Source organism: Kitasatospora sp. NPDC092286, assembly GCF_044755565.1.
Classification (GTDB): domain Bacteria; phylum Actinomycetota; class Actinomycetes; order Streptomycetales; family Streptomycetaceae; genus Kitasatospora.
Window position 1 is genome coordinate 54,918 of sequence record NZ_JBIVRD010000017.1, and the last position, 56,085, is coordinate 111,002.

Consider the following 56,085-nt stretch of genomic DNA (forward strand, 5'->3'; position numbering starts at 1 on the left):
CTTCGCCACCGAGTTGCAGACCGACCCGGAGACCATCGCCCGGGTCGAGCGGGCCAAGGCCGATCTGCTGGCCCGCTCCGAGGTGCAGGACCTGATCGCCTCCACCTGGGCCGCCGTTCGCACCCTGGTGCTGAACGCCGCCGAGGACGAGGACAGCGAACTGCGCCGACGCATCCGCGAGGGCGTGCGCGACTTCGGCGCCCGTCTGGTCACCGACCGGAAGCTCCAGGCCAAGGTGGACGGCTGGCTCCAGGACGCCGCCCAGTACCTGGTGGAGACCTACCGCGCCGAGATCACCTCGCTGATCTCCGAGACGGTCGCGGGCTGGGACGCCGACGACGCCTCCCGCAAGATCGAGGCCAACGTCGGCCGCGACCTGCAGTTCATCCGGATCAACGGCACCGTGGTCGGCGCCCTGGCCGGTCTGCTCATCCACACCGTGGCCGTCGCCCTCGGGGGGTGACTTAGGCTTGCGCCCCGCACTGTCCGCGCGGACGGTGCGGATACTGCGGACACTGCTGAATACGCGCGTAGAGGAAGAAGGGCACCACCGTGGTCCAGCCGGACGGAAGTCGGATCGGAACCCCCAGCGGAAGCGACGGCGCGAACGCCGCCGGAAACCGGGGCATCGAGGCGTTCATCGCCGGGATGCCGAAAGCGGAACTGCACGTCCACCACGTCGGATCGGCCTCGCCGCGGGTGGTCGCCGAACTGGCCGCCCGCTACCGCGGCCACGCGAAGGTGCCGACCGACCCCGCGGCCCTCGCCGAGTACTTCAGCTTCACCGACTTCGCGCACTTCATCGAGGTCTACCTGAGCGTCGTCGACCTGATCCGCGACGCCGAGGACGTCCGCGCGCTGACCTACGGCGTCGCCGAGGACATGGCCCGGCAGAACATCCGGTACGCCGAGCTGACCGTCACCCCGTACTCCTCGGTCAGCCGGGGCATCCCGGACGTCGCCTTCATGGAGGCCATCGAGGACGCCCGGGTGCGGGCCGAGAAGGACCTCGGCGTCGTGCTCCGCTGGTGCTTCGACATCCCCGGTGAGGCCGGTCTGGCCGCCGCCGAGGAGACCGCCCGCCTCGCCGTGGACCTCGCCCCCGAGGGCCTGGTCAGCTTCGGCCTCGGCGGCCCGGAGATCGGCGTGCCGCGCCCGCAGTTCAAGCCGTACTTCGACCGGGCGCGGGCGGCCGGCCTGCGCAGCGTCCCGCACGCGGGCGAGACCACCGGCCCGGAGACGGTCTGGGACGCGCTGCGGGTGCTCGGCGCCGAGCGCATCGGCCACGGCACGCAGGCCGTGCGGGACCGGGCGCTGCTGGACCACCTCGGCGAGCACCGGATTCCGCTGGAGGTCTGCCCGACCTCCAACATCGCCACCCGGGCGGTGGAGCGGATCGAGGAGCACCCGATCAGGCAGATGGTCGACGCGGGGCTGCTGGTCACCGTCAACAGCGACGACCCGCCGATGTTCGGGACCGACCTCAACACCGAGTACGCGGTGGCGGCCCGACTGCTGGACCTGGACGAGGCCGGGGTCTCGGCACTGGCGCGCAACGCCGTCGAGGCGTCCTTCCTGGACGCGGCCGGGAAGGCCAGGATCGTCGGCGAGATCGACGCCCACCTGGCCGGGTGGCAGCGGGGCTGACCTGCCCGTTCCGGCCTCGCCGGGTTTCTCCGGGTGGTCTTCCGTTCCTCTGCCGTGCGGCCTTCCACCCTCTACCGCGTGATCCTCCACCGCCCCGCCGGCTGTTGCCCGCGGGGCGGTTCGCTGTCGGCCGCACCCCCTGGTGTCATGGTGGCGCCACTTCGGCAATGGTGGTGCCAAAAAGGTCTGGCCGTGGCGCCACGGGTGTGCCACGATGGCGCCATGGACCTCTCCCCGTACGTCGACAACCTCCGGCACGAGCTCGCGGTGGCGGCGGGCGCGGGTGGCGACGACGCCCGCGCCCTCGCCGAGCGGCTCACCCTGCCCCTGGAGTCGGCCGTCCGGCTCACTCTGCTCAACGCGCTCTCCGCGGCCGTGACCGAGATCACCCGTGACCTCGCCCCCGGCTCGGTCGACGTGCGGCTGCGTGGGCTCGATCCCGAGTTCGTGGTGACGGTGCCGCCGTCGCCGGAGCCGTACGAGAGTCCCAGGGGGGTGGTGTCATCCATGGTGCCATCCGTGCCACCCGTGGCGCCGGCGGCCCCGTTGGCGCCGGACTTGGACGACAGCAACACCGCCCGGATCAACTTCCGCCTCCCCGGTCACCTCAAGAGCAGGGCGGAGGAGGCCGCCGGGCAGGAGGGGCTCTCGGTCAACGCCTGGCTCGTCCGGGCCGTCGCCGCCGCCCTGGAGCCGGGGGAGCCCGCCGCCCGCACCCCCGGCCGTACCCGCCCGGGAGTCGGGCAGGGCTACACGGGCTGGGTCCACTAGCCCGGGATCCGCCGCGCCCCGCCAGTAAGCGAGTCACTTCTCTTCCACGTCACCCCCGCTCCCACCAGCGGGAACACACACCAGAGCCAAGAGGACGGGACAGCCATGCCTACTTTCGACACCCCCGACGCGATCTCCGCCATCCTCGAATTCGACATCGGGTCGGTCCGGATCATCGCGAGCAAGCGCATCGACACGGTCGTCGAGGTGCGGCCCGCGGACGGCACCGTGGAGGCGGACATCCGGGCCGCACAGCAGACCAAGGTCACCTACGCGAGCGGCAGGCTGTCGGTGAAGGGGCCGAAGAAGCGCTCGCTGTTCGGCCGGACGGGCTCGATCGATGTCACCGTCGAGCTGCCGGCCGGCTCCGAGGTGCACGGCAACTCGCCGATGGCGGACTTCATCTGCGAAGGCCTGCTCGGTGACTGCCGGCTGAAGACGTCCCTCGGCAACATCCAGGTCGAGCAGGCCGCCACCGTCGAGCTGAAGGTCGACCACGGCGACATCCGGCTGGAGCAGGCGAGCGGGGACGCCGAGATCGCCGGGTCGGGCCGGGTCCGGATCGGCGAGGTCGGCGGCGCGGTGACGGTGAAGAACGGCAACGGGGAGACGGAGATCGGCGAGGTGCGCGGCGACCTGCGGGCCAACGCCTCCAACGGACGGATCGACGTCGGGGTCGCGCATGCGGACGTGGACGCCAAGACGGCCCACGGCGGCATCCGGATCGCCGAGGTGACGCGCGGCCGGGTGGTCCTGCAGACCAGCGTGGGGGACTTGGAGGTCGGCATCCGCGAGGCGACGGCAGCCTGGATCGACGTGCACTCCCAGATCGGCGGCGTGCGCAACTCCCTCGGTCCGGTGGAGGGGCCGGGTGAGGCACGGGAGACCGTCGAGGTGCGGGCGCGGACGCAGGTCGGCGACATCGTGATCCGGCGTTCCTGAGCATCCGTCACAGAGAAGGCAGCGAGACCGTCATGACCTCAGCGCCCAGCCCGCCCACGTCGACCGCGGCGATCTCCGCCGTCGGTCTGAGCAAGTCCTACGGCGACAGAGCGGTGCTCACCGGCATCGATCTGCACATCCCCGAGGGCACGGTGTTCGCCCTGCTCGGGCCGAACGGCGCGGGCAAGACCACCACCGTGCAGATCCTCTCGACCCTCATCCCGGCCGACGGGGGGACGGCCCGGGTGGCGGGCCACGACCTGGTCCGGGAGAGCGACGCCGTCCGGACCGCGATCGGCGTCACCGGCCAGTTCTCGGCCGTGGACAACCTGCTCACCGCCGAGGAGAACCTGCTGCTGATGGCGGACCTCAACCACCTCGGCCATCGGGAGGGGCGGAGGCGGGCGGTGGAGCTGCTGCGGAGGTTCGACCTGACGGAGGCGGCGGCCAAGCCGGTCGTCACGTTCTCGGGCGGGATGCGGCGCAAACTGGACCTGGCGATGACGCTGGTCGGCGATCCGCGGATCATCTTCCTCGACGAGCCGACGACGGGGCTGGACCCGCGCAGCCGGCGGACGATGTGGGAGATCATCCGGGGGCTGGTGGCCGACCACGGCGTCACGATCTTCCTGACCACGCAGTACCTGGAGGAGGCCGACCAACTGGCCGACCGGATCGCGGTGCTGGACGGCGGCCGGATCGTCGCCGAGGGGACGGCGGACGAGCTGAAGCGGCTGATCCCGGGCGGCCACATCCGGCTCCGGTTCGCGGACGCGGGGGAACTCGCCGCGGCGGCCCGCCTGTTCGACTACGCCACGGCGGACGACGAGGCGCTCACCCTGGACATCCCCGGCGACAACTCCGTCCTCACCGTGAAGGCCGTGTTCGACGCGCTCGACAACGCGTCCGTCCGCGCGGAGTCGCTCACCGTGCACGTCCCCGACCTGGACGACGTGTTCCTCACCCTGACCGGGGAAGGCGCCGCCCGATGAGCACCATGAGCTATGCCGTCAGCGACTCGCTGACGATGCTGCGACGCAACCTGAAGCACGCGGTGCGGTATCCGTCCATGACGTTCGCGGTCGTGATGATGCCCGTGATGATGCTGCTGCTGTTCAACTACGCGTACGGCGGGGCCCTCGGCGCGGGGATCGGCGGCGGCAAGTACATCGACTACGTGACGCCCGGCATCGTCCTGATGGCGGCGACCTCGGGCGCTCTCGTCACCGCGGTCGGCGTCTGTGTGGACATGACCGAGGGGATCGTCAACCGCTTCCGGACGATGGCGATATCCCGTTCGGCGTTCCTCACCGGGCATGTCGTCGGCAGCCTGATCCAGACGGTGATCGGCCTCGTGCTCGTCATCGGCGCGGCCTTCGCGACGGGGTTCCGTCCCGACGCCACCCCGGTGGAGTGGCTCGCGGCCATTGGGCTGCTGGTCTTCGTGACCCTCGCCCTGACCTGGCTGGCGGCCGGCATCGGTCTGGTCGCCAAGACCCCCGAGAGCGCCAGCAACATCCCGATGCCGCTCCAGTTCCTGCCCTTCATCGGCAGCGCCATCGTCCCGCCCGACTCCATGCCGACCGCCCTGCGCTGGTTCGCCGAGTACCAGCCCTTCACCCCGATCATCGAGACCCTCCGGGGCCTCCTGATGGGCACCCCCATCGGCACCAGCGCCCTCAGCGCCCTCGCCTGGTGCCTCGCCCTGACCCTCACCGGCTACCTCTGGGCCCGCACGGTCTTCCACCGCACCGCGCGGCGGTAGGCGCCTCGCGGGTGCTCGTTGCGGATCAGGCGCTCGGCACCGGGGTACAGCCCCGGCAATGGCCTTTTCTCAGCGAGGGTTGAGGGGCGCATCGGCTGCCTCGCGTCCACCTACCGGTCCTCTCGTCTGCTGCGGTGGAGCGAACGCCGGAAGTGATTCGAGTGCGAACGGTATGCATGGGGCACTTCCCGTGCGGCTGGGCGGTCGCCCGGTCGCACCGATCTGACGGGAGCCGCCCATGCGACGTGCGGTAACTGTGTTCGGAGCCCTGGCCGCGGCGGGGATGATGGCGCTCGCCGTGCTCACCTCGGCCTCGGCGGCCCACGGCACCTTCGTCTTCGGCGGCGGGCAGGTGGTCGAGAACCCGAGCGGGTGTGTCAATGCCGATATCTGGCCGCTCATCCTCCACAACCGCACGAACGAGTACGCCGTGGTCTACAGCGGCCCGAACTGTACGGGTGACGTCCTGACGGTCGTTCCCCCGGGCGGCCGGACGACCCAGGAGTTCGGCTCAAGCGTGTACGTCGTCTGACCGTGCGCGGTTCCAGCCGAGGCCGGCCCGGCATCGCGGGCCGGCCTCACTGTGTGTGGCCGCAGGTGCCATGGGAGCATCGGCGAGGCCGACCGGGGCCGGGGCGGGCCGGGTGGCGGTCACTCCCTGGCGTTAACTTTCGTGTGGGGATCACTCGTTCGACGGATGGGTGGCTTGGTCATGCCGATCCGGCCGTGGTCGGGTGTCGGCATGACCACCACCGCAATTCGGCGGCTCGTCGCCTCCGCCGCTGTCGCCGTCGTCATCACCACCACCCTGGGGGCCGCCCCTGCGACACGGCCGGCCTCGGCCGACTCGCTCGGCCTCCTTCAGCTCTCCGTCACCCGTGACGAGGACGGCTCCCTCGTGGAGGACTTCGTCCTCACCTGCGACCCGAACGGCGGCACCCACCCCGATCCGGACGCCGCCTGCGCAGCCCTGACCGCAGCCGACGGAGACTTCGACCGCCTTGTCGGCGATCCGGACCGCTTCTGTCCCGACTACTACGACCCGGTCACCGCCGACGCCGAGGGCGAGTGGAACGGCCAACGGGTCGCCTGGCAGAAGACCTTCACCAACCAGTGCTTCCTGGAGCGCGCCACGACCCCGGTCTTCTGAGGCCGAGGACGCCCCGCATCAGCAGCCCGGCCCTCCGTCGAAGGACGGAGGGCCGGGCTGCTGGCGTGTCACGGTAAAGAGGATCGGATTGGAGTCGATGTCATCCTGCTCGGTCGCATGCAACTCCAGCACAGTGTCTGACGTGGAGTCAGGAGTACGTAGACCTCCTGGCGCGCCGGGCCGGGGGCTTTGAAGGTGCGACGAATCCGGCCCTGCGGAAAGTTCTGATGCGAAATCGTTACTACTTGCAGAGGGCCGCAAGTGCTGCCGATTTGCGCAGAATCTGCGCCCGGTATCGACCGAGTCCTCCAGGAGTTTCGTGGCTGACGGTCATCGCATGATCGCTGTGGGGTTTCGGGCTCGTTGCCCCGTGCGGATGTGACTGTCAGTATGACGAACGGCACCGGCGGTCAGCCGGTGCCGTTCTAGTGACCGGGCTCGGCGTTGCAGCGCTGGAGTCCCGATCCCGCCACCGACCCGTAACAGAAGGAGAAGTGATGGCGGATCTCACCACCCCCGCACTGCGGGTGCGTTCAAAGATAGCGCGATCTGTCGCGATAGCAGGACTGGCCGTTGCGGCAGCGGTTGCCGCGGCCCCGGCGGCAACGGCCTCCGGGACGAGCGGCCAAACCAATGGCTGCTACTCGACTTGGGGTAGCACCGGATCCAACGCGCACTGCAAGAGCGTTGGGGTCACCGGCTACTACCGCAACCACGCAGAGTGCAGTTGGCAGTCCGACCGGTGGAGCACGTACTACTACTTCTGGAACCTGTCTTCTCAGCCCAACTGGGGGCAGGTCGACTGCGCGTTCTCGATCGAGAGCTCGTGGGTTGACTACACCACCGGTCCGTGACCAGTACATCGGAGGAGAGAGTGATGACGAAGTCTGACAATTCGGCTCCGAGTCGGCGTTCCTCGATGGCGCGGGCCGCCGCAATCGCCGGTCTTGCCGCTGCCGCAGTCGCCGTCGTGTCTCCGGCCGCAATGGCCAGCGGGACCAGCAACGATGTCAATGGCTGCTACTCCACATGGGGCAGCACCGGGTCGAACGCGCATTGCAAAGACGTGACTGCTACGGGCTTCTACCGTAATGCGGCGTCCTGTAACTGGTCTTTGGACCAGCAGTCGGCCGAGTACATGTTTCTCTTCGGCTCGTCGAAGCAGGACTGGGGACAGGTGGACTGCACGTTCAAGATCAATTTCTCCTGGGTGAACTTCCGAGGCTGATGCAACCCGGCAGGACATGAAGTACCGGGCGCCCTCGTCTCTGGGGGCGCCCGGCTGATCGTGTGAAGGGAAAGAAAGCGCGTGCAACCGATTGCGGCCCTGTCGGGGTTAGTGCAGGGTTACGGCCGCCGCGAGGTGATTTCCGGCCTTGACTGGGACCTTGGCATTGGCGTGCATGGCCTGCTGGGCCCGAATGGTGCGGGTAAGACGACACTCTTGCGCACCCTGGCCACCGTCGTGCCGGCCAGGCAGGGATCGCTGACAGTATGCGGCCACATGGTGCGCTCGGAGCGCTCCGCGCGAGCCGCCCGTCGGCGGATCGGTTACCTCCCACAGGACTTCGGCTACTACCCGGCCTACTCGGTGTACGACTTCGTCCGCTACTGTGCGTGGCTGCGTGGTGTGCCGTCCAGAGAGGCCCATCAGGAGACCGTGAGGGCGATCGAGTCCGTGGGCCTCGAAGGCCGCGCAAAAGACACGATGAAGTCACTCTCGGGCGGGATGCTCCGCCGCGCGGGCGTCGCCTCCGCGATCGTCGGTTCACCCAGCCTGCTGTTGCTGGACGAGCCCACTGTCGGACTCGACCCGGCACAGCGACTTCAGTTCCGCGACCTCATCCGGTCGTTGAAGGACACTGCCGTGATCCTCAGTACCCATCTCGTGGAGGATGTCGCGGCCGTCTGTGACGAGGTCGCCGTCATGCGGGATGGCGCGTTCGTGTTCCGCGGTACGCCGCGCGATCTTGCCGCACGCAGCGCGGAGGCCGGTGTGGCGGGCGACAGTCCGCTGGAACGCGGGTACATGGCAACCTTGGGAGTGTCGGCGTGATCCGTATTCTCCTGATGGAGTTGCGTCGGTCGCCACTTCGGTGGTGGCTGCCGGTCCTGATTGCTCTCGATCTTGCCGTTCTGTTCGGGAGGTCGCGGTGGTGGATCGGCGTGTGGTCGGAGGCAAGCGTCGCTGCGCAGATCCCGTCGTTCTACGTCGGTCCTCTGCTTGCGACGGCTGCCGCCTGGTCTGCCGGCCGGGTACATCGGAACCGCATGGGCGATCAGATCGCGGCAGGATCCAAGCCCCGTTGGAACAGCGAGTTACCGCAGCTTGCCGCGACCGTAACCTACGGTCTCGTGGCCTACATGGTCGGCGTCGTTGCCGCTGCCGCAGTCAGCGTCGAAGAAGCCGGACCGGGTTTCCTCTGGCTCGGCTATGTGTTCCTCGGCGTGAGCGTCATCACGTTGTGTGCGAGCGCGGGACATCTGGTCGGCAGCTGGTTTCCCTCTGGCGTAGCTGTACCGGTCATCGTCGGCCTTGCCTGCTTTGTCGTCCTGGCTGCCGCAGGAGGGCCGGGCAATCTCGGACTGTTCATGCTCTCCGGCGCCCCGTACGTCGGCATCGTGCCCACCGCGCTCGTCGCCCGCTTGGCCCTGGCCGGTGTAGTCGCCGTTCTCGCGGTCCTGGCCCCCCGCCCAACCGGGCGCGTCTTTGGGGGCCCAGGCGTGGTGTTCGCCGGTGGCTCCGTGGCCCTGGCGTTGCTGTCCGTCCTGGCGCTGGGAGCCGCGGGCGCCGTCCGAGAACCGCGTCCAGCGCCAGCCGCCCCGCTGTGCACGAACACTACCCCGCAGATCTGCGTTTGGCCGGAGCAGCGTAAGTACCTGCCGCAGCTGGAAGAGATGGCGATCCGCGCAGCCGCCCTGCCGGCAGACCTGATCAAGTCGCCTGGATCGTTCCACGAACAGGGCCTGCGTGGCGGAGGCGAGCTCGACGGGGACTTCTCGATCAGCGAGGGTTCCATGTGGGAGGCCGCAATAGGAATTGCGATGGCGATAGGCAACGCCTCCGAGCCGAAGCCCTGCCAGGGCAACGACGCGGCTGGCGAACGCCGCTATCGGGCAATGTTCGAGGTCGACGCGTGGATCACCGCGCGTATCGCCGGAGGGGGGCAGCCCGCAGACCGGCACGGCGGGCCTCCCGGTGTGGACCAGGCCGAGATCGCCCGGCTCATCACCACTCCGGAGGCGTACCAGGAGAACTGGGTTCGGCAACGGATGGAGACCATCGGTGGGGCTCACTGTGGATGAGCCCCGTTGGGGCACGATCTCGCGATTCGCGCGGTCTCACAACGTTCGCGGCATCTTTACCGTGTTCGCGCTCGTTGCCGTATGTGACGCGTTGTTCGGCTCAGTTATGCTCCAACTTCCCTACACGAACGGGGGAACGGGGATACCGTTCAGGCGGGAAATCCCGCTCGTCTTTGCGACTGTGTCGGTAGCCGGGCTGGCCAGCCTTATGCAGCGGTTCGAGGAGACCGCCACGACCGCATTCCGCCGCGCCCAACTCGCTTGGATCGCGGGTGTTGTGGCCTTGTCCGCAGCAGTCCTCGGTGTGGAGGAACTTGTCATCAGCTCGCCTGCCGTCGCTGTACTTCTTACACGCGGTCTGCTGATCTGGACCGGTCTTGCACTACTCTCCGGCCGCTTGTTCGGATGGAGACTCTCCTTCATTCTGCCCTTGGCCAGCGTCTTCCCCCTCACCTACTGGCAATACGATGCGCAGGGCCGTAACAGGTGGTGGGACTGGACCAACCAGCCGCCCACTGCCTGGCCCTGCTGGGCCCTCGCTGTCGTGGCTCTTGGCATCGGTTGTGCGGCAATGACCCTGACACCGTGGCGTGCGGCCAGGATGCGCTCGGGGTGGAGCATGCGGGTCTGGGCGCGGTTGCGTTGAGGAGGCCGGGCCGGCCCGGCCCTCCGTCGAAGGACGGAGGGCCGGGCTTTCTGGAGCGTCGGGGCTACGGAGGCGGCCGGGAGGGGGAGACCGAGGTGGCCATGAATGGGGGCGTGCCGACAGGTCTGTCAGTGACCGGTACTACGGTCGCGCCTATGGAAGCGGAACTCGCCAAGCACGTCGACCCCCTGCCCGGACGGGTCGGCCATGTCGCCGGTATCGAATCGCTCACCCTCGACGGGCATCGCTACTACTTCGGATTCGACTACGGCAGCGACATGGTCGTCTCGCCGCCGATCGACGACCCTGACGCGATGGCGGCATTCGCGAGTGAGCACCTGCGGCAGACCACGGGTCGGCACGACAGGGCTTACTGGGCGGACCTCGTCGCCTCGGCGGTCGAGAGCTCCGCGTTGGTCTCGGAGGAGGCACAGCGGGAGTGGACCACGGAGGGGTTGCGCGTTGACCTGCCGGCCCCTGGGGGTCACCTGCTCTATCTCCTGGGCGCCGCCACCGAGTGGGACGACTGGTTCGCCGAGTCGCCGCCGGCACAACAGGCCTACCGGCGGCTGGGGTTCGAGGAGGAGGATTCGGACTTCGTCGACCACTGCCTGGAGGCCGTCCGGGACCATGGGGTGGCTGCCCGGCCTGACGAGTGGACAGTCATCCGCTTCCACCTCACGGCCGCGGTGCAGCATCTCCCGGGCAACTGGAGGCTGCTGTTCGACCCGCTTGCGGAAGGCGTCGCCAGTTACGAGTGATGTGACGCGTCGCTTCGGAGGGGGTGTCGCGTGCCGACGGACTCCAGCCGGTGCTCGGTCGCTCCGGTGTCCGGCACGGTGCTGACCGCGGCGAGGTTCACGGCGCGACCGGCTGGAGTGTCGTCGTCCACGACCGCGACGAAGGCGGCTACCACGAGCACGCCATGGGCTTCGCCGAGTGGCTCCACCGGCACCTGCTCGGCGAGGTGGTCATCCACCCGGGCGGAACGTACGTCACTCCCGGACCGGTCAAGCTCCAGCACCTTCCGATGAGCCCGAACGACCGCCCCGTCCCCTGGTACGGGCCTGAGCGCGGCGTGTGAGCCGCCGTCTCTCCCGGTGACGGCGGGTCCCCGGACCTGCCGGCGCCGCACGGGCGGCGCACCGTTCTTGACGCCCGGGTCAACGGTTCGGGCCCTTTCTGGGATCTAACAGCCAGGAGGTGCTCATGAGAGAACCGAAGAAGGCGCAGGACGAAGACTTCCAGGTGTTCGTGGTCGCCGTCTGGCCGCGCCTGCTGCGTACGGCCTTTCTGCTGACCGGCCAGCAGCAGGCGGGCGAGGACCTCGTCCAGTCGACCCTCGAACGCGCCTACGCGGCATGGGGAAAGGTCCGAAAGGCCAACACTCCGGAGGCGTATGTGCGCCGGATCCTGGTCAACGAGCACGCACGCCGGCTGCGGCGCCGGGTGCCCGAGCAGCTGGTCACCGAGCTGCCGGAGCGGGCCGCGCAGGACGGCTTCGGCGGGCTCGACGAACGCGGCGTGCTGCTGAAGGCACTGGCCGAACTTCCGCCGCGCCAGCGGCAGGCCGTCGTGCTGCGGTACTGGGAGGACCTGAGCGAGAGCCAGGCGGCGGCGGCCATGGACTGCTCCGTGGGCACGGTGAAGAGTCACGCGTCGAAGGGCATCGCGAAGCTGCGGGCCTCCTCGGCACTGACCGGTATGACACAGATCAAGGAGACGGTATGAGCGAGAACAGCCACGCGGGCTCGGCCGGGGACGCGCGGATCGGTGCCGGGCTGACGGAGCTGACGGCGGGGGTGCGGATCGTGCCCGCCCCCCTTGCCGAGATCATCACGGGCGGGCGGCGGCTGCGCAGGCGCCGGAACCTGCTGACCGGAGCCGCGGCCCTGACGGTGACCGCGGTGGCGGCGGTCGTGCTGGTGGCCCTGCCGGGCCTCCGGCCGGGCGGTGACGGTTCGGTGGCGCCCGCTGCCGCACCCGTCCTCGGCGGCGCCCTGCCCGGGAGTGCCCCCGCGAGTCCTTCGGCAAGCCCCGGCGCCGCCCGGGACCCGTTCCAGCCGGTCCGCACCCTGGTGGCGGAAGGCACCACCGACGGCAAGCAGTGGCAGGCGTGGGCGGCGCTGTGGCCGCTGTCGACCAGGGAGCAGTCCTTCCAACAGGCCCAGCTGATCTGGCAGGAACAGCACGCCGCGGGCTCCGACCTGAGCGAACCGACCCCCGATTACGTTGCCCGGTACTGGCAGCCGACCACCGACATCGTCGACCTCTACCTCGTCGTCGACGGCGCCCGCCTGCCCGACGACCGCCTCTCCGACACTCCTGTCCCCGGGACCGCGGAGCCGCTGACCACCGGCCCTGACGGCAGTCTGACGGGCTGGCTGCTCGGCGGCGGCAGCGACAAGAGCGGAAAGCCCGAGGTCCTCCCGGTCATGATGGGCGCGGTCCGGCCCGATGCCGCCAAGGTGGTCGTGAACTGGTCGAACGGGACCACCTCCGAGCCCCGGCTCGCCCCCGTCGGGGACTCCCCGCTCCGCTGGATCGCGGTGGCCCAGCCGGCCGGTCTGCACGCGACGTCCTTCAAGGTCTTCGCCGCGGACGGCCGGCTCCTGGGCACCAACAAGAGCTGGCTGAACGGGTAGCCGGGCCCGGCGGCGGTACGAGTCCGACGTCCTCGCACCACAGGGCCCGCCGTCCCTTCCGGAGGCCGGCCGCGCCGTACTCCGGGGAGCGCGGCGCGGCCGGTCCGTCCCGCGTCAGCGCAGGGTGTCAGGTCCGTCAGGGCTGGCGGGAACGTGCCCGTGGGCGGGGCGTCCTTGCCGCAGGCGGCCTTGATCACGAGATTCTGGAACGCCCGGCCCGGCCCCTCCGGGTCGCCCTCACCGTACGGGGTGTGCGAGAGGGCGAACTGCTTGCCGCCGTCCAGCGATCCGAGCAGCACCGTCCCGTACCCCGGGAGCCCGCCGAGGTGCCCCCAGGCCGGCCCGCACGGGAGGTCGAAGCGGATCAGGCCGAGGCCGTAGTCGGCGCCGATGGCGGGGGCCGGCACGGTGGTGGTCATCTCGGCGAGCTGGGCCGGCGGCAGCAGCCGGCCGCCGAGCAGGGCGGCGTGGAAGCGGGTGAGGTCGTTCGTGGAGGAGATGCCGTTGCCCGCCGCGTCGCCGAAGGTCGGGTTGATCCGGGTCATGTCCACCGGACCCTCCGGGAGTTTGGCGTAGCCGTGCGCGTGCGGCCCGGGGATGCCGGTGCCGGAGGTCGGCATGACGGTGTCGTCGAGGTGCAACGGGCGGATGATGCGCTGCTCGACCTCCTTCTGCCAGGTCCGGCCGGTGGTCTTCCCGATCAGCATTCCGAGTAGGACGTAGTTGGTGTTGGAGTAGTGCCAGCCCTGGCCCGGCGCGAAGTACGGCGGGTGCTCGAAGCCCGCCGCCACCAGCTGCCGCGGGCGGTAGTCGGTCCAGCGGCCGTGCGCCAGGTAGGTCCGCAGGCTCGCGTCGTCGTGGTAGAGGAACCGAGGATCCTCCAGGTAGTCGAACAGGCCGCTGGTGTGGTTGAGCAGTTGGCGCACGGTGATGCCCGCGCCGTTCGGCACCACACCGGGCAGGTGGCGTTCGACCGGATCGTCGAGGCCCACCCGGCCGTCGGCGACCAGCTGGAGTACGACGGTCGAGACGAACGTCTTGGTGACGCTGCCGATCCGGAACCGGCCGTCGGCGCGGGCCGGTTCGCCGGTGGTCAGGTCGGCGCTGCCCGCCGCGCCCCGCCAGAGCGGGCGGCCGTGGTCGCGGACCTCGACCAGGGCGGACGTCGAGCCGCCCTGCTCGACCAGGGCCTCCAGTTCGGGGCGCAGGTCGACGGACGGGCGGCGCTCGTCCGCCGCCGGGGTGGACGGGCCCGGGGTGGACGGGCCCGGGGCACTGGTACCGGCGGCCATGGCGGCCGTCGGTACCAGCGGGACGACGGTGGCGCCGGCGATGGCGACGGCGGCGAGCCGCAGCCCCAGGCGGCGGCGCGAGGTGGTGGTGGTCATGGTGATTCCCTCCCCCGGAGCCCGGCTGCCGGGCCCCTGGGACCACGTTCGCATCCACGCTTCGCCGATCGCGTCACCCTCGGGGCGGGGCCGGCCGTACACCCTGCGACGGGTGTCGGCCGGCCGTCCGGCGGGGGTGGACGCCGCCGGTGGTATGACTCAAATCACTTGACCCGAAAAGGATTTGATGATCGGTCTGGAGTTCTCAGCGGAGCCGGGAGGAGGAGAGGATCGACGCGAGGTGGGCGACCACCATGCCCCAGGTGATCGCGGCGATCGCCGCCACCGCGACCCGGGTCGGGTCCGTGCTGCCGACCGCCGCGTCCGCCACCGCGACCGCCAGCAGCACCAGCGACGCCTCGATGCCGTTGGTCACCCGGTGGATCTTGAGGACGGAGGCCAGCCGTCGCGCCGTCGCGATGCCCTGCGAGCGCGGCTGGGTCGACTCGTCGTCGGCCGGTGCCAGACCGCTGCGGGCGCGTGCCACATCGACCAGGTCCGTCGAGGCCTTCAGCAGCACCACGCCCAGCGCCGCCGCCAGGCCGACCGAGACCCACAGCTCCGACCCGCCCCGTGCCGCCCGGACACCCGCCCCGATCATCAGGGCGGCGTCGGCCAGATAGGCGCCCAGCCGGTCGACGTAGACACCCGCCGTACTGAACTGCTTCTTCCAGCGGGCCACCTCGCCGTCGACACAGTCGAACAGCAGGAAGAGCTGGAACAGCACCGCCGCCAGCACCGCTCCCGGCAGCCCGGGGATCAGCAGCGCGGCCCCGGCGCCGACACCGCAGACGACCATGGTCCAGGTCAGCGAGTTCGGCGAGACGGAGGTGCGCACCAGCTGCCTGGTCGTCCGCAGCGAGACCCGGCGCATGTACAGCCGCCCCGCCCAGTGCTCCCCGTTGCGGCTCCCCAGCTTGGCCTGCGGCTGGCAGACCTCCCGCAACTCCGCCAGCGCCGGAGCAGCCACCATGATGATTTCCTCCACCTGTCCGGCCTGCCCTGGGCCCGATCCGGCCCGTCCCGACCTCGGCCCGGCCCCGATCCGGCCGCCGACGACCGACGACCTCGAAACGATCTTCACAGGCTAGGGCGTGTCTGACAATTCGCGGCGGATCAGTGTGCGGCGGTGGGGTGCGTGCACCGCAAGGCGGAGGAGGGAGCCACTGCGGTGGGGGCACCTCCCGGCCGGAGGCTGGGGGAGTGCGTGCCCTGGGGGTACCTCCCGGCCGAAGGCTGGGGGAGCGTCGCACGCCCGGCGGGAATTGCCAGACACGCCCCTGGACCGCGACGGCGACCGGGCGCGAAGCGGGCCAGGACCGGGCGGGGTGGTCCGGCCCGCTTCGCGCCCGTGGGGTGCGGCCGTCCGGCGGCGTGGGCCGTCAGACCAGGGCCACCCCCGGGACCGGGGCGCCGCGGTGCAGCCAGGCGCGTTCGGCGGCGGACCAGGTGGTCGTGGTCAGCAGGTAGATCGCGGCGGCCAGCGGCACCAGCGAGGCGAACAGCACCGTGCCGAAGGACAGGTACGGCAGGAAGGCCGCCCCCGGTTGCGGGGTGGGCTGCGCCGCCGCGGCCCGCCGGGCCCGCCGGAAACCGACGTACGCCACCGCCGCCAGACCCGCGTACAGCACGCCGAAGACCGCCAGCTGCGCCGGGCCCGTCGCGCCGTGCACGTGCAGGCCGAGCGGGACGCCGAAGAGGGTGTGGCCGAGCAGGTCGTTCGGGGTGGTGAAGAGGCGGTACATCACCGAGAAGAACGGGAGCTGCACCAGCATCGGCAGGCACCCGGCGAACGGCGAGGCCTTCTCCTTCCTGTACAGCTCGGCCAGCGCGGCCTGGAGCTTCTCCGGCTTGCCCTTGTGCTTGCGGTTCAGCTCGGCGACCTGCGGGGCGAGCCGTGCCCTGGCCTTCTCGCCGCGCGCCGCCGCCCGGGCGAGCGGATGCAGGGCCAGGCGGACGCAGACGGTGAACAGGACGATCGCCAGCGCCGTCGGCAGCAGACCGGCGAGTGCGGAGACGACATCGTGGGCCAGGCCGACGGCCGGGTCGAAAAGCGCGAAAACAGACATGACGGGGTGAGCCCTCCGGGGTCTCAAAGCATGAGTGCATGAGTGATCGGCGGAGGACGGCCGCGCAACGGCGGTGGGAAGACGAGGGGTTACGCGGCCGCCGGGGCCGCCCCCGGTGCCCTGGGGCGTCGCCTGCCCCGGGCGTCCGGATCGCGCTGCGGAAGGAAGGCGGTCCGGAACGCGCGTCGGCGCAGCGTCCCGTCCCGTACGGCGGCCGGCGCCCGCGCGCCCAGCAGCCGGGCGGCGGCCAGCGTGCCCGCGGTCGCCCCGGCCAGCAGCACCACGGCCGCGGCGGCGGCCACCGAGGTCAGCGTGCCGCCTTCGGTGAGCAGCTCGCCGGTCAGCACCCGGAGCAGCCCGAGGAGCACCGCGACCACGGACATGGGTGCTCCTCCTCGTTTCTCCGGCGCCGGTGTGCCTCGACCGGTGTGCTCCGACCGGCGGGTGTCAGACGTTGACGACGATCGTACGGCCTGCCGGGTTCCCGGGCACAGGGCCCGGAGCGGGAGGGCGTGCGAGGGCGTGCGAGGCCGTCGCGCGCGCCGTAGCCAGGGGCGCTACACGGGGCTACCGTGGACAGATGAAGGTGATTACCCAGCGGGAGTTCCGGAACAACTCCGCCGCGGTGATGGACGCCGTCGAGGCGGGGGAGACCTTCCACATCACCAGGAACGGGGTCGAGGTCGCCGAGTTGCGGCCGGTGCAGGGGCGGCGACGGCTGACGGCGGAGGAGCTGGTGGCGCGGCACGTGAAGCTGCCGCGGGTCGACTACCAGCAGATGCGCAAGGAGGCCGAGGAGTACTTCGGGCCCGAGGAACTGGTCGGGGACGAGGGCGACGACCCCTTCGAGCGGCCGCGTGGCTGAGCGGCGCAGGGCGCCCCGGCGGCGGCCGGCCGGGGTGCTGGACACCTGCGTCTACATCGACCTGGCGCTGCTCAACCCGGCGGAGCTGCCGGCCGTCCCCGAACTGACCGCGATCACCTTCGCCGAACTGCAGCAGGGCGTCTCGATGGCGCGGGACGCGGTCAGCCGGGCGGCACGGCTGGAGGTGCTGGGGGCGGCGATGGCCGACTTCGACCCGCTGCCGTTCGACGCGGCCGCCGCCGCCCGCTACGGGACCCTCGTCACCCTGACCATCGCCGCCGGGCGGCAGCCGCGCCCGCGCCGGATCGATCTGATGATCGCCGCGGTGGCCTCGGCCCATGGGCTGCCGCTGTACACCCGCAACGTGGCGGACTTCCGGGGGCTCGGCTCGGCGGTCGAGATCATCGGCGTTTAGGCGGGGTGGCTGCCAGGGTGCTGGAGATCGGCGGCTACAGCACCACCCCGGGTGCCCCGGCGCAGTCGTGGTGGAAGAACGGCGGCGACAATCAGCGCTGGGTGGCGCGGGCCGCCTGACCCGTTTTGTTGGTGCGGGCTTTCTGCCCGCCGAGGTTCTTCTCGGCGGGCAGAACGTTTCCGCTCGTGGCTGGTCCGTTCAGTGGGGCGGTCCAACCGGTCGGTCCGGCCGGTCAGTCGAGCCGGACGGTCGTCCCCGTGGCGGCCGCGGCGCGGGCCGCCTCCAGCACGGCGAGGGTGGCGACGGCGTCGTGCGGGTCGACCGGGGGCGGGGTACCGGGGGAGGCCAGGGCGGCGGCGATGCCCGCGTAGAAGGCCGGGTAGTCGCCCGGGTCGGTGGGGATCGAGGCGGCCGACTCGTCGGTGCCGAGGGTGCCGTAGTGGGCAGGCTGGTCGGTGCCCCAGGGATGGGTGCCGTCCGGCCGGCGGCCGGCGCGGAGCTCGGCCTCCTGCGGGTCCATACCGGACTTGACGTACCCGGCGGAGTCGCCGAGCACCCGCAGACGGGGGCCGACGAGCGGCGTGATGGCGCTGGTCCACAGGTGGGAGCGGGTGCCGGAGGCGTGGGTGAGGGCGAGGAAGGCGTCGTCGTCGACCACCGCGCCGTCCCGGCGGACGTCGATCTCGGCGTACACCGTCTCGACCGGCCCGAACAGGGTGAGCGCCTGGTCGACCAGGTGGCTGCCCAGGTCGTACAGGGTGCCGCCGACCTCGGCCGGGTCGGCCAGCTCCCGCCAGCCGGGCTTGGGCTTGGGCCGGAACCGCTCGAAGCGCGACTCGAAGCGGTGCACCCGGCCGAGCGCGCCCTCGCGGACCAGCCGCTGGGCGGTGAGGAAGTCGCCGTCCCAGCGCCGGTTCTGGAAGACGGAGAGCAGGGTGCCCTGCGACTCGGCCAGTCGGCACAGCTCCAGCGCGTCGGTGGCGGTGGCGGCCAGCGGCTTGTCGACCACGGTGGCCAGCCCGGCGTGCAGCGCGGCCCGGGCCAGCGGGGCGTGGGTGCGGTTCGGGGAGGCGATGACGACCAGGTCGAGCGCGTCCGGATCGGCGAGCAGCTGCTCGGGGGTGTCGACGGCCCGGGCGTCGGGGTGCTCCCGGTGCAGTCGGGCACGGCGGTCGGGGTTGGCGGTGACCACCGCGTCCAGCCGAAGCCCGGGAGTGCTGGCGATCAGCGGGGCGTGGAAGGCGGAGCCGGCCAGGCCGTAACCGATCAGGCCGACGCGGAACGGGCCGGAGGGACCGGACAGGCTGGACGGACGCAGCGGGGGGCGCGACGTGGGGCTCATGCGCTCCACTCAATCACGGGGCGCCCGGTCGGCCCCGGTTTCGGGGCGTTCCCGGCGACGCCTTCGGCGGGGCCGGTGCTCAGCGGGCCCGGGCGTCCCGGCCGCGGCGCTGGCGGTGGATGACGGCGATGGTGGCGCCGGTGAGCAGGACGGCGGAGCCGACCGAGGCGAGGATGCCGAGGGAACGGTCGGCACCGGTCCGGGCGAGGTTCGCGGAGGCGGCGGCCGGGGTGCCGGCCGAGGCGGCCACGGGGGCGGATCGCGCGGCGACCGTGCCGCCGACGGCGAGGGCGACGGCGAGGCCGGTGGCGGCGATCGGGCGGACGACGGCGGGGAGGAGACGGCGCACGGGCATGGCCGGAGGACTCCTTGGCGGGAGCGGGGTGAGGGTGGTGCCGCTCACGCTAGCCGGGCGGGGCCGAGGCGCTGAGGGGCGATCAGTGGGATTAGGGGTGGCTTAAGGCTTCTTTGAGGTGCGGGGCCGCCGGGGTGAGAGCGCCCGGGGCGGGCCGGTCAGGGTGGACGGCCGGCGGTGGACGCGTATTCCGGTGGGCGGGACCGGCTGCCGTCGAGCAGGTGTGCGGATTAGGCTGTGCCCCGTTGGGGCAGCCAGCAATACCCCCGGCGGTCCGGTGTCCCGAGGAGGGTCCGGCCGGTGGGAGGCGCAGCGGTGACGGCGGTGCGCCGCGGTTTTCGTACGACCAACGCAAGACGTTGCAAGACTTCGGGAGACACGCACGTGGCAGACCGCAAGCCCATCGAGTCCTGGCTGACCGACATGGACGGGGTCCTCATCCACGAGGGCACGCCGATCCCCGGCGCGGAGGAGTTCCTGCGTCGGCTGCGGGAGTCCGGCAAGCCGTTCCTGGTGCTGACCAACAACTCCATCTACACCCCGCGCGACCTCAGCGCCCGCCTGGCCGGCATGGGTCTGGAGGTGCCGGAGGAGTGCATCTGGACCTCGGCCCTGGCCACCGCGAAGTTCCTCAAGGGCCAGCGCCCGGGCGGCACCGCATACGTGATCGGCGAGGCGGGGCTCACCACCGCGCTGTACCAGGCCGGCTACGTGCTGACCGACAACAACCCGGACTACGTCGTCCTCGGCGAGACCCGCACCTACAGCTTCGAGGCGCTCACCAAGGCGATCCGCCTGATCAACCAGGGGGCTCGTTTCATCTGCACCAACCCGGACGAGACCGGTCCGTCCACCGAGGGCGTGCTGCCGGCCACCGGTTCGGTCGCGGCGCTGATCACCAAGGCGACGGGCGTCGAGCCGTACTTCGTCGGCAAGCCCAACCCGCTGATGATGCGCGAGGCGCTGAACACCGCCGGCGCCCACTCGGAGACCGCCGTGATGATCGGCGACCGGATGGACACCGACATCGTGGCGGGCATGGAGGCCGGTATGGAGACCATCCTGGTGCTCACCGGCCTCACCGCGGCCGCCGACGTGGAGCGCTTCCCGTACCGGCCGACCCGGGTGGTCAACTCGATCGCGGACCTGGTCGAGCTGGTCTAGCGGTTGCACCGCTGTACCGCTGTACCGGGCCCTGCCCTGGCCGACGGCCGGGGTGGGGCCCGTCCCGCGTGCCCGGTGGGGTTCACCGAGGAGGGCGGACGAGTGCGGCGGGGTCACGTGGGGATCGCGGCTGCTGCGGGTGCGGTGGCCCGGACGGATGTGGCTCCGGCGGAGTGGAGTGTCAGTCGGGCTGTGTAGCGTTCGGGGTGGAAGAGGGCGTGCGGCGCAAGGGCCGCGGCGCGTCCGAGGTCGGGGCGGTGCCGCGGTGAGCGGCCGTCCGGTGGGAGGTTGATGTCGTGACGGACACGGTCGAGGCAGGCGTGGTCGAGGCGGACGCGGTCGAGGCGGGATCGGGGGCCGGGCTGGAGCTGCCCGAGTCCTGGCGCGAGGTGCTGGGCGCCGAGGCGGAGAAGCCGTACTTCGCCGAGCTGGCGGCCTTCGTGGCGGCCGAGCGCGCGCAGCACCAGGTCTTCCCGCCGAGCGGGCAGGAGTTCTCCGCGCTGGAGGCCACGCCGTACGAGAAGGTCCGGGTGCTCGTCCTCGGCCAGGACCCGTACCACGACGACGGCCAGGCCCACGGCATGAGCTTCTCCGTGCTGCCCGGCACCAAGACGCCGCCGTCGCTGCGCAACATCTTCAAGGAGCTGGACGCCGACCTCGGCATCCCGGCCCCGGACAACGGCTACCTGATGCACTGGGCCGAGCAGGGCGTGCTGCTGCTCAACGCGGTGCTCACGGTGCGCGCGCACGAGGCCAACTCGCACAAGGCCAAGGGCTGGGAGAAGTTCACCGACGCGGTGATCAAGGCGGTGAGCGCGCGCGAGGAGCCGGTGGTCTTCGTGCTCTGGGGCAACTACGCCAAGAAGAAGCTGCCGCTGATCGACACCGAGAAGCACGTCGTGGTCCAGGGCGCGCACCCGTCGCCGCTCTCCGCCAAGCTGTTCTTCGGCAGCCGCCCGTTCTCGCAGATCAACGAGGCGCTGTCGGGCTTCGGCGTCGACCCGCTCGACTGGCGGATCCCGAACCTGAAGCAGGGCTGACGCCGCTGGTCAGCTGACTCCTCGTCCGCCCGCCGCCGTCACCGGCAGTTCACCGGCCACGGCTGTCGGCCGGTGCCCGGTGTGCGAAGCTGGGGGCCGACCAGGTCGCCGGACCAGGTCTGGGGAGGGGCGGTACGTGCGCCGGGTAGGGCGAGGAGCGGGGTTCCGGTTGGCCGCGGGGGCGGCGCTGCTGGGGCTGATGGCGGGCACCGCGGGTTGCACCGACGGGAGTTCGGGCGTGGCGGGCAGGGCCGGTGGCGCGAGCGGGGGAACGAACGGCGGTACGCAGGGGGCGCCCGTGCCGGCGGCCACGGGTGCCGATACGGGCGGGGCCGGTGCCGGGCTCGCCCAGCTCCCCGGCCAGACCTTCTACGTCTCCGACCAGACCTCCGCCGCCCAACAGCTCGTCGCCCTGCGCGGCCAGGGCCGGACGGCGGAGGCCGACGCCCTGCTGAAGATCGCCGCCCAGCCCTCGTCCCAGTGGCTCGGCGACGAGGCGGCCGGCGGCATCGCCGAGAACGTGAGCCGACGGGCCGCCGCGGCGGACCGCACCCCGGTCTTCGTCGCGTACAACATCCCGCACCGCGACTGCGGCCTCTACTCGGCCGGCGGCGCGGCCGACGCCGCGGCCTACCGGGCCTGGATCACCGGACTGGCGGAGGCGCTGGGCGACCGCAAGGCGTGGGTCGTGCTGGAGCCGGACGCCATCGCGCACACCCTGGACACCTGCGGCGGCGGGGCCAGGAGCGAGGTCTCCGCCGAGCGGTACGGACTGCTGGCCTTCGCCGTCCAGGAGCTGAAGAAGCGCCCGCAGGTCCGGGTCTATCTGGACGCGGGCAACCCCGGCTGGGCGCAGGACCCTTCGGCGATGGCCGAGGCGCTGCGCAAGTCCGGTATCGGCGTGGCGGACGGTTTCGCCGTCAACGTCTCCAACTTCTACGACACCGGCCGGAACGTTGCGTACGGCGGCGGACTCTCCGCGGCGCTCGGCGGCAAGCCCTTCGTCATCGACACCAGCCGCAACGGCAACGGCCCGCTGAGCGGCGAGGCCTGGTGCAACCCGCCCGGCCGCGCGCTCGGCGAGCCGCCCACGAAGAACACCGGCAGGCCGGGCGTCGACGCCTATCTCTGGATCAAGAACCCCGGGGAGTCGGACGGCGAGTGCGGGCGCGGCGAGCCCCGGGCGGGCGAGTTCTGGCTGCCGTACGCGCTGGGGCTGGCGCGGGCGTCGGCCTGAGGCCGGGCAGTCGGGGGCTGTTGGGGTCGTGGTTCGTCGGGGCCGACCGGTGGTTCAGGCCGTCACCTGGATCCAGCGCGCGACCGACGGCGTCCCGGCGCCGTCCGTCACGAACAGCATGTACCAGCCGGGCGGCAGCAGGTTGGGGTTGGCGGGCAGGGTGAGCGAGACGCCGGCGGCCGATCGCCCGGTGATGTCCAGTGCCACCGAGCGCTGCTCGACATCGGTCGCGTGGGTGACCGAACTCGGCCGGATCAGCTTGGCGGTGGCGACGCCGTTCGGTGCCGCGGTGTTCACCGTGACGGTGTCGCCGAGCTTCGCGGTGGCCGGGGCGGCGGTCAGCTGCGGGCGCTCGCCGTGGAACAGGTACGGCGGGGTGTAGATCTCGATGCGCTGCTCGAAGGTCCCCGGCACGGTGTCGGCCTTGTCCGCGAAGAGCGGGTCGGAACCGAGGACGACCACCCGGCCGTCGGGCAGCAGCAGCGCCTCCGAGTGGTAGTTCCGTCCGACCGTGGGCTCGGCGGCGGTGGTGAACCGGTTGGTGTCCGGGTGGTAGACCTGCGCCTTGAGCAGGTCGCTGTGGTGCTTGCCCCGGTAGTCGCTGGAACCGCCGGTGGTGAACACGGTGTCGTCCGGCAGGATCACGCTGTTCAGGTAGCGGGTGCCGCCCGCCGGCAGGTCCGGGCCCGGGGTGAAGGCCGGCTTCGCGGCGGTGAGGTCGGCGATGTCCGTGCGGGCGGTGGAGAGCGGTGACTCGCCGACGCCCCCGCCGCCGAGCACCATCACCTTCTGCGCCTGCGCGGGCGGCAGCAGCACCGAGGAGGAGGTCTCGGTGAGGCTGGGATCCCGCAGCCCTGGGACCGGCTGGAAGCTGTTGTCCTTCAGGTCCCACAGCCCGGGCACGCGGCCCTTGTCCGCCGGGCCGTAGCCCGCGTTGGAACCGGAGTAGAAGAGCTTGCCGGAGGCGGTGAGGAAGATCGACGGGTACGTCGGAAAGTAGCGGTCCGGCGCCTTGGACCAGGTCTTGGCGGCCGGGTCGTAGATCTCGTTGTCGTTGCCGCTGAGGATCTGCCCGGTGTCGTCCAGCCCCGAGACGGTCACCACCCGGCCGTCGCCCAGCCCGGTGAGCGTCGGGTACCACCGCGCGTACGCCATGTCGGTGACCTGCTCGTACATCTCGGTGTCCGGGTTGAACTCGAAGGCGGAGCGGATGCCCTGGAAGTCCTGCTTCTCCAGCGTCATGCGGTCGCTCATGCCGTAGAGGTTCCGCGCCTCGGCACCGCTCAGGCCCTTGATGGTGTACTGGGCGGGGGAGTTGTCGACGTACGCCGCGCCCTGCGCCACCGCCTCCACGAACACGTGCTGTTCGCCGGCCTTGACGACGGTCCGGTCACCGGCGCCGGTCTTCACCGCCGCCGGGACGGTCACCTCGGCGGTGGACACGTACTCGCGCCCGTTCGGGCCCGTGAACACGGTGCCCTTGGGGAACGTCCGGGCGGCGTCCGGGTTCTCGTTGCGCACCCGCATGGTGCCGGCCGCCTTCTTCACCGTGCCGTCCAGTGCCTCGTAGCGCAGCGTGCCGCCGGCCACCAGAAGCCGGCCGTCGGGCAGCGCGGTGTGGCCGCCGCAGAACATGTCGGCCGGGGTCGGGACCGACTTGTAGGTGTTCTTGACCGGGTCCCAGAGCAGGCTCTTGAAGGTGCCCGCATCGAAGTTGCGCTGGTTGTTGCCGGAACCGGCGATGATCAGGATCTTGCCGGTGCGCAGCAGGGAGGCATGGATGGCGTTGATCCGGAACTCGGCGGGCAGGATGACGGTCTGCCAGTGGCCGTACTCCGCCTTGTAGCCGGGCTGGCTGATCACGTACTGGTGGTACTGCTCGTTGGCGAAGCCGAGCACGGCCGGCGCGTTCATCCCGGCCACGGTCAGGGCTACCGTGCTGCCGAGGGCGAAGCGCTTGGTGCGGCCGGTGTTGCGGATCTTCACGGTGGTTCGTCCTCTCGTGGTGCGGGCTCAGTGGGTGGTGGTCCGTGCGGTGGGCGCGGTGTCGCTGGTGCGGCCGGTGCTGGCGGTGTCGGTGGTGCTGGTGCGGCAGGTGGGGCCGGTCGCGGGGGTGGTGCTGGTGCTTGTGCCGGCGCTGGTGACCGAGAGGGTGGACGTCGGCCGGGCCCGGCGTCGGCGGATCGCGTCGGCGGCCAGGACGAGCATCGGCAGCAGGCTGAGGAACAGCGCGATGCAGGCCCAGGTGCGCATCGCGATGTGGTCGTGGCCGGTGAAGAAGGAGGCGGTGACCGCGCCGCCGAACACCAGGACCCAGAACAGGTGGATGCGAAAGGTGGCCACCCGGTCGCGGCTGGTCGAGCCGCCCTTCGGAGTCACCACGAAACGGCTGCGGAGGCGAAACACCGCTTGGAGAAACGATGCTGCATAGATCGGCCCGCTCACCGCCGACATCACCATGCCCGCCACCCCGGACGACCCGGCCGGCTCGTGCGGGCTCACGTTGTGCTTGCGGTTCCAGGTGTAGAGCAGCACCTGGAGGGCGGCCGCGTCGCTGTACAGCATCATCCAGATCTCGGACGACACATGGACGCCCGAGGCCCCGAAGCCCAGGTAGAGCACGCTGGACACGCCGCCGAGCAGCCAGGTCAGCGCCGCCATCGGGTAGAAGCAGACCATCAGCGTGTAGTTGAGCAGCCGACCGGGCGACAGCCCCCAGACGGCGCGCCAGTACTGGGTGAGGAGTGTCTCGTAGGTGCCCCGGCTCCAGCGGAGCTGCTGGGAGAAGAAGTCCGTCCAGGAGGACGGCCCCTCGCCGACCGCCAGCACGTCCGGGGTGTAGACGGACTTCCAGCGCTCGCCGGTGGCCGGGTTGCGGCGGCGGTGGAACTCCAGGCCGGTCGCCATGTCCTCGGTGATCGAGTCGTACAGACCGCCGATCGACTGCAGGGCGCTGATCCGGACGGCGTTGTTGGTGCCGACGAACATCGGTGCGCCGTAACGGTTCCCCGCGCGCTGGATCAGCGCGTGGAAGAGGAACTGCTGGCTCTCCGAGAACTTGGTGACCGCCGAACCCGAGCTGCGGTAGTTGCCGTACACCTGCGGGCCGACGACGAAGGCCACGTCCGGGTCGCGGAAGTAACCGAGCATCCGCTCGCAGAACTCGGGCAGCGGGACGTGGTCGGTGTCGACCGCGACCCAGAAGTCGTAGCCGCCGCCGTAGGCCTGGAGCCAGCTGTTGTAGTTGCCGTGCTTGGTCTTGGCGCGAAACCTGCCCTTGCGCTGGTTCCAGCCCGCCACCCCGTGCCGGCTGAAGTGCCGTACGCCCAGCTCCGCGCAGAGTGCGCGCATGGCAGGATCGTTTCCCTCGTCGAGCAGCCAGACGTCGTACGGGCCGTTGTGCCGGACGGCGAGCGCGGCGGTGAGCGTGGTGCGCACCATCTCCGGCGGTTCCTTGCCCGGCACACAGGTGGTGATGAACGCGACCCGGCTGCCGGCCTCGGGCGTGACCGGCACCGGGTCGCGGGCGGCCAGGGTGGCGTGGGTGTTGGAGACGACGTTGACCAGCCGGAACATTTCGACGACCGCGATGATTCCGATCATCACCTTGTCGCCGATCAGTAACCAGGAGTGGGTCTCGCCCGGCCGGACCGGCCAGTGCCCGGGCAGCAGCAGCCAGACGAGCAGCACGGCCTCGACCACCGGGGCGGCCAGCAGGAGCAGCGCCGCCCGGATCCGGTGCGGCTCGCGCCTCAACAGGCTGCGGTACTGGACGCGGTAGGGGGGTTGTGGGGCGGCCTCGGTGGCGATGCGGGGGTGGGCGTAGACGGAGGCGCAGTCGTAGGCGTGGGCGTGGGCGTGGGTGTCGGGGTGGGTGTCGGGGTGGTCTTCCGGAGCGACGGGCGGGCCGGCGAGGCGGCTGAAGTGCGCGTAGTCGTACGGGGCTTCGGGGACGGGTATGGAGATCAGCTCGTCGTCGACGGCGGCCGCGCCAATGGTGGAAGCGGCCGAGGACTCGGGGCCCGACTGCCGTGAGAACAGCTTGATCATGTGTGGCTCCCCCCGTGGCCGGTCGTGCGGACCGGCCCGTTCGTGCGTGTTCCGACCGGGGGTGGGCGATCCGTAGTCCCGTTGCTGTGACCGTACTTGGGCCGCGCTCGCGACTGACCGCTCCCCCGGAGCCTTGCTTTCGAAGCAGAACACCGCCGGACAGTCGTGGTGCGTCCAGGCGGTGTCCGGGCCGTCAATCACTAAAACGTGTACGACCGATTTTGACATGTGACTGCTTGGCTGCTTCGAATGCGGGATAACCGATCCGCCCCGGACTCCCCTCCGGGTGTGCGGGATCCCCGACGCGCCCAACTCTCCCGGAGCCCCGGCCTGATCGCAACCGATCTGAGAAATGATCATTGCGCAAGAGTGAAGATATGACGGTTCTTGGCCATTCGATCATTGGGGGGTGCTATTGAGATGGATTTGTGCACAGGTCGCTTCACGGCTTTGTCGCTTTGGATAGTTCGAAAAGACATACGACGGCCGGACCACTGCACGGGGTGGTCCGGCCGTCGGGTCTTCGAGTGCTCCCGGGGTGGTGTGTCCGGTTGCTGTGGGGCTGGTTGTCGTGGGGCTGGGTGTGGCGGGACTGGTTGCCGTTCGGCCGGTTTCTCAGCCGACGGCCGACAGGAGGGTGGGGCCGGTGGCCGCCTGAACTTCGTCGAACCCCACCCCCGGGGCCGTCTCCACGAGGCGCAGCCCGACGGGCGTGACATCGATGACTGCCAGCTCGGTGACGATGCGGTCGACAACTCCACGCCCGGTGGCGGGAAGTGAGAGCTCCTCGACGATCTTCGGCGATCCGTCCTTCGCGGTGTGCTCCATGACGACGATCAGCCGCCGGGCGCCGTGCACCAGGTCCATGGCACCCCCCATGCCCTTGACCATCTTGCCCGGGATCATCCAGTTGGCCAGATCGCCGGTGGCCGAGACCTGCATCGCGCCGAGCACCGAGACATCGATCCGGCCGGCTCGGATCATGCCGAAGGAGAAGGCCGAGTCGAAGTACGAGGCGCCGGCGGCGACCGTCACCGTTTCCTTTCCGGCGTTGATCAGATCAGGATGCTCGGTCCCCTCCACCGGGTACGGGCCGACGCCGAGGATTCCGTTCTCCGAGTGCAGCACCACATGGACGTCCGGCGGAAGGTGACTGGGGATCAGGGTCGGCAGACCGATTCCCAGATTGACGTACTGCCCGTCCCGCAGCTCCCGCGCGGCCCGTGCGGCGAGCGCGTTCCGCAGGTCGACCGCGGCGGACATGTGGGTGGGCAGGTGGGGAGGTGTGGGTGCGGACGCGGCGGCGGGTACCGCGGCGGACAGTTCGGTCGACATCGCGGTCAGGCCTCCTGAAGTGCGGTGCGGACGGTCCGGCGCTCGATGCGGCGGTCCTCGGGATCGGCGGCGACCACCCGGTCGACGTACACCCCGGGCAGGTGGACGGCGTCCGGGCCCAGTTCGCCCGGCTCGACGATCCGGTCCGCCTCGACCAGGGTGATCCGGCCGGCCGCCGCGCAGAGCGGGTTGAAGTTGCGGGCGGCGGCGTGGAAGACGCAGTTGCCGTGGCGGTCCGCCACCTCGGCGCGGACCAGGGCGAAGTCGGCCGTGATGGCCTCCTCCAGCAGGTACCGTCGGCCGCCGAACTCCCGGACCTCCTTGGGCGGCGAGGCCAGCGCCACCGAACCGTCCGGCGCGTACCGCCAGGGCAGCCCGCCCTCCTCGACCTGGGTGCCGACCCCCGCCGGGGTGAAGAAGGCCGGGATACCGGCACCCCCGGCCCGCAACCGCTCGGCCAGGGTGCCCTGCGGCGTCAGCTCCACCTCCAGCTCGCCGGAGAGGTACTGCCGGGCGAACTCCTTGTTCTCGCCGACATAGGAGGACGTCATCCGTGCGATCCGCCCGGCCCGCAGCAGCAGGCCGAGCCCCCAGTCGTCCACCCCACAGTTGTTGGAGACCACGCGCAGGCCGGTGGTGCCGGCGGCCGCCAGGGCGCCGATCAGGGTGCTGGGGATGCCGCAGAGGCCGAACCCGCCGACGGCCAGCACGGCTCCGTCGGGGATGTCCCCGACCGCGCCGGCGGGGGAGTCCAGGACCTTGTCCAAGTGGTCACCTCATGAGGGGGAGGGGCGGAGAGGGGTGGGGGCGGGGGAGGCGGGCGAGCCTGTGCAGGCGGAGGGCGACGGAATGCCCGCGTGCGTCCCGTTCGAGCCCCACCACCGTCACCGGGCGCGGGCCGCCCCTGCCATGGCGGTGGCCGCCACCCATGTGCGCGGATGCATGGTGGACATCCACACTCGGTGGCCGACGGCAGGGCTCCGGTTCAGCGGTATGGCGGTCCGAACCACATCCGGGGCTCCTGATGCGTCGTCCGGGCACATGTCGCGGCTCTCATGGCACACCTACGGTTCCGGCATCCACCCCCGCAGCACCCTCAGGAGTCGGTCACCATGCGCAGCTCGACAGCCCTCACCAGGACCGCCTCCGGCACCCTCGCGGGCGCGGCCGTGACCGCCGGCCCCGGGCGCAAGCTCGTCGCCGCCGCGGCGTGTGTCCTCCTCGCGGCCGGCTGCGCCAAGGCCGGCACCGCCGGTACCACCGCGGCGGACGGTGGAGGCGGCGCGAAGAGCCCGGTCAAGGTGGGCCTGGTGTACTCCAAGACCGGGCCGCTGGCCGCGTACGGCAAGCAGTACCTGGAGGGCTTCAAAGCGGGGCTGGACTACGCGACCAAGGGCACCGGCGCGGTCGACGGACACAAGATCGAGTTCGAGGAGCAGGACGACGCCGGGGACCCGGCCAAGGCGGTGTCGGCCGCCAAGGACCTGATCGGCAAGGGCCACAAGATCCTGGCCGGCTCCACCGCCTCGGGCGTGGCCCTTCAGGTCGGCCCGATCGCCGCCCAGAACAAGGTGCTCTTCATCAGCGGCCCGGCCGCCGCCGACAAGGTCACCGGGTTGAACAAGTACACTTTCCGTTCCGGCCGCCAGTCCTACCAGGACATCAAGACCGCGGCCTCGTTCATCGGCGACGCCAAGGGCAAGAAGGTCGCCGTGCTCGCTCAGGACAACGCGTTCGGGCAGGCCAACGTGGCCGCCGTCAAGGCCGTGCTCGGTACCCAGGGCGCCACGGTCGACTCGGTGCTCGCCCCGCCGAGCGCGACCGACCTGACCCCGTTCGCCACCCAGGCCAAGACCGCCAAGCCCGACCTGCTGTTCGTCGCCTGGGCCGGTGACACCTCCTCGGCCCTCTGGACGGCGCTGAACCAGCAGGACGTGTTCGCCGACACCAAGGTCGTCACCGGTCTCGACCTCGCCGCCTCCTACCCGCTCTTCGGCCCGGCCAGCGAGAAGATCTCCTTTCTGAACCACTACTTCGGTGGAGCCGCCGGTACCCCGGTGGAGAAGGCCATGGACGATGCCGTGACCGCCGGCGGTGGCAAGTCGGACATCTTCACCCCCGACGGCTTTACCGCCGCCCAGATGATCGTGCACGCGGTCGAGGCCAACCACGGATCCACCGACGACACTTCTGCTCTGGTGAAGGCGCTGGAGGGCTGGAGCTTCGACGGGGTGAAGGGCCCGACCACGGTGCGCGCAGAGGACCACGCCCTCCTCCAGCCGATGTTCCAGGTCCGGTTGACGGGCAGCGGGGCGGCTGCCAAGCCCTCCGTGGAGAAGACGCTGACCGCGGACGAGGCGGCGCCCCCGGTCACTCCGATGGCGGGCTGATCGTCATGCCCGGTCCTGCTTCGTCCACCATGGCCCCACCGGTCCTGCGACTGAACGGCCTCGGCTGGTCCGTCCGAGGGGTGCCGATCGTCGAGGACGTCTCGTTCTCGGTCGGGGAAGGCGAGTTCGTCGCCTTCATCGGACCCAATGGTGCTGGAAAGACCTCCCTCTTCAACCTGATCTCCGGCATCTACCCGGCGAGCCACGGCAGTCTCGAACTCGACGGCGCCGACATCACCGCCGAAGCCGTCCACGCCAGGGCGCGCCGCGGGCTCGGCCGTACCTTTCAGACCTCCTCTCTCTGGCCGGGGATGACGGTGGCCGACCACGTCCGCCTGGCCGCCCAGGCCGCAGCCGGACCGCGTGCCTCCTACCGGCTCTGGCGTCGGGCCGACCGCTACCCGACCCAGGTGGCCGACACCCTGGAGCGCACCGAACTCACCCATCGGGCAGACACCTTGGCGAGTGCGCTTTCGCACGGCGAGAAGCGGAAGCTCGAACTCGCCGTCCTGCTGGTGTCCGACCCCCGGCTCATCCTGCTGGACGAACCGATGGCCGGCGTCAGCGCCGAGGAGGTACCGGCGCTCACCGAACTGATCCGCTCCGTGCACCGCGATCTCGGCCGCACCGTACTGATGGTGGAGCATCACATGGACGTCCTGCTCGACCTGGCCGACCGCCTTGCCGTGATGCACCACGGCACGCTGCTCGCACTGGACACTCCCGAGGCAGTGATGGCCGACGCCACCGTGCAACAGGCCTACCTGGGGGAGGCGCTGTGACCGACTCTCCGCTCCGTGCCGCCTCCTCCTCGGGTTCCTCCGCTGTCTCCGCCGACCCTGTCTCCTCCTGCCCTGTATCTGCGGACTCTGCTTCCCGGGCTCTCCTCTCCGTCCGTGGCCTGCGGGTCGTCATCGATGGGCTGCATATCCTTCACGGGGTCGACGTCGACGTGGCGCCGACCGGGGTCACCGCCCTTCTGGGTCGCAACGGCGCCGGCAAGACCACCACGGTCAAGGCCGTCATGGGCCTTGTGCCGCGCACCGGCAGTGTTCTCTTCTCCGGGACTGAACTCTCCTATCTGCCAACACATCTCGTGGCCCGTCAGGGCATCGGGTACGCCCCTGAGGACCGGGGGATCTTCGCCGGTCTGACGGTCGCCGAGAACCTTCGCCTCGCCGAGCGCGACCGGAACGGCGAACCGGCCTACCAGCTCGTCCATGAGCTGTTCCCCGAACTCAAGCAGCGGTCCGGCCAGTTGGCCGGGACGCTCTCCGGCGGTCAGCAGCAGATGGTGGCCATCGGCCGAACGCTGCTCAACCGCAACCGGCTGATCATCGCCGACGAGCCCACCAAGGGCCTGGCGCCGAAGATCGTTGCCGAGGTTGCCGATGTCCTGGCGCGAGCGGCCGAGGCCGTGCCCGTTCTCCTGGTCGAGCAGAACCTCGCGCTCGTCCGCCGTCTGGCTGGCACCTGCGCTGTCCTGGCCGACGGGCGAACCGCCCACCAGGGCGACACTGCCGAACTGTTGGCCGACGAAGAGGCCGCCCGCCGCCTGCTGGGCGTCGGCAGCCACCGCCCGGGCGCCAGACCCCTCTCGGCCGCCTCGCGGCCCGGCCCTGCGGCGGCCGGGCGGGCCCCGGCCGCTCCTGTTGTCACCACGGAGGTGAACCCCTGATGGACACCGTCGTCCTCCTTACCTGCACTGGACTTGGTCTGGGTGCGCTGTACTTCCTGGTGGCCTCCGGTCTCTCACTGATCTTCGGGCTGATGGACGTGCTCAACTTCGCGCACGGCGCTCTGCTCTCCATCGGCGCCTATGCCACCTGGTGGGCCGGGACAGAGGCCGGCTTCGCCTTCTGGCTCGCCGTGCCGTTCGGCACGCTGGTCGGTACGGCCGCCGCCGTCCTGCTGGAACTCTTTCTGATCCGGCCGCTCTACAGCCGCCCACGCGACCAGATCCTTGCCACCGTCGGTGTCGGGCTGGCCGTCCCCGCTCTCCTGATGGGCATCTGGGGCGCTGACGCCCGCCCCTTCCCGCAACCGGCCCTGCTCTCCGGCACCTGGCACGTGCTCGGTGCGACCGTCCCGGTCAACCGCTTCGTCCTCGTGGCCGCGGCCGCGTTGCTGCTGCTCGCTCTTCGGTTGTTCCTCGCCCGGACCCGCTACGGGCTGATCGTCCGGGCCGGCGTCGAGGACCGGGCGATGGTCACCGCGCTCGGCATCGACGTCCGGAAGGCGTTCACCCTCGTCTTCGCCATCGGTGGGGCGGCCGCCGCCCTCGGCGGCGCGCTCGGCGGCCTCTACTTCGGTTCGGTCAACCCCGGCCAGGGAACCAGCCTGCTCATCTTCGCCTTCGTCGTCGTCGTGATGGGCGGCATGGGCTCCGTCACCGGAGCCGCCGTCGCCTCGGTATGTGTCGGTCTCGTCCAGCAGTTCGCCAACTACTACACCGCTGCGGGACTGGGCGACCTGTCGGTCGTCGTCCTGCTGGCCGTACTGCTTCTCGTACGACCCCGCGGACTCACCGGGAGGCTCGCGTGAGCGCCAACACCCCGATCACGAGCACCGGTGGCGCCGCGGCCGACCGCACCGCCGCCACTCCGGCAGGGGGGACTGTCACCAGCCCTGCCGAGACACATTCTGGACGAGTGAGCGAGGGCCGCGCTATCCCTCGAACAGGTGAATCAGTCACTGAGCGCTCGACACCGGTGCACCGAGCGCTACGCTGGTGGCCGATCGCTCTGCTGATCGTGCTCCTTGTCGCCCCCTATAGTGCGCTTCCCGTTCCGGGACTGCTCGACGGCCCGCTCGGCAGCCCCGGAAGTCTCCAACTCATCGCCCTGTGCCTGCTCTACGGGGCCCTCGCCACCGGCTACGACCTCCTGCTCGGCCGTACCGGGCTGCTCTCCTTCGGCCACGCGCTCTACTTCGCGACCGGCCTCTATGCCACCAACCTGGGCATGCTGGAGCTCCAACTGCCCTTCGCCGCGGCCGCCCTCTTCGGTGTCGCCTGTGCCGTCGCGCTGGCCCTGCTGCTCGGCTCGGTCAGCCTCCGCGTCACCGGCATCGGGTTCTCCATGGTCACACTGGCCTTCGCGCAGGCCGGTTCGATCCTCGTCCAGCGCAACCCCGGTGGCGTCACCGGTGGCGAGGAAGGGCGGTCCGCGCCGGCCGACCAACTGCCGTCCGCGTTCCTCGGCATCGAGAACACCGCCAACCTCTACTGGATCGCCGTCGCCTACCTGGTGCTGACCCTGGCCGCCGTCCACTGGGCCGTCAGCTCGCCTCTCGGCCGGGTCTGGGAGGGCATCAAGGAGAACGAGCGCCGGGTTGAGGTGCTCGGACTCCGGCCTTACGGGTACAAGTTGATCGCGTTCGTCCTCGCCGGCGCCCTGGCCGCCGTGGGTGGGGTGGTCTACCTCCTGCTGACCGGCGGCGCCACCCCGCAGGCCGCCACTTCCGACGCCACGCTCTCGCTCCTCGTCATGGTCGTCCTCGGCGGATCCGGCACGCGCTGGGGTCCCTTGCTGGGCGGCGTCATCTACACCTGGGCCGGTCACCGACTCGGGGACCTCGCCAACTCCGAGACGATCGCCGACCTGCCGGCGGTCCTGCGGGTCCCGCTCTCCCAGCCGCTCTTCCTCCTGGGCGGCCTCTTCGTCGCCGTGGTCTACCTGCTGCCCGGCGGCCTGGCTAGACTTCCTGCCCGCATTCGAGCCGCCCGTTCCGCCCGCTCGGCCCGGCCCTCTGCCGGTGCCCGCAGCGCCCGTCCCACAGGAGGTAGCCCCGCGTGAGCCAGTCACCGCTGCACCCCGAGGAGTTGACGGTGCCGGTCCCAGGAGGGGACCTGGCCGTCCTTCGCTGGCCCGCCACCGACCCGGGGGCCCCGACCATCGTGGCGGTGCACGGCATCACCGCCAACGGCCTCGCCTGGTTCGAGGTCGCCCGCCGGCTCGCTGGCCGGGCCACCCTGCTCGCGCCCGACCTGCGCGGACGCGGAGCCAGCCACACCGTGAGCGGACCGTACGGTCTGGCCCGGCACGCGGATGACGTGGCCGCGCTGATCACGGCGCTCGACCTGGGTCCCACCGTCGTGGTGGGGCACTCCATGGGTGCCTGGGTCACAGCCCTGACGGCGGTGCGGCATCCGGACCTCGTCAGCCGGGTGGTGCTGGTCGACGGCGCGGTGACCTTCCCCCTGCCGGAGGGCGTCCGGGAGGAGGACGTTCTGGCCGCGGTGCTCGGCCCGGCGCTGGCGCGGCTTTCGATGACCTTCCCGGACCGTCAGGCCTACCGCGCGTTCTGGCAGCAGCACCCGGCCTTCGGCGCCGACTGGTCGGACGAGATCGACGCCTACACCCAGCGCGATCTCATCGGAACCGCACCCGAGCTGCGTTCCTCCTGTGTGCTGGAGGCCGTTCAGGTCGACGGGGCCCAGGTCCTGCTCGACCAGGAGGCGGCCGCCGCCGTGCACCGGCTGCCGTGCACGGGTGAACTGCTCTGGGCGGAACGCGGCCTGCTCGACGAGTCGCAGGCCCTCTACGACGGCAAGCGGATAGCGATGGCCGGACTGGATCCGGCCCGTGTGGTGGCGGCCGAGCTCGTACCGGACACCAATCACTACTCGATTCTCTGGGGCCGAGCCGGGGCCGAGGCCGTGGTGCAGCGCCTCCTCGGGCCCGGCCCGGCCGGGCCTTCCATCGGGTAACAGACCTGGCCGGGTCGGCCGGTGGGGTGCCGGACCGCCGACCGGTCCGGCACCCCCAGCAGCACCCTCGCCGGCCGCTGTCCCTGCGGTCGTCCGGGTTTCAGCCGGCCGTACCCAGGAAGGTCTCCCACCCGCCGGTGGGCGCCTGCCCAACGTTCAGCGTGCGCAGCTTGCGGAGGGTCGACTGGTCCTGGGCCTCCAGCCAGTCGACCAGCTGCCGGAACGACACCAGCCGGACCTCCGGCTTGCCCGCGATCGTCTTGAGAGTCTCCTCGACGGCGTCCATGTAGATCCCGCCGTTCCACTGCTCGAAGTGGTTGCCGATGAAGAACGGCGCGCGGTTGCTGTTGTAGGTGCGGTCGAAGCCGGCCAGGTAGGCGTCCCTGGCCTGGCTGCGCCAGTCGTTGTACTTGCCCGGGTCGCCCTTGGTGCTGCCGGCCGACTGGTTCGCCAGGATGTTGTAGTCCATCGACAGCACCTGGAAGGTGTGCCCGGGGAACGGGATGCTCTGCAGCGGGAAGTCCCAGACCTTGCCGTCCTGCACCTTCTGCGGCCAGATCTGCAGGCCGCCGGAAGAGCTGGCGTCGTACTTCCACCCCATCTTCGCCGCGGTCGGCAGCAGGGCCTTCTGCCCTTCGAGGCAAGGGGTTCGCCCGCCGATGAGCTCCTTCTTGTAGTCGAAGGGAAGCGGGTCGACGTCGGTGAAACCGGTGTTGGTCCGCCACTGGGTCACAAACGAGATCGCCTGGTCTATCTCGCTCTGCCAGTCCTCGGACGTCCACTTGTTGACCCCGTTGCCGTCTGAACGGGTCGAGCAGAAATGCCCGTTGAAGTGGGTGCCGATCTCGTGGCCGGCCAGCCAGGCCTGGCTGATGAGCTTGAGCGTGCTCTTGACCGCGCCGTCCGAGAGGTACGGGATGTCGGACGCGCCGACCGAGTGCTTCGGCGGGTGGTAGAGGTCGGCCTTGCCCTTCGGGAGGGCGTAGATCCCGGAGAGGAAGAACGTCATCGAGGCCTTGTGCTCCTCGGCCAGCTTGAGGAAGCGGGGGAACTGGCCGTCCTCCGTGCCACCGGCGCCGTCCCAGGAGAACACCACGAACTGCGGCGGTCGCTCACCGGGCTTGAGCTTCTCGGCCTTGGGCTGGTTCGGCTGGGGGCCGGTGTCGGCGTTGGAACCATCACCGATGGGCGTCCCCTTGGGCGGCACGCCCTTGGCGGGATCTCCGGTTCCCGTCCGCCCGTTGCCGCTACTGCTGCCGGAAACAGGGGAGGAGGTGGTGGAGCCAGGACTCGATCCGCCGCTGGAACACGCCGCGACCGCCCCGAGAGCCGCAGTCGCAGCGGTGGCACTGAGCACGGTCCTTCGAGAGATGCTGGTCATGGTCTCCCCTGGATGCCCTGGCCGGGTGCCGAGGGTGGCGGAGGGCCACACCGGTCAAATCGGGCAATTGATGAATATTCCGCCGTTAGCATGCCACGCGGACTCAGGGGTCACCAAGGTGCCGAGGTCCGTCGACAGCCAACACGCGCAGCGTGCCCACATAGGCTGCGAAGACCGGCCTTCTGTTTCCGTCCTGTGACGCTTTGCGCTCACTGGCCCGTGCCGCCGCGGCGGATCACCGAGCCCTCAGCCCCCAGCCGTCAGCCCTCAGGCGGCGGCCAGCCGCCGGCTGCGGCGCACGACGCGCGCGATGGCGGTGCTGACGATGGTGGCGGCGGTGCAGGAGACCGCGAGGCTCAGCCAGGCGGTGTCGAACCAGTGGCTGTTGAGCCAGCCCAGCGTCACGATGTAGGCGGCCCAGACCAGTGCGGCCAGCGCGGACCAGCGGAGGAAGCGGCGCGGGTGGGCGGGGGAGTGGCCGATGGCCAGGTCGAGGACGGTCCGCCCGGCCGGTACGAACCGCGCGATCACCACCATCGCTGCCGCCGCCCCGGTGGTCCGGCCGTCCAGGGCCCGTTGGACCTTGGCGACGTTCGCCGCCAGCTGTGGGCGGTGCTCAAGCCGTCGACTCACCAGAGGGGCGCCGCGCCGGGCGAGGCTGAGCAGCAGGAGATCGCCGAGGAACGAGGCCAGTGCCACGCACAGCCCCAGCACCACCGGCGCGCCGTCTATCTGTGCCGTCTTGAGCACGGCCAGGATGACCAGCGTCCCGCTGGGGATGAAGGGCAGAAAGGCGTCGCCCAATACGGCGCAGAGCGCCAGGGCGCAGATCCACGAGGATCCGATCACCGCCGCGATGTCCAAGGTCCATACTCCCTCCAGGCTGCCCGAGGGAGCAGATGGCTGCAGGGGTCAACGCTAGCGCCTCGACTTTTCATGCCATGAAGCACCCCGGGCATGCCCTGCGTCACAAGGCGCGAGCCCCTGGAGCGGGGTGCCGCTCCAGGGGCTCACGGGGATCGATCGGCGCTGGTCCAGCCCGACGACCTTGCTGGTGGAGTGCGGATCCGGTTGGGTGATCCGCTCCTGATCACTAGCCTGCCGGACGTCGGCCGCCGATCGCGAGCCCTGCGGTTGGCGACTTCCCGCTCTGGCGTGAAGTCGCCACGCGTGTCCGCCCGCTGGCTCTGAGTCAGCCGAACGGTCGGTAGCCGCATCCTCACCCGACCGGGGCGGCGCCGGCACCAATGGCACCAGCACCAACGGGACCGGCACCCGGACGGGCCGCCCGGCCCCGGGAACAGCCGACTCGGCCGTGTGGTTGACCTCCGTCGGCAGAAGCGACCACCGGCGCATGGGCACGGTCGCTCCACGACAGCCCGGAGGGCGGACGGTATGACCACCGAGGACCAGCAGGAGCGCGGACCCGAACCGCAGACCCACGCGGCGATCCGAGGCACTGTCCGGGGGGCGGCGCCCGCGCCGCTCTCGATCCTCGACCTGGCCACCGTCGGCGTCGGCTACACGCCGGGCGAGGCGCTGGCCGCGACCACGACGCTGGCACGCAGCGCGGAGGAGTGGGGCTACCACCGCTTCTGGGTGGCCGAGCACCACGGCATGCCGGGCGTCGCCAGCTCCACGCCGGCCGTCCTGCTGGCCCACCTCGGGGCCCACACCACGACACTGCGGCTCGGCTCGGGCGGAGTCATGCTGCCGAACCACGCCCCGCTGGCGATCGCCGAGCAGTTCGGCCTGCTGGAGGCTCTGCACCCCGGCCGCATCGACCTCGGCCTCGGCCGGGCCCCCGGCACCGACCCCGCCACCGCGCGAGCACTGCGGCGGGGCCTCGCCGACGGCGCGGAGGACTTCCCCCAGCAGCTCGCCGAGCTGACGCACTTCCTCGACGGCGACTTCCCGGCCGGCCACCCCTACGCCCGGTTGACGGCTGTCCCACAGGGGGACGGGCGGCCCCCGATCTGGCTGCTCGGCTCGTCGGGCTTCAGCGCCCAGCTGGCCGGCCGCCTCGGCCTGCCGTTCGCGTTCGCCCACCACTTCAGCAGCGTCAACACCATCCCGGCCCTCGATCTCTACCGCTCGGCGTTCCGCCCGTCGGCCGTGCTCAGCGAGCCGTACGCGCTGATCGGGGTGAGCGCGGTCGCGGCCGACGACGAGACGACCGCCCGACGGCTCGCGCGCTCGGCGGCGCTCGGGATGCTCCGGCTGCGCAGGGGGAACCCGGGCCCGATCCCCACCCCCGAGGAGGCCGAGTCCTACCCGTACAGCCCGGTGGAGGCGGACTTCGTCGACGACTGGCTGGGCAATGTCGTCCTGGGCTCACCGGGCGAGGTCGCCGACGGGCTGGAGGCGTTGCGCAAGCGGACCGGGGTGGACGAGCTGATGGTCACCTCGCACATCCACGGTCACGAGGCCCGGTACCGCTCGTACGGGCTGATCGCCCAGGCGTACGGACTGACCGGGCAGTCCGGCACCGCCTGAGCCGGGCCGAGGCCGGTCGCGGCGGACCGGCGCCCGGGTCGGCGCCCGAATCCGCGCCCGTCCCGGCGCCGCCGCGCACACACTGTGCGAACACCGCGCGGACACCGTTCCGGCCGAGCCGCGGCAATCCGCCGCTATCGCCCGCCCGGCCCCGGGCGGCCCTCACGGAGTATGGCGGCGACGAGCTCGGCCTCGCCCGGCCTGGCGAAGTACCAGCCCTGGGCGGTGTCGCAGCCGGTCAGCCGCAGCCGCTCGGCCTGCGCCGCGCTTTCGATGCCCTCGGCCGTGACGGTCAGGCCGAGGGTGTGGGCCAGCTGCACCATCGCGCCGACGATCTGCTCATCGGCGTCGCTCCGGCGGGTGCCGGCCCCGGGGAGCTCGGTGCGGCCCGCCGGGGCCGGGTCGCGGAACCCTTCGATGAACGTGCCGTCGAGCTTCAGCACGTGCACCGGCAGCCGTGAGAGGTACGCCAGGTTGGAGTAGCCGGTGCCGAAGTCGTCGATCGCGATCCGGACGCCCATGTCGGCGAGCGCCTGCAGGGCCTGCAGGGGGCGCCCGCCCGGGCCGAGCAGCGCGCTCTCGGTGATCTCCAGTTGCAGCAGCCGGGCCGGCAGACCGGTACGGTCGAGCGCCTGCGCCACGTCGGCGACCACGTCGGAGTCCCAGATCTGCCGGGCGGCGAGGTTGACGCTCACAAACGTCTCGGTGTCGGGGAACTCGGTGAGCCAGCGCTGCGCCTGGCGGCAGGACTCCTCCAGGACCCACTTGCCGAGCGGCACGATCGCACCGGACTCCTCGGCCAGCGGGATGAAGCGGTCCGGGGAGAGCGTCCCGTAGCGGGGGTGGCGCCAGCGGACGAGGGCCTCGGCGCCGCGCACCGCACCGTCGGAGAGGCCGACGAGGGGCTGGTACTCGATGGTGAACTCGCCGCGCTCCAGGGCCGGGCGCAGTGCGGTGGCGAGCAGCTGGCGGGTGAGCTGGTGGGCGCCGCGGTCCGGGTCGTAGAGGGTCCAGCGGGCCCGGCCGTCCGCTTTGGACCAGTACAGGGTGGCGTCGGCGTCCTTGACCAGGTCGGTGGGTGTGGTCTCGTGCACGGACCGTTCGACGACGCCGACGCTGGCGGTCACCACCAGCCGGTGCCCGGCCACGTCGAAGGGCTGTTCCAGCACTGCGAGGATCCGGCCGGCCAGGTCGGTCAGCTGGTCACTGCCCTTGCTGTCGGTGACCAGGACCGCGAACTCGTCGCCGCCCATCCGGGCCACCAGATGGGCGGCCTGTTCGGAGAATCCGTGCCGGAGCCGGGTGGCGACGGCGATCAGCAACTGGTCGCCGATGTGGTGACCGAGTGTTTCGTTGATCGCGGCGAAGCCGTCGAGGTCCAGGTAGCAGACCCCGACCCGGCGCCTGTCCGGCCCGGCGGGGCCCGCCCCGGTCGCCGGGGAGGCGGCTGCGGCTCCGCCCGGCCCGACGGCCGGGCTGTCTCCCGGGCCGCCGGTCTGGCCCGCCGCCGGGCCGCTCGTGGTGAGGCAGGCGGCGTCGAGCCGTTCGAAGAAGGACGTTCGGTTGGGCAGCCGGGTCAGCGGGTCGTGCAGTGCCTGGTACTCCAGGCGGTCGCCGAGCCGGCGCTGCTCGGTGATGTCCTCGACCATCGCGAGCGTGTAGAGCGGGCTCCCCACCTCGTCCCTGATCAGGGAGATGGTCACCTTGCTCCAGACCGTGTGGCCCTCGCGGTGCTTGAGTTGTTTCTCCACCCGCAGCCGTTCGCGCTCACCCCGGACGAGTTCGGGGAAGAGGCGGTGCGGCATGCCCTCCGGGTCGATGGTGTCGTGGATGTGGGTGCGGACCAGTTCGCCGACCCCGCGGCCGATCAGTGTGGCGAAGGCGGGGTTGACCTCGATGATCCGGTCGTCGGGGTCGATCAGTGCCATCCCGATGCCCGCGTCGCAGAAGGCGGCCCGGAAGCGGGACTCGCTGGCACGCAGCGCGGCCAGTAGCCGGTCGGTCCCCTCGGCCGGCTGGTCGGCTCCGGCGGCCGGCCGGTGCGAGCCGTTCGTCAGCGGGGCCGAGCAGGTGGGGCAGCGGACGACGGTGCTGTCGACCGCGGTGGCGATCCTGCCGGCCGCTCCGAAGCCGGGTACGGCAGCGTGTCCGATGTCGGCACCGGTGCCGGGCCCGGTACCGGTTCCGGGCATGGCCCTGTCACCGGTGACGGTGTTGACGGAGAAGCCGTGCGTGCCGTCCCGTGCGGCGCCGGAGGTGCCGACGGGGCCGTCGGCCGGGCGGAGGGCCGGCGACAGCAGACGACGGTGGTGTTGCGGTTCTTCGTGCCGCACGCCTGGGTGGTGTGCGTCGGCCCCCTCGTTCTGGCCCGGCACGGCATGCTCCCGTCCGCTGCTGACGCTTGACGCTGGTCCGGCCGGACACCCGGGACTGCGGCGGCCGGCTCCCGCACTCTGTCGAGGTCCTCGGAGTCCGGTGCTGAGCGCTCGTTGGTGAGCGTTCGTGTGGAGACCCGCGTGAAGAACAGGGCGCTGCGGCCGATCATAAGACGCGGCGACAACGCGCGGTGACCGCCGCCGGGGTGATTCGTCCGCTTTGAGATCAAGTGTGGTGGTACGTGCGGACGCCCCCGGTGCACATCACATGATGTGCACCGGGGGCGCGTGCTCCGAGTGCACGCCGTCGGGCGCTCCTTGAGTACCCGGAGCGCGCCCACATGTTCATGCCGCGCACCGGCCCGCCGAGCCCGCATGACCCGCCGGAACGCCGGCCCCGGGATCGGAGCCGGCGGCCCCGGCAGAGGGGTCAGGCCAGCTTGGCCGTGAGGGTGATGGTGGTGCCGGTCAGGGCCTGGCTGACCGGGCAGTTCGCCTTGGCGTCCTCGGCGGCCTTCACAAAGCCGGCCTCGTCGAGGCCGGGCACCTGGCCGGTGACGGTCAGGTGGATGCCGGTGATACCGGTGCCGGGCTGGAAGGTGACATCGGCCTGGGTGTCCAGCTTGGTGGGCGGGGTGCCCGCGCCGGCCAGGCCGTGCGAGAGGGCCATCGAGAAGCACGCGGAGTGCGCGGCGGCGATGAGCTCCTCCGGGCTGGTCTTGCCGTTGGGCTCCTCGGACCGGGCCGGCCAGGAGACCGGGTACTCACCGATGCCGGAGGAGGCGAAGGTCACCTGACCCTTGCCCTCGAGCAGGTTGCCTTCCCACGCGGTGCGGGCGGTGCGAGTGGTTGCCACGATCGGTACCTCCAGGTATGAGGAACTGCTGATTCGTCACTTCCGGTCATGCCGCGCACCAGCCTACGGGGAGGTCGGGGGCCGACCACGCGCAGCGACTCGGGGCGCCGTGCCCGGAAGTACCCGGGCCCGCGCCGGCCGGTGCGCGGGCGCCGGTCGCCCATCGGTCCGTACGCTGTCCGGATCGTGGACGGATACGCCGAATGGTGCGGATCCGCGCCGGGCGCCCTGTTAGATTTGCCCGGGCCCGAGCCCGGCCGTCGGACGGTCGGGTGCCCACCACCAGACAGCCGCGGAGCCGCCCCGATGACGGATCACCCCACGACCCCCGATGCCGGACTTCCCGAGGGGATCGACGACGCCGTGCGGGCCGAGCTGACCAGCCTGCGCGAGAGCATCGACAACATCGACGCCGCGGTGGTCCACATGCTGGCCGAGCGCTTCAAGGCGACCCAGCGGGTCGGCCGGCTCAAGGCCGAGCACAGGCTGCCGCCGGCCGATCCGGCGCGGGAGCGCGACCAGATCCGGCGTCTGCGGGAGCTGGCCGCCGGGGCGCATCTCGATCCGGTGTTCGCGGAGAAGTTCCTCAACTTCATCATCGCCGAGGTGATCCGCCACCACGAGGCGATCGCCCGCGCCTGAGCCCGCGGACCCCAGCCCGTACCCGAGCCCGTGGGCCCGGGTCCGTGCCCCTGCGGCCGTGCCCGAGGCCGCGCGGGTGCCGGGACTCACCGGGCGATCCGCAGGCGATCGCGTCGCTCTCTCCTCGACATGTCCTCGGCCGCGATGTCGGGCGCAGCTAAAAGCCGGATTTCGTGAGGCTTCACGGTTGGCGTAGCGTGCAGGTTCCCCCAGCCGGAGAGGTGAGCAGCGACGATGGCGGTGAACCTGCCCGATACGCACAGCGACGCCGGGGCCGGCCAGCCCCCGGCTGTCGGCGGCGGCCACAACGGCCACGGTGGCTCCAGCGATGGCGGTGGCGGTGGCCGCGCCGAGGCACGCCGGGCACGGACGCGGAAGGCGCCGAGGCCGTCGAAGCCGCAGAAGGACGCCGGGGACCGGCGGGCAGGGCGTCGTCACCGACCGTGGTGGATCGAGATCCCCGCGATGGCGGCGGTCGGCCTGGTGTTCGCGCTGCTGATCAAGACCTGTCTGTTCCAGGTGTTCACCATCCCCTCCGGGTCGATGGAGAACACGCTGCGGATCGGCGACCGGGTCGGGGTGAACAAGCTCGCGCCGTTGACCGGCTGGGAGCCGGAGGCCGGCCAGCCGGTGGTCTTCAAGGACCCGGGTGACTGGCTGCCGCCGCAGCCGACCGGCGGGAACCCGGTGTCCAACGCCCTGGGCTCGGTGCTCGGCTTCGTCGGGCTGATCCCGCCGAAGGACGACAACTACCTGGTCAAGCGGGTCATCGCGACCGGCGGCCAGACCGTGCAGTGCTCGGGTACCACGCTGACCGTCAACGGGGCGAAGGTCGACGAGCCGTACCTCCACCCCGGGGACGACTCCTGTGCCGGGATGAACTTCGGGCCGGTCACGGTGCCCCAGGGGTACGTCTGGGTGGAGGGCGACCACCGCAGCGACTCGGCGGACTCGCGCTACCACCAGCGCGGCCCCGGTGGTGGGGCCGTGCCGGTGGACAACGTGGTCGGGCCGGTGTCGGCCGTCGTGTGGCCGCTCAGCCACCTCGACTGGTTCGGCTGGGTCGGTCGCTGACCTCGCGCTGGGAGGCCGCGCGTCCCCCGGAACCACGGGCGGTACCGGCCGCCTCCGCTCCGGCCGCGACAGCACCGGTCACCTCGGCCCCGGTCACCTCGGATCCGGCCGCCACGGCACCGGCCGGTTCGACCGCGGGCTTGCTCGCCTGGGCCGCGAAGGCGCCGGCCAGGACGAGCAGGCCGCCGGCCATCTGCGGCAGACCCAGGTGCTCGCCGAGCAGGATCCAGGCGAGGACGGTGGCGACGACGGCCTCCAGGTTGGCCACCACCCCGGCGACCGGGGGCGACAGGTGCCGGACGGCGACCACACCGGTCAGGTAGGCGAGCACGGTCGCGATCAGGATCATCCAGGCCGCCGGGACGAGCGCGGGCAGCGTGTGCCCGTTCATCACGACGTCACCGCCGAGCGGGCTCCAGTCGGCCTGCCAGGGGCGGGTGAAGGCGGTGAGCACCACCGCGCCGATCAGCAGCCCGTACGCGCTGACGGCGATCGGGTCCACCGGGCGGTCCCCCCGGCTGCCGGCGTCGGCCAGGACGAAGTAGCCGACCTGACAGCAGGCCGCCCCGAGCGCGAACAGGACGCCCAACGCGTCGAAGCTCAGACCGTTCCAGACCTCGACCACGCAGGCCAGCCCGGCCACGGCGACGCCGGCGCCGATGGCGGAGCCCCGGCTGATCGGCCTGCGCTGGACGAACTTGACGTAGCCGATGAGCAGCGGGGGGCCGAGGTACTCGATCAGCAGGGCGACGCCGACCGGGATCCGAGAGATCGCCGCGAAGTAGCAGGCCTGGACGCCGGCCACGGCGAGCAGGCCGAACCCGAGGAGCAGGCCGGGCCTGCGGAGCACGACGGCGCGGTGGCGGTAGGCCAGCGGGAGGAGGACCACGGCGGCGCCGGTGACCCGGAGCCAGACCACATGCAGCGGCGAGAGGCCGGCCTCGATCAGAGGCTTGGCGGCGGTGCCGGAGCCGCCGAAGGCGACGGCGGAGACCAGCGCGAGGGCGAGGCCGAGGGTTCTGCCCGAGGAACGGTCGAGCCGGGGCGTTGAGCTGTGCACCGACGCATTGTGACAGTCATACCGGCGCTTGGGTAAGGCGCCATTTCGGTATTTGGTCCTGCCTGAACCTGTGCAGGGTGGCGGGTAAACCTGGGATCGCCCGAAAACGCCCGTCGGCCGCGACCACCCCCAGGCGGTCGCGGCCGACGCGCCCCGACTACTGCCGCGCGCCCGCTCCGGAGAGCGCGCCCGCGCCCGTGCCGCCACCCGTACTCGTATCCGAGCCCGTGCCGGAGCCCGTGCCGGAGCCCGATCCGCCCGTGCCGCCACCCGAGCCCGAGCCCGAGCCCGTACCGGAGCCCGTGCCGCCGCCCGTACCGCCCGAGGGCTCGGGCGCGGTGGTCGGACCGGTGGTCGGCGCCGGCGTCCGGGTGGGCTTGCCGCTCGGCCGGGGCGTCGTGGGCTGGGTGGGGGCGGTCGCCCCGCCGCCCGAGCCCGAACCACCGGAACCGCCCGAGCCACCCTGTCCGCCGGACGAGCCCGAGGACCCGGAGGACCCGGAGCCGCCCGAGGACCCGGAGCCGCCCGAGGACCCGCCGCTCGACGCCCCCGGCGGGGTGCCCGCGCCGGAACCGCTGCCCGAGCCGCCCGTCGCACCGCTGCCGCCCGAGGAGGCCGGGGCGGAAGCCGACCCGGACGGGGTCGAGGAGCTGTCCGGGCCGCCGGAGGATCCGCTGTTCGACGAGGAGTCGTCCGCGCCCGACGGCGAGGCGAAGTTCGCGACCGGCTGCCCCTTCAGCGCCGCCTTCATGTAACTGGTCCAGATCTGCGCGGGGTACTGGCCGCCCGCCGCGCCGTCGATCCCGCCGGTGCCGCTGAGGCTGACCTGGGCGCCGGTGGTCGGGTCCTGGCCGAACAGCGCCACGGAGGTCACCAGCTCGGGGGTGTACCCGACGAACCAGACCGACTTCTGGTCGTCCGTCGTGCCGGTCTTGCCGGCGACCGGGCGGCCCAGCGCCTTGGCCCGCCAGCCGGTGCCGCCCGGGTCGCTCACCACGCCCTGCAGCATCGAGGTGACCTGGCGCGCGGTCTCCTGGCTGACCGCCTGGGTGGTCTTGTGGGCCGGGAGCGGGAGCTGCTCGCCCTCGCGGTCCACCGCCTGCACCAGCCACGGGGTGATCTGCTTGCCGTCGTTGTCCAGCGTGGCGTACACACCGGCGATGTCGAGCGGGCTCGGGGTGGCCGCGCCGAGCGGGATGGACGGCACCGGGTCGAGCCCGGGGGTGTTGCTCGGCAGGCCGAGCGCGATGGCGGTGTCCCGGACCTTCTGCAGCCCGGTGTCCTGGGCGAGCTGGGCGAACACCGAGTTCACCGACCAGTCGGTGGCCTGCTGAAGGGTGACCTGGCCATAGCTCTTGTCGCCCTCGTTCGGCGGCGCGTACGGGGTGCCCTTGCCGCCCCGGACCTTGCGGCCGCTGGTGCCGTCGTACACCGTGCGCGGTGTGATGGTCTGACCGGACTGGGTCTTGGCGCCGTTCTCCAGTGCCGCGGCCAGCGCGATCGCCTTGAAGGTGGAGCCGGCCTGGTAGTCACGCCGGGTGGCGTTGTCGATGTAGTGCTTGGTGTAGTCGACACCGCCGTACAGGGCGACCACGGCACCGGTCTTCGGGTCGACCGAGACGGCGCCGGCCTGGGCGGCCGCGTCCTTCTTCCGCTTGTCCGGGTTGAGGGTGTCGTGCAGCTGCGCCTGCACCGAGTCCTGGAGGGCCTGCTGGCGCGCCGGGTCGACGGTCAGCCTGATGCTGTAGCCGCCCTTGGCCAGCTCGGCCTCGGTGATGATCTGGTTCGAGGTCAGGTACTGGGTGGCGGCGTCGACCAGGTAGCCGGCCTGGCCGGACAGACCGGGATTGCCCTGCGGGTCCTTGACCTCGGGGAAGGCGGTGGCGGTCCGCTCCTCGGCGGAGAGCCAGCCCTCCTTCACCATGCCGTCCAGGACGTAGTTCCAGCGGTTGAGGGCGTTCTGCTTGCCCGCCGGGGTCGCGGTGGCCACGTCGTAGGCGCTGGGCGCGTTCAGGAGCGTGGCCAGGTAGGCGCCCTGGGCGGCGTTGAGGGCGGACGCGTCCACGCCGAAGTACGCCTGGGCGGCGGCCTGGATGCCGTAGGCGCCGCGCCCGTAGTAGGAGGTGTTGAGGTAGCCGGAGAGGATCTCGTCCTTGCTCTCGGTGGCGTCCACCTTGATCGCTATGAAGAGTTCCTTCACCTTGCGGGTGACGGACTGCTTCTGGCTCAGGTACGTGTTCTTCACGTACTGCTGGGTGATCGTGGAGCCGCCCTGGGTGCCCTCGCCCTTGGCGGTGTTGAAGGCGGCGCGGGCCAGACCGGGCACGTTGACGGCGCCCTCGTGGTAGAAGTTGCGGTCCTCGGCGGCCAGCGCGGCGTGCTGGGCGGCGGGGGAGACCTTGTCCAGGCCGACGTTCTGCCGGTTGGTCTGGCCGGTCCGGGCGATCACCGAGCCGTCCTGGTAGAGCCAGGTGTTGCTCTGGGCGGTCGCGGCGGCGTGCGCGTCCGGCACCTTCACCAGGGCGACGCCCAGGGCGAACAGGCCGACGCCGAGCAGCAGCGAGGCCGCGAGCCCGAGCAGGGTCATCCGCCAGGTCGGGATCAGCCGGCGCCAGCCGGTGCGCTTCGGACGCTTCGGCTTGCCGCTGCGGGCGGGGCGCTCCGATGAACGCTTCAGGCGCTTCACCGGGCGGAGTCTGACGGACGGCACACGGCGGCCGCTCTGGGCGTTTCGGGACAAAGCGGCGGCCTTTCCTGTGGGTGGACCGAGCCAGCCTGCACAGACGGGTTCGTCGACGGTTAGGGACCTTTGTCCCGTTTCCGGTTTACAGCCCAGAACGCGTGGAAAGGGTCGGTTGGCTCCGCCAGAACAGGAAGCGAGACCGACATCACACGCAAATCGGGCACCATGGGCAAAAAAATCGGGGAGCCCCTCGCGTGTGCGAGAGGCTCCCCAATGTCTGTGCGCCGCCAGGGACTCGAACCCCGGACCCGCTGATTAAGAGTCAGCTGCTCTAACCAACTGAGCTAGCGGCGCCTGCTGACCTGGAAAACAATACACGGTTTCGAGGGGTGCGTCGTACCGCCGCGGTCCGGCCGGGGGTCCGCTGCCCGCCGAGGGTGCCCGTTTCCGCCCGGTTGGGGCGGAGTTTTCCGCCGGTTAGGGTGGAAACGTGCCCAGCCCAGACCCCGGCCGCCGGAAAGCTCGGCTCGCCGTCGCAGCCCTGCTGCTGCTCAGCGCGGTGGCGTACACGGCGTGGGTGCTGGAGGTGGTGCTGAGCACCGGCCTCGACCCGGTCCAGGCGTACATCAGCGAACTCGCCGCCGAGGACCAGCCGCTGGGCGGGCTGTTCCGGGCCACCGACCTGGTCGCCGGGCTCGCCGTCCTCGCGGCGGCCGTCACGGCCCTGGTCGCGGGCGCCCGGTCCGCGGCGCGCCGCACCGCGCGGGCCGACGGCGCCCGAGCCGGTACCGGGCCGGTCGGCGGCGTGGGGCCCTGGCTCCCCTGGGCGGTGACCGGCTGGGCGGCGCTGGCCCTGTTCGGCGTGGCCACGGCCGCCGACTCCCGCCTGCCACTGAGCTGCGCGCCCACCAGCGACGAGATGTGCGCGGCCCGGGAGACGGCCGGGCTGGTCCCGGCCACCCATACCGCGCACGCCGTGACCAGCAGCCTCGCCATGGTCGGGGCGCTCACCGGGCTGATCGCGCTCACCGTCGCGGCCCGGCGCTACGGCTGGTGGCCGCCGGTCCGCCGGTTCGGACCGTGGCTGCTGGCCGGCGAGCTGCTGGCCACCGGCTGGAGCCTGGCCGCGATCGCCGCCTTCGAGGCCGGTCACGGCACCTGGTCACTGGGCGCGGGCCAGCGGCTCCAGGTCCTCCTGGTCGCACTCTGGCTGGCGGTCCTGGCCCGGAGCGTCGCCCGCTTCGAGGGGCCGGCGGCCGTTCACGGCGGCACCGGACGGCACGCCGGGCAGTGCACCGGGCGGCACCCCGAACGGCACGTCGAGCACGACGCGGCGCAGGGCCAGGCCGGGGCCGAGGGGTGGGAGTCGCGATGACCATGGAAAGAGGGGGCGCGACGGCGACGTTCCTACGCATCGACGGCATACCCCTGCATGTGCGCATCGAGGGCGACGGGCCGGTCTGCCTGCTCACCGGCGGGCTCGGCAGCAGTTGGTTCGACTGGGACCTCGTCGTCTCCTTCCTCGCCCCGTACCGCACCGTGGTCCGGTTCGACCGGCCCGGGTACGGGTTGAGCGCGCCGGAGCCCGCGACCCGTCCGGCCCCCTCGGCGGCGGGCGAGGCCGAACGCATCCGGGGCGTGCTGGACGCGCTCGGGCTGCACGGGCCCTGCACGGTGGCGGGCCACTCGCTGGCGGGGTTCCACGTCGAGGCCTTCTCCCGGCTGCACCCGGAGCGGGTGGCCGGGCTGGTCCTGCTGGACGGCAGTGTCGAGTCGGACCCGCGCCCGCGCCCGGCTCCCGGACTGCGGGATCTGGCGGCCCGTACCATCGCGGGCGCGGCCACGGCGGTCGCGGTGCCCTACCTCTTCGGGCCGACCGCGCGCCGGCTGACCGCCAGAGCGTCCACGGTCCGCCGGGAGGACCTCGCCCCGGCGCCCCTGGTGCGGCACTGCTACCGGACCGGCCGGGCCCTGCGCGCGCTGCTCCGGGAGAACGCGCGCTACCTGGACATGGCCGCCGAGCTGGACGAACTGCGGTGCACCGCGCCGCTGCCGGACGACCTGCCGGTCACCGTGCTCGCCGCCGACGACGGGTGTCGGACCCGCCGTACCCAGGACTGGCTGGGCGGCCAGCGGGAACTCGCGGCGTTGCTCGGGGCCGACTTCCGGACCACCGCACCGGCCGGTCACCTGCTGATGTTCGACCGGCCGGACGCGGTGGCCTCGGCGATCCTGGACACCCGCTGAGACGGGGCACGCCGCCCCGCACTCGGCGTCCGGTGCCCTGCCCCGGAAACGCCTCAGGCCGTCCACCTGAGGTGAACGGCCTGAGACCTTGCCATGTGCGCCGCCAGGGACTCGAACCCCGGACCCGCTGATTAAGAGTCAGCTGCTCTAACCAACTGAGCTAGCGGCGCCTGCTGACCTGGAAGAGGTTACACGGAGCCGGGCCGATCCGCCGAATCGCGACCGCGCGGCCACACTCCGTCGCGAGCGAGGTCAACCTCGTCGCCGTCGTGGTGGCGACCCGCAAGGGCCTGGCCGGCCTGGGCTCGCCCGGTCTGGCGGGCGTGGACTGCGTCAAGGTGGGCCGGGAGAAGTGGCTCGCCTTCGCCGCCCTCCGCGGAAGGACCGCGGCCGCCCGCGGGAGGGCCGCGGCCACAGCGACGGCATGGCAGGCGCTGGCGAGCAGCGCGGTGATCACGAGGCCGGTGGTGCGGACACGGGGGGAACGGCGCCGCCCCCGCTGTCCTGCCACCGGCCTTGACCTTCCGCGTTGCCCGCAGGCCACCCGTGTCGTGGAGTCCGCCCGGACCCGCTCCCTGTCAACCGGGACGAATCTAGCGGGGTGATCCGCCGGGCCGTGGCGTACGGCGCGCGGGCATGCCCGGAAACCCGCCGAGCTGTCACCCGGTTCGCGCACGGCGGCGTCAACTGGGGCTGACGGAGCGGCGAAACGGGCGAAACGGGCGAAACGGGCATGTCGGGAGTGCCCTCATCGCGCCGTGCCGTCGCCCGAGGTGCCGCACGCCAGGGAGGGCGGAGCCGCCGGGGCGGACTGAGCCGCGCGGGCCTGCCCCTCGGACGGGCGGTCGTCGAGGTCCTGGCCCAGCAGGTGGTGCAGTACCTGGTCGTGTCGGACCAGCCAGGCCAGATAGGCCGGATTCACCCGGGCCAGGTCCAGGTAGGCGGCGCGCAACTCCCCGTAGAGCGCGTCGAGCGCGCGCGGGCTGAGCGCGCGCGGCCGCCAGGCCAGCAGCAGCCGGACGGCCAACGGGTCGCCGTGCACCGGCCGGACGACCGTGCCGGGCCCGGGGGACGAGGTCGGCTGGCAGGGCCGGACGGCCTCGCCGGAGGCGACGAGTTCGGCGGCGGTGGCGTTGTCGCGGACCTGTACCACCCGCGGGTTGAGCCCGGCCTCGGTGAACACCCGGCGCATCGCCGCGTATTCGTGGTCGGCCGTCGGGTCCACCATCCAGGTGTCCTCGGCGAGGTCGGCCAGGTGGACGACGGGCAGTGTGGCGGCCGGATGGCCGGCGGCGAGTGCGACGAACTGCGGCTCACGGGCCATCAGTACCCGGTGTTCGGCATCGGGCGGCACCCGCAGCGGGAAGCCCTCGCTCTCGTGCACGAAGGCGACGTCCAACTGGTCGGCGGCGACCATCCGCAGCAGGGCGTTGGCGGAGATGTCGATGTGGATGGTGGTGTCCGTCTCCGGCAGCCGGTCGTGCACCCGGCGCAGCCAGGCCGCCACCGCCCGGCTGCCCACGCTGCCGATCCGCAGCCGCCGTTTGCGCTCGCTGCCCGCGGACTCCAGGGCCTCCTGCCGGGCGGCGGCGACCAGCGCGGTCATCTCGGCGATCACCGGTCTGGCCCGGGACAGCACCGAGTGGCCGAGCGCGGTGGGCCGGCTGCCGGTCTGCTCACGGGTGAACAGGCTGCCGCCGACGGTCCGTTCGATGCGGTGCAACTGGGTGGTGAGGGAGGGCTGGGTCATGCCGAGCTGCAACGCGGCCTTGCGGAGGCTGCCGGTGTCGGCGATCGCGCACAGCACCCGGAGGTGTCTCACGTCGAGCTCCACATCGGGAGCATAACGGCGCCAACCTGACTCGCCAAGGACATGACATGCGTCAAGGTTGTGACGGTCCTGCGGTATTGGGCGCCGCTATCGCCGATTGACATCATCCGCCGGGAGGCGGGCCGGGTCGAAGCTCTGGGGCAGAGAGCCCATCCCCGCCGCGGCCGGCCCCCATCGGCCGACGGCGCTCCGGCATCCGTGAATCGGAGCCCCCACGTGAAGCGATCCGTTCTGTCGGCCGCCCTCGGCCTGGTCCTCGCGACCGGTCTCGCCGCAGTCCCCGCCACCGCGACGGCCGCCGTCGCCGCGCCCGTCCAGGGCTACACGGCCACCGCCCATGCCGGGACGGCCGCGCACCGGTCCGACAACCTCGCCTTCTACCAGGCCGTGATGAAGTCGGCCCTGGCCAGGCAGGCGAAGACGCCCTACCTCAAGTCCGTCGTGGTCACCTACGACACCACCAATGCGCCGTCCTTCGCCGGTGAGATAGCCCAGGCCGCCCAGATCTGGAACGGCTCGGTCGGCAACGTCCAGCTCCAGGAGGGCGGCAACGCCGACTTCTCCTACTACGAGGGAGACGACCCGAGCAACGGCTCGTACGCCAGCACCGACGGCCACGGCCACGGGTACATCTTCCTCGACTACACCCAGAACCAGCAGTACAGCTCACTGCGCGTCACCGCGCACGAGACCGGCCACGTGCTCGGCCTGCCGGACGACTACTCCGGCCCGTGCAGCGAGCTGATGTCCGGCGGCGGTCCCGGCCCGTCCTGCACCAACCCCTACCCGGACGCCGCCGAGCGCCAGCAGGTCGACGCCCTCTGGGAGAACGGCCTGCGGGCCGCGCACTGACGCCCGACCGGCACCGGTAGCGGGCCGCCCGGCCGGTACGGGCGGCCCGCTACGCGTTCGCGTTTTCCGCTCGTCCTGTCCATGTCCGCCTCCTCGCCGGGAGCCTAACCGCCGCCCGAGTGGAATGCCAGGGGCATGTCAGAGTCAAGGCGATTCAAAGACACCTCAAAGGCCCCGGATAGCAGGGGTATTGGGCGGCACTATCACCGGTTGACATCATGCGCCGGGCCGCCGCGCTGCCCGAAGCTCTGGGCATCGACCCGCTCGACAGGTGTCCCGCCGCCGACCCCCATCGGCCGCGGCGCTCATGAATCGGAGCCCCCACATGAACCGCATTTCACGGACGTTCTCCGCCGCCGTCGGTCTCGCGCTCGCCGCCGGCCTGGTCGCCCTGCCCACCGCGGCCGCCGCCGCGCCGGTCCAGGGCTACACGGCCACCACGGGGTACGCGGGCTCGGCCGCCGAGGACGCCGGCAACAAGGCGTTCTACGAGGCCGTGATGAAGTCCGCGCTCGCCAAGCGGGCGGCCACCCCGTACCTCAAGGCCGTCGTGGTCACCTACGACGCCAGCAGCGCCCCGAGCTTCGGCAGCCAGATAGCCCAGTCCGCCCAGATCTGGAACAGCTCGGTCGCCAACGTCCAGCTCCGCTCGGGCTCGGCGGCCGACTTCCGCTACTACGAGGGCAACGACTCGCGCGGCTCGTACGCCAGCACCGACGGTCACGGCCGGGGCTACATCTTCCTGGACTACCAGCAGAACCGGCAGTACAGCTCCGTCCGGGTCACCGCGCACGAGACCGGCCACGTGCTCGGCCTGCCCGACCACTACTCCGGCCCGTGCAGCGAGCTGATGTCGGGCGGCGGCCCCGGCACCTCCTGCACCAACCCCTACCCGAACAGCGCCGAGCGCAGCCGGGTGAACTCCCTCTGGCTCCGCGGCTGACCGGTTCGCACCGGCCGCAGCCCTGACGGCCCGGCCGCTCCCCGGAGCGGCCGGGCCGCACGCGTCCGCGCGGTCCTTCCGGCGCCGCGATCCCGCCGTCGCGGCGCTGTCGGTGTCGGTGTCGCTGTCGGTGCCGCGTGCGAGCATGCGGACGAGGACCCGTCCGCCGACCGTGAGGTGCCACCGCCATGCCCCTGTCCGTCCCCGACCGCCTGGCCGACCTGCCGTACGCGGCACTGCTGCGCCCGCACACCGGGCCGCTGCGCAGTGACGAGCGCTACGACACCGTCCACTTCGACGGCGGCGAGTACCGCGACCAGTCGGCCGGCGGTGCCACCTTCCTGGAGTGCGCGTTCACCGGCGTCTCGCTGAGCGGGATGAAGCTCCGCCAGGCCCGCTTCAACGAGGTGTGGGCACAGGCCGGCCGCTGGGTGGCCTGCGAACTCAGCGACAGCGACTGGCAGGACAGCGCCGTCACCGGCGGCGTCCTGGCCGGCGTCGCCGCGCACGGCTCGGCGCTGCGCCGGGTGGTGTTCCGCGGCTGCAAGCTGGAGGCCGTCAATCTGCGCGCCGCCGTCCTGCGGGACGTCGTCTTCGAGGACTGCCTGCTGCGCGACGTGGACTTCGGCGACGCGAAGCTGACCGATGTCTCCTTCCCCGGTTCGACCCTGGAGGAGGTCCGGCTGCGCGGCGCCAGGATGACCAGGACCGATCTGCGCGGCGCCGTCCGGCTCGGCCTCACCGACGGGCCCGAGGGCCTGCGTGGCGCCCTGATCAGCTCGCTCCAACTGATGGAGCTGGCGCCCCAGTTCGCCCACGCCCTGGGCATCACCGTGAAGGACGGCTGAGCTCGCGCCCGACCCGCCCTCAGGCCCGGCCCGCCGCCGGGTCCGGCACCCCGGTGGGGCGGCCCGCCGTTCAGCTCCCGGCCGCTCGGTGACGGCGGGGAGAACAGTCCGCCAACCCTGGCGCGGCCCTCTGGTGGGGCCGTTCGGGGCGGGAGGAGGATGCTGCGCGATCGATGAGCGCCGACTTGTGTGCACAACATCGCCAGCGAAGGGACGGGCCGGGCTGATGGCCGAGCTGAGTCGTAGGAAGTTCGTCACGCTGTCCGGCGCCGCCGCGGCGGGTCTGGCCGTGGCCGGGAGCACCGGAGCGGGGGCGGCGCCCGCCGCGGGGCCCGCCACCGTGCCCTCGGCGGCGCTGTCGCAGACCGGCACCATCGCCGACGCGCGCCACATCGTGATCCTGATGCAGGAGAACCGCAGCTTCGACCACTACTTCGGCCTGCTGCGCGGCGTGCGCGGCTTCGCCGACCGCAGCGCGATCCAGATCGCCGGCGGCTACAGCGTCTTCAACCAGCCCAACGGGCTCGGCCGGCAGTACCCCTGGCAGTTCAGCGCCACCAAACCGGCCGGCGGCGCCGACCCCGCGCGCCTGGCCCAGTGCAATGGGGATCTGAGTCATGCCTGGAGCGACCAGCACCGGGCGTGGAACGGCGGCAAGCTGGACTCCTGGGTCGCCGCCAAGGGGAACGTCCGCACCCTCGGCCACCTCACCCGCCAGGACATCCCGTTCCACTACGCGCTCGCCGAGAACTGGACCATCTGCGACGCCTACTTCTGCTCCGTCCTCAGCGCCACCGGCCCCAACCGCACCTACCACTGGTCCGGCCAGATCGACCCGGCCGGCACCGCGGGCGGCCCGGCGTACGACGGCGGCGACGAGAAGGGCCTGCGCTGGCAGACCTACGCCGAGGCGCTGGAGAACGCCGGTGTGAGCTGGAAGGTCTACCAGAACGCCGCCGACAACTACGGCGACAACGCCCTGGCCTATTTCACGCAGTTCACCGGTGCCCCGGCCGGCAGCCCGCTGGCCGTCAAGGGCATGGGCTCCGTCCCCAGGGCGACCGGCCGCACCCCGGACGACATCGTCGCCGCGATCAAGGCCGACGTCCGCGGCGGCACCCTTCCGCAGGTCTCCTGGATCGTCCCCGACCAGGGCTCCTCGGAGCACCCGTACTCGACCCCCACCGACGGCGCGCACTTCGTCCACAACGTGATCGACGCGCTCAACGCGGACCCGGACGTCTTCAACTCCACCGTCCTCTTCCTCAACTACGACGAGAACGACGGCTTCTTCGACCACGTCCCGCCGCCCGCGGCCCCGGCCGGCACCCCGGGCGAGTTCTACAACGGGACCAACATCGGCCTCGGCTTCCGCGTCCCGATGATCGCCATCTCGCCCTGGACCCGAGGTGGCTGGGTGAACTCCGAGGTCTTCGACCACACCTCCGTCCTGCGCTTCCTGGAGCAGTGGACGGCCGCCCTCGGCAAGCCCGCCAGCTGCCCCAGCATCAGCGACTGGCGGCGTCGCGTCTGCGGCGACCTGACCAGCGCCTTCGACTTCGCC

54 protein-coding genes and 2 tRNA genes (2 of these 56 running past the window's edge) are annotated in these 56,085 nt (G+C 71.6%); 37 read left to right on the forward strand and 19 right to left on the reverse strand.

What is annotated here, in order from left to right; translation table 11 throughout:
* From ACIQIB_RS19165 to ACIQIB_RS19240, 16 genes are all read left to right on the forward strand, one after another.
* A protein-coding gene (locus ACIQIB_RS19165; protein ID WP_363606674.1) for a DUF445 domain-containing protein crosses the window boundary here: on the forward strand, positions 1-463 show its 3' end. It extends 833 nt beyond the left edge of the window; the window shows 463 of its 1,296 coding nt (coding positions 834-1,296); the start codon falls outside the window, past its left edge; the stop codon is at positions 461-463.
* A gap of 164 nt (positions 464-627) precedes the next feature.
* A complete protein-coding gene (locus ACIQIB_RS19170; RefSeq protein WP_363606793.1) occupies positions 628-1,647 on the forward strand; it encodes an adenosine deaminase in 1,020 nt (339 codons plus the stop codon).
* Between the two features lie 222 nt (positions 1,648-1,869).
* Positions 1,870-2,418, forward strand: a complete 549-nt coding sequence (locus ACIQIB_RS19175) for a hypothetical protein (RefSeq protein WP_400759187.1) — start codon at positions 1,870-1,872, stop codon at positions 2,416-2,418.
* 105 nt (positions 2,419-2,523) lie between these two features.
* Positions 2,524-3,360: a DUF4097 family beta strand repeat-containing protein gene (locus ACIQIB_RS19180; RefSeq protein ID WP_400655614.1), complete on the forward strand. Its 837-nt coding sequence runs from the start codon at positions 2,524-2,526 to the stop codon at positions 3,358-3,360.
* Between the two features lie 32 nt (positions 3,361-3,392).
* Positions 3,393-4,352, forward strand: a complete 960-nt coding sequence (locus tag ACIQIB_RS19185; protein WP_400759190.1) for an ATP-binding cassette domain-containing protein — start codon at positions 3,393-3,395, stop codon at positions 4,350-4,352.
* Positions 4,349-5,125 (forward strand): ABC transporter permease, encoded by a 777-nt coding sequence (locus ACIQIB_RS19190; RefSeq protein ID WP_400759193.1) that lies wholly within the window; start codon positions 4,349-4,351, stop codon positions 5,123-5,125. The genes ACIQIB_RS19185 and ACIQIB_RS19190 overlap by 4 nt, the downstream gene beginning before the upstream one ends.
* A gap of 238 nt (positions 5,126-5,363) precedes the next feature.
* Positions 5,364-5,657: a hypothetical protein gene (locus tag ACIQIB_RS19195; protein WP_400759196.1), complete on the forward strand. Its 294-nt coding sequence runs from the start codon at positions 5,364-5,366 to the stop codon at positions 5,655-5,657.
* A 210-nt stretch (positions 5,658-5,867) separates the two neighbouring features.
* Positions 5,868-6,275 carry an SSI family serine proteinase inhibitor gene (locus tag ACIQIB_RS19200; protein WP_363606682.1) on the forward strand — a complete coding sequence of 136 codons (408 nt, stop codon included), beginning with the start codon at positions 5,868-5,870 and terminating at the stop codon, positions 6,273-6,275.
* Positions 6,276-6,772: 497 nt separating this feature from the next.
* Positions 6,773-7,129, forward strand: coding sequence for a hypothetical protein (locus ACIQIB_RS19205; protein WP_363606683.1), 357 nt, complete (start codon positions 6,773-6,775; stop codon positions 7,127-7,129).
* Positions 7,130-7,152: 23 nt separating this feature from the next.
* Positions 7,153-7,503, forward strand: coding sequence for a hypothetical protein (locus ACIQIB_RS19210; protein WP_363606684.1), 351 nt, complete (start codon positions 7,153-7,155; stop codon positions 7,501-7,503).
* A gap of 81 nt (positions 7,504-7,584) precedes the next feature.
* Complete coding sequence (locus tag ACIQIB_RS19215; RefSeq protein WP_400759200.1) at positions 7,585-8,331, forward strand: ATP-binding cassette domain-containing protein; 747 nt, start codon at positions 7,585-7,587, stop codon at positions 8,329-8,331.
* Positions 8,328-9,581 carry an ABC transporter permease gene (locus ACIQIB_RS19220; RefSeq protein WP_363606688.1) on the forward strand — a complete coding sequence of 418 codons (1,254 nt, stop codon included), beginning with the start codon at positions 8,328-8,330 and terminating at the stop codon, positions 9,579-9,581. The genes ACIQIB_RS19215 and ACIQIB_RS19220 overlap by 4 nt, the downstream gene beginning before the upstream one ends.
* Positions 9,562-10,227, forward strand: a complete 666-nt coding sequence (locus tag ACIQIB_RS19225) for a hypothetical protein (protein WP_363606690.1) — start codon at positions 9,562-9,564, stop codon at positions 10,225-10,227. Before ACIQIB_RS19220 ends, ACIQIB_RS19225 begins: the two co-directional genes overlap by 20 nt.
* 155 nt (positions 10,228-10,382) lie before the next feature.
* Complete coding sequence (locus ACIQIB_RS19230; RefSeq protein ID WP_400759204.1) at positions 10,383-10,988, forward strand: hypothetical protein; 606 nt, start codon at positions 10,383-10,385, stop codon at positions 10,986-10,988.
* Between the two features lie 50 nt (positions 10,989-11,038).
* Positions 11,039-11,311 carry a hypothetical protein gene (locus ACIQIB_RS19235; RefSeq protein WP_400759206.1) on the forward strand — a complete coding sequence of 91 codons (273 nt, stop codon included), beginning with the start codon at positions 11,039-11,041 and terminating at the stop codon, positions 11,309-11,311.
* 125 nt (positions 11,312-11,436) lie between these two features.
* Positions 11,437-11,958 carry a SigE family RNA polymerase sigma factor gene (locus tag ACIQIB_RS19240; protein WP_363606696.1) on the forward strand — a complete coding sequence of 174 codons (522 nt, stop codon included), beginning with the start codon at positions 11,437-11,439 and terminating at the stop codon, positions 11,956-11,958.
* 541 nt (positions 11,959-12,499) lie between these two features.
* Here the strand turns inward: ACIQIB_RS19240 and ACIQIB_RS19245 are convergent.
* The 4 genes from ACIQIB_RS19245 to ACIQIB_RS19260 all read right to left on the reverse strand — a co-directional run bounded on the left by ACIQIB_RS19245 (position 12,500) and on the right by ACIQIB_RS19260 (position 16,712).
* Positions 12,500-14,260: a serine hydrolase gene (locus ACIQIB_RS19245; protein WP_400759209.1), complete on the reverse strand. Its 1,761-nt coding sequence runs from the start codon at positions 14,258-14,260 to the stop codon at positions 12,500-12,502.
* 205 nt (positions 14,261-14,465) lie between these two features.
* Complete coding sequence (locus tag ACIQIB_RS19250) at positions 14,466-15,233, reverse strand: CDP-alcohol phosphatidyltransferase family protein (RefSeq protein ID WP_400655632.1); 768 nt, start codon at positions 15,231-15,233, stop codon at positions 14,466-14,468.
* A 409-nt stretch (positions 15,234-15,642) separates the two neighbouring features.
* The gene (locus ACIQIB_RS19255; protein WP_363606701.1) at positions 15,643-16,329 is read right to left on the reverse strand and encodes a YidC/Oxa1 family membrane protein insertase; all 687 of its coding nucleotides are present in this window, start codon (positions 16,327-16,329) and stop codon (positions 15,643-15,645) included.
* 89 nt (positions 16,330-16,418) lie between these two features.
* The gene (locus ACIQIB_RS19260) at positions 16,419-16,712 is read right to left on the reverse strand and encodes a DUF6412 domain-containing protein (RefSeq protein ID WP_400759212.1); all 294 of its coding nucleotides are present in this window, start codon (positions 16,710-16,712) and stop codon (positions 16,419-16,421) included.
* Positions 16,713-16,909: 197 nt separating this feature from the next.
* Between ACIQIB_RS19260 and ACIQIB_RS19265 the strand changes: the two genes are divergently transcribed.
* The 3 genes from ACIQIB_RS19265 to ACIQIB_RS19275 are packed head-to-tail and all read left to right on the forward strand — an operon-like array spanning position 16,910 to position 17,728.
* Positions 16,910-17,194: a type II toxin-antitoxin system prevent-host-death family antitoxin gene (locus tag ACIQIB_RS19265; RefSeq protein WP_363606703.1), complete on the forward strand. Its 285-nt coding sequence runs from the start codon at positions 16,910-16,912 to the stop codon at positions 17,192-17,194.
* Positions 17,187-17,609: a type II toxin-antitoxin system VapC family toxin gene (locus ACIQIB_RS19270; RefSeq protein WP_363606704.1), complete on the forward strand. Its 423-nt coding sequence runs from the start codon at positions 17,187-17,189 to the stop codon at positions 17,607-17,609. Before ACIQIB_RS19265 ends, ACIQIB_RS19270 begins: the two co-directional genes overlap by 8 nt.
* A gap of 5 nt (positions 17,610-17,614) precedes the next feature.
* Entirely contained in the window at positions 17,615-17,728 is a 114-nt protein-coding gene (locus tag ACIQIB_RS19275; protein ID WP_400655638.1) for an RICIN domain-containing protein, read from the forward strand.
* Positions 17,729-17,841: 113 nt separating this feature from the next.
* Here ACIQIB_RS19275 and ACIQIB_RS19280 read toward each other — a convergent pair whose 3' ends face one another.
* Together ACIQIB_RS19280 and ACIQIB_RS19285 are read right to left on the reverse strand one after the other, a co-directional pair.
* Complete coding sequence (locus tag ACIQIB_RS19280; RefSeq protein WP_363606705.1) at positions 17,842-18,951, reverse strand: Gfo/Idh/MocA family oxidoreductase; 1,110 nt, start codon at positions 18,949-18,951, stop codon at positions 17,842-17,844.
* A gap of 79 nt (positions 18,952-19,030) precedes the next feature.
* Entirely contained in the window at positions 19,031-19,306 is a 276-nt protein-coding gene (locus tag ACIQIB_RS19285; protein WP_363606706.1) for a hypothetical protein, read from the reverse strand.
* Between the two features lie 384 nt (positions 19,307-19,690).
* Here ACIQIB_RS19285 and ACIQIB_RS19290 point away from each other — a divergent pair, with 384 nt between their 5' ends.
* From ACIQIB_RS19290 to ACIQIB_RS19300, 3 genes are all read left to right on the forward strand, one after another.
* On the forward strand, positions 19,691-20,470 hold the full coding sequence (locus tag ACIQIB_RS19290; RefSeq protein ID WP_363606708.1) for an HAD-IIA family hydrolase: 780 nt from the start codon (positions 19,691-19,693) through the stop codon (positions 20,468-20,470).
* Between the two features lie 362 nt (positions 20,471-20,832).
* Positions 20,833-21,510, forward strand: coding sequence for a uracil-DNA glycosylase (locus ACIQIB_RS19295; RefSeq protein ID WP_363606795.1), 678 nt, complete (start codon positions 20,833-20,835; stop codon positions 21,508-21,510).
* 199 nt (positions 21,511-21,709) lie between these two features.
* Positions 21,710-22,747 (forward strand): glycoside hydrolase family 6 protein, encoded by a 1,038-nt coding sequence (locus tag ACIQIB_RS19300; protein WP_400759287.1) that lies wholly within the window; start codon positions 21,710-21,712, stop codon positions 22,745-22,747.
* A 54-nt stretch (positions 22,748-22,801) separates the two neighbouring features.
* On the opposite strand, the gene ACIQIB_RS19305 is transcribed toward ACIQIB_RS19300, so the two are convergent.
* The 4 genes from ACIQIB_RS19305 to ACIQIB_RS19320 form a co-directional block, all read right to left on the reverse strand.
* Complete coding sequence (locus ACIQIB_RS19305; protein ID WP_363606711.1) at positions 22,802-24,733, reverse strand: galactose oxidase-like domain-containing protein; 1,932 nt, start codon at positions 24,731-24,733, stop codon at positions 22,802-22,804.
* Positions 24,734-24,760: 27 nt separating this feature from the next.
* Positions 24,761-26,797, reverse strand: coding sequence for a glycosyltransferase family 2 protein (locus tag ACIQIB_RS19310; RefSeq protein WP_400759216.1), 2,037 nt, complete (start codon positions 26,795-26,797; stop codon positions 24,761-24,763).
* A 615-nt stretch (positions 26,798-27,412) separates the two neighbouring features.
* Positions 27,413-28,060, reverse strand: a complete 648-nt coding sequence (locus ACIQIB_RS19315) for a 3-oxoacid CoA-transferase subunit B (protein ID WP_400759289.1) — start codon at positions 28,058-28,060, stop codon at positions 27,413-27,415.
* Positions 28,061-28,137: 77 nt separating this feature from the next.
* Complete coding sequence (locus ACIQIB_RS19320) at positions 28,138-28,899, reverse strand: CoA transferase subunit A (protein WP_400759219.1); 762 nt, start codon at positions 28,897-28,899, stop codon at positions 28,138-28,140.
* A gap of 345 nt (positions 28,900-29,244) precedes the next feature.
* On the opposite strand from ACIQIB_RS19320, the gene ACIQIB_RS19325 reads away from it, so the two are divergent.
* From ACIQIB_RS19325 to ACIQIB_RS19350, 6 genes are all read left to right on the forward strand, one after another.
* Positions 29,245-30,522: a substrate-binding domain-containing protein gene (locus ACIQIB_RS19325; protein WP_363606714.1), complete on the forward strand. Its 1,278-nt coding sequence runs from the start codon at positions 29,245-29,247 to the stop codon at positions 30,520-30,522.
* A gap of 29 nt (positions 30,523-30,551) precedes the next feature.
* Complete coding sequence (locus tag ACIQIB_RS19330) at positions 30,552-31,304, forward strand: ABC transporter ATP-binding protein (protein ID WP_363606715.1); 753 nt, start codon at positions 30,552-30,554, stop codon at positions 31,302-31,304.
* Positions 31,305-31,423: 119 nt separating this feature from the next.
* On the forward strand, positions 31,424-32,200 hold the full coding sequence (locus tag ACIQIB_RS19335; protein WP_400759290.1) for an ABC transporter ATP-binding protein: 777 nt from the start codon (positions 31,424-31,426) through the stop codon (positions 32,198-32,200).
* Entirely contained in the window at positions 32,200-33,066 is an 867-nt protein-coding gene (locus ACIQIB_RS19340; RefSeq protein ID WP_363606717.1) for a branched-chain amino acid ABC transporter permease, read from the forward strand. Before ACIQIB_RS19335 ends, ACIQIB_RS19340 begins: the two co-directional genes overlap by 1 nt.
* A gap of 167 nt (positions 33,067-33,233) precedes the next feature.
* Entirely contained in the window at positions 33,234-34,319 is a 1,086-nt protein-coding gene (locus ACIQIB_RS19345; RefSeq protein WP_400655650.1) for a branched-chain amino acid ABC transporter permease, read from the forward strand.
* Positions 34,316-35,233 carry an alpha/beta fold hydrolase gene (locus ACIQIB_RS19350; protein ID WP_400759221.1) on the forward strand — a complete coding sequence of 306 codons (918 nt, stop codon included), beginning with the start codon at positions 34,316-34,318 and terminating at the stop codon, positions 35,231-35,233. The genes ACIQIB_RS19345 and ACIQIB_RS19350 overlap by 4 nt, the downstream gene beginning before the upstream one ends.
* Positions 35,234-35,333: 100 nt before the next feature.
* On the opposite strand, the gene ACIQIB_RS19355 is transcribed toward ACIQIB_RS19350, so the two are convergent.
* Positions 35,334-36,614: a hypothetical protein gene (locus ACIQIB_RS19355; RefSeq protein WP_400655654.1), complete on the reverse strand. Its 1,281-nt coding sequence runs from the start codon at positions 36,612-36,614 to the stop codon at positions 35,334-35,336.
* Between the two features lie 267 nt (positions 36,615-36,881).
* Positions 36,882-37,478 carry a VTT domain-containing protein gene (locus ACIQIB_RS19360; protein ID WP_363606722.1) on the reverse strand — a complete coding sequence of 199 codons (597 nt, stop codon included), beginning with the start codon at positions 37,476-37,478 and terminating at the stop codon, positions 36,882-36,884.
* A gap of 531 nt (positions 37,479-38,009) precedes the next feature.
* Between ACIQIB_RS19360 and ACIQIB_RS19365 the strand changes: the two genes are divergently transcribed.
* On the forward strand, positions 38,010-39,110 hold the full coding sequence (locus ACIQIB_RS19365; protein WP_363606723.1) for an LLM class flavin-dependent oxidoreductase: 1,101 nt from the start codon (positions 38,010-38,012) through the stop codon (positions 39,108-39,110).
* 134 nt (positions 39,111-39,244) lie between these two features.
* Here the strand turns inward: ACIQIB_RS19365 and ACIQIB_RS19370 are convergent, their stop codons facing one another.
* Together ACIQIB_RS19370 and ACIQIB_RS19375 are read right to left on the reverse strand one after the other, a co-directional pair.
* The gene (locus ACIQIB_RS19370) at positions 39,245-41,443 is read right to left on the reverse strand and encodes a putative bifunctional diguanylate cyclase/phosphodiesterase (RefSeq protein WP_400759222.1); all 2,199 of its coding nucleotides are present in this window, start codon (positions 41,441-41,443) and stop codon (positions 39,245-39,247) included.
* A 472-nt stretch (positions 41,444-41,915) separates the two neighbouring features.
* Complete coding sequence (locus ACIQIB_RS19375; RefSeq protein WP_363606726.1) at positions 41,916-42,341, reverse strand: OsmC family protein; 426 nt, start codon at positions 42,339-42,341, stop codon at positions 41,916-41,918.
* A 306-nt stretch (positions 42,342-42,647) separates the two neighbouring features.
* Between ACIQIB_RS19375 and ACIQIB_RS19380 the strand changes: the two genes are divergently transcribed.
* Together ACIQIB_RS19380 and lepB are read left to right on the forward strand one after the other, a co-directional pair.
* Positions 42,648-42,983: a chorismate mutase gene (locus tag ACIQIB_RS19380; RefSeq protein ID WP_363606727.1), complete on the forward strand. Its 336-nt coding sequence runs from the start codon at positions 42,648-42,650 to the stop codon at positions 42,981-42,983.
* 234 nt (positions 42,984-43,217) lie between these two features.
* Positions 43,218-44,057 carry a signal peptidase I gene (gene lepB / locus ACIQIB_RS19385; protein WP_400759225.1) on the forward strand — a complete coding sequence of 280 codons (840 nt, stop codon included), beginning with the start codon at positions 43,218-43,220 and terminating at the stop codon, positions 44,055-44,057.
* On the opposite strand, the gene ACIQIB_RS19390 is transcribed toward lepB, so the two are convergent.
* The 3 genes from ACIQIB_RS19390 to ACIQIB_RS19400 form a co-directional block, all read right to left on the reverse strand.
* Positions 44,020-45,117, reverse strand: coding sequence for an EamA family transporter (locus ACIQIB_RS19390; RefSeq protein WP_363606731.1), 1,098 nt, complete (start codon positions 45,115-45,117; stop codon positions 44,020-44,022). The genes lepB and ACIQIB_RS19390 overlap by 38 nt on opposite strands.
* Positions 45,118-45,274: 157 nt before the next feature.
* Positions 45,275-47,803 carry a transglycosylase domain-containing protein gene (locus ACIQIB_RS19395; protein WP_400759227.1) on the reverse strand — a complete coding sequence of 843 codons (2,529 nt, stop codon included), beginning with the start codon at positions 47,801-47,803 and terminating at the stop codon, positions 45,275-45,277.
* A 277-nt stretch (positions 47,804-48,080) separates the two neighbouring features.
* Positions 48,081-48,154 (reverse strand) — tRNA-Lys (locus ACIQIB_RS19400).
* 136 nt (positions 48,155-48,290) lie between these two features.
* Here ACIQIB_RS19400 and ACIQIB_RS19405 point away from each other — a divergent pair.
* Together ACIQIB_RS19405 and ACIQIB_RS19410 are read left to right on the forward strand one after the other, a co-directional pair.
* Positions 48,291-49,175: a DUF998 domain-containing protein gene (locus ACIQIB_RS19405; RefSeq protein WP_400759229.1), complete on the forward strand. Its 885-nt coding sequence runs from the start codon at positions 48,291-48,293 to the stop codon at positions 49,173-49,175.
* Complete coding sequence (locus ACIQIB_RS19410) at positions 49,172-50,047, forward strand: alpha/beta hydrolase (protein ID WP_363606735.1); 876 nt, start codon at positions 49,172-49,174, stop codon at positions 50,045-50,047. Before ACIQIB_RS19405 ends, ACIQIB_RS19410 begins: the two co-directional genes overlap by 4 nt.
* A gap of 96 nt (positions 50,048-50,143) precedes the next feature.
* Here the strand turns inward: ACIQIB_RS19410 and ACIQIB_RS19415 are convergent.
* Together ACIQIB_RS19415 and ACIQIB_RS19420 are read right to left on the reverse strand one after the other, a co-directional pair.
* Positions 50,144-50,217 (reverse strand) — tRNA-Lys (locus ACIQIB_RS19415).
* Between the two features lie 578 nt (positions 50,218-50,795).
* Positions 50,796-51,881: a LysR family transcriptional regulator gene (locus ACIQIB_RS19420; protein WP_363606737.1), complete on the reverse strand. Its 1,086-nt coding sequence runs from the start codon at positions 51,879-51,881 to the stop codon at positions 50,796-50,798.
* 213 nt (positions 51,882-52,094) lie between these two features.
* Here ACIQIB_RS19420 and snpA (ACIQIB_RS19425) point away from each other — a divergent pair, with 213 nt between their 5' ends.
* The 4 genes from snpA (ACIQIB_RS19425) to ACIQIB_RS19440 all read left to right on the forward strand — a co-directional run.
* Positions 52,095-52,730, forward strand: coding sequence for a snapalysin (gene snpA, locus ACIQIB_RS19425; protein WP_363606738.1), 636 nt, complete (start codon positions 52,095-52,097; stop codon positions 52,728-52,730).
* A gap of 325 nt (positions 52,731-53,055) precedes the next feature.
* Positions 53,056-53,673, forward strand: a complete 618-nt coding sequence (snpA, locus tag ACIQIB_RS19430; protein WP_363606739.1) for a snapalysin — start codon at positions 53,056-53,058, stop codon at positions 53,671-53,673.
* Between the two features lie 188 nt (positions 53,674-53,861).
* Positions 53,862-54,521, forward strand: a complete 660-nt coding sequence (locus ACIQIB_RS19435; RefSeq protein ID WP_363606740.1) for a pentapeptide repeat-containing protein — start codon at positions 53,862-53,864, stop codon at positions 54,519-54,521.
* A gap of 226 nt (positions 54,522-54,747) precedes the next feature.
* Positions 54,748-56,085 carry the 5' portion of a phosphocholine-specific phospholipase C gene (locus ACIQIB_RS19440; protein WP_400759235.1) on the forward strand. It continues 738 nt past the right edge of the window, so 1,338 of the gene's 2,076 nt are visible here — the first part of the coding sequence; its start codon is at positions 54,748-54,750; its stop codon lies off the right edge, out of view.

What these genes read in the sequence shown, in the direction of transcription:
- ACIQIB_RS19185 (WP_400759190.1), top strand. Translation starts at nt 3,393, where the DNA reads ATGACCTCAGCGCCCAGCCCGCCCACGTCGACCGCGGCGATCTCCGCC.
- ACIQIB_RS19310 (WP_400759216.1), bottom strand. Translation starts at nt 26,797, where the DNA reads ATGATCAAGCTGTTCTCACGGCAGTCGGGCCCCGAGTCCTCGGCCGCT.
- ACIQIB_RS19380 (WP_363606727.1), top strand. Translation starts at nt 42,648, where the DNA reads ATGACGGATCACCCCACGACCCCCGATGCCGGACTTCCCGAGGGGATC.
- ACIQIB_RS19300 (WP_400759287.1), top strand. Translation starts at nt 21,710, where the DNA reads ATGGCGGGCACCGCGGGTTGCACCGACGGGAGTTCGGGCGTGGCGGGC.
- ACIQIB_RS19435 (WP_363606740.1), top strand. Translation starts at nt 53,862, where the DNA reads ATGCCCCTGTCCGTCCCCGACCGCCTGGCCGACCTGCCGTACGCGGCA.
- lepB (WP_400759225.1), top strand. Translation starts at nt 43,218, where the DNA reads ATGGCGGTGAACCTGCCCGATACGCACAGCGACGCCGGGGCCGGCCAG.
- ACIQIB_RS19315 (WP_400759289.1), bottom strand. Translation starts at nt 28,060, where the DNA reads ATGTCCGCCGCGGTCGACCTGCGGAACGCGCTCGCCGCACGGGCCGCG.
- ACIQIB_RS19280 (WP_363606705.1), bottom strand. Translation starts at nt 18,951, where the DNA reads ATGAGCCCCACGTCGCGCCCCCCGCTGCGTCCGTCCAGCCTGTCCGGT.
- ACIQIB_RS19180 (WP_400655614.1), top strand. Translation starts at nt 2,524, where the DNA reads ATGCCTACTTTCGACACCCCCGACGCGATCTCCGCCATCCTCGAATTC.
- ACIQIB_RS19330 (WP_363606715.1), top strand. Translation starts at nt 30,552, where the DNA reads ATGGCCCCACCGGTCCTGCGACTGAACGGCCTCGGCTGGTCCGTCCGA.
- ACIQIB_RS19240 (WP_363606696.1), top strand. Translation starts at nt 11,437, where the DNA reads ATGAGAGAACCGAAGAAGGCGCAGGACGAAGACTTCCAGGTGTTCGTG.
- ACIQIB_RS19250 (WP_400655632.1), bottom strand. Translation starts at nt 15,233, where the DNA reads ATGGTGGCTGCTCCGGCGCTGGCGGAGTTGCGGGAGGTCTGCCAGCCG.
- ACIQIB_RS19245 (WP_400759209.1), bottom strand. Translation starts at nt 14,260, where the DNA reads ATGACCACCACCACCTCGCGCCGCCGCCTGGGGCTGCGGCTCGCCGCC.
- ACIQIB_RS19340 (WP_363606717.1), top strand. Translation starts at nt 32,200, where the DNA reads ATGGACACCGTCGTCCTCCTTACCTGCACTGGACTTGGTCTGGGTGCG.
- ACIQIB_RS19365 (WP_363606723.1), top strand. Translation starts at nt 38,010, where the DNA reads ATGACCACCGAGGACCAGCAGGAGCGCGGACCCGAACCGCAGACCCAC.
- ACIQIB_RS19205 (WP_363606683.1), top strand. Translation starts at nt 6,773, where the DNA reads ATGGCGGATCTCACCACCCCCGCACTGCGGGTGCGTTCAAAGATAGCG.
- snpA (WP_363606739.1), top strand. Translation starts at nt 53,056, where the DNA reads ATGAACCGCATTTCACGGACGTTCTCCGCCGCCGTCGGTCTCGCGCTC.
- ACIQIB_RS19190 (WP_400759193.1), top strand. Translation starts at nt 4,349, where the DNA reads ATGAGCACCATGAGCTATGCCGTCAGCGACTCGCTGACGATGCTGCGA.
- ACIQIB_RS19200 (WP_363606682.1), top strand. Translation starts at nt 5,868, where the DNA reads ATGACCACCACCGCAATTCGGCGGCTCGTCGCCTCCGCCGCTGTCGCC.
- ACIQIB_RS19265 (WP_363606703.1), top strand. Translation starts at nt 16,910, where the DNA reads ATGAAGGTGATTACCCAGCGGGAGTTCCGGAACAACTCCGCCGCGGTG.
- ACIQIB_RS19285 (WP_363606706.1), bottom strand. Translation starts at nt 19,306, where the DNA reads ATGCCCGTGCGCCGTCTCCTCCCCGCCGTCGTCCGCCCGATCGCCGCC.
- ACIQIB_RS19325 (WP_363606714.1), top strand. Translation starts at nt 29,245, where the DNA reads ATGCGCAGCTCGACAGCCCTCACCAGGACCGCCTCCGGCACCCTCGCG.
- ACIQIB_RS19210 (WP_363606684.1), top strand. Translation starts at nt 7,153, where the DNA reads ATGACGAAGTCTGACAATTCGGCTCCGAGTCGGCGTTCCTCGATGGCG.
- ACIQIB_RS19255 (WP_363606701.1), bottom strand. Translation starts at nt 16,329, where the DNA reads ATGTCTGTTTTCGCGCTTTTCGACCCGGCCGTCGGCCTGGCCCACGAT.
- ACIQIB_RS19175 (WP_400759187.1), top strand. Translation starts at nt 1,870, where the DNA reads ATGGACCTCTCCCCGTACGTCGACAACCTCCGGCACGAGCTCGCGGTG.
- ACIQIB_RS19355 (WP_400655654.1), bottom strand. Translation starts at nt 36,614, where the DNA reads ATGACCAGCATCTCTCGAAGGACCGTGCTCAGTGCCACCGCTGCGACT.
- ACIQIB_RS19410 (WP_363606735.1), top strand. Translation starts at nt 49,172, where the DNA reads ATGACCATGGAAAGAGGGGGCGCGACGGCGACGTTCCTACGCATCGAC.
- ACIQIB_RS19260 (WP_400759212.1), bottom strand. Translation starts at nt 16,712, where the DNA reads ATGTCCGTGGTCGCGGTGCTCCTCGGGCTGCTCCGGGTGCTGACCGGC.
- ACIQIB_RS19230 (WP_400759204.1), top strand. Translation starts at nt 10,383, where the DNA reads ATGGAAGCGGAACTCGCCAAGCACGTCGACCCCCTGCCCGGACGGGTC.
- ACIQIB_RS19195 (WP_400759196.1), top strand. Translation starts at nt 5,364, where the DNA reads ATGCGACGTGCGGTAACTGTGTTCGGAGCCCTGGCCGCGGCGGGGATG.